56 protein-coding genes and 5 pseudogenes (2 of these 61 only partly in view) are annotated in these 55,547 nt (G+C 57.3%); 38 read left to right on the forward strand and 23 right to left on the reverse strand.

What is annotated here, in order from left to right; genetic code table 11:
* The 8 genes and pseudogenes from AKJ29_RS00930 to AKJ29_RS18520 form a co-directional block, all read left to right on the forward strand.
* Positions 1-318, forward strand: partial view of an OmpA/MotB family protein gene (locus AKJ29_RS00930; protein ID WP_055187310.1) — the 3' portion only. 522 nt of this gene lie to the left of the window's left edge; 318 of the gene's 840 nt are visible here — the last part of the coding sequence; its start codon lies off the left edge, out of view; the stop codon is at positions 316-318.
* Between the two features lie 113 nt (positions 319-431).
* The gene (locus AKJ29_RS00935; protein WP_055187311.1) at positions 432-1,745 is read left to right on the forward strand and encodes a flagellar hook protein FlgE; all 1,314 of its coding nucleotides are present in this window, start codon (positions 432-434) and stop codon (positions 1,743-1,745) included.
* Between the two features lie 29 nt (positions 1,746-1,774).
* Positions 1,775-3,232 (forward strand): flagellar hook-associated protein FlgK, encoded by a 1,458-nt coding sequence (gene flgK / locus AKJ29_RS00940; RefSeq protein ID WP_055187312.1) that lies wholly within the window; start codon positions 1,775-1,777, stop codon positions 3,230-3,232.
* A gap of 15 nt (positions 3,233-3,247) precedes the next feature.
* Positions 3,248-4,255 carry a flagellin gene (locus AKJ29_RS00945; protein WP_055187313.1) on the forward strand — a complete coding sequence of 336 codons (1,008 nt, stop codon included), beginning with the start codon at positions 3,248-3,250 and terminating at the stop codon, positions 4,253-4,255.
* Entirely contained in the window at positions 4,252-5,355 is a 1,104-nt protein-coding gene (locus tag AKJ29_RS00950; RefSeq protein WP_055187314.1) for a flagellar basal body P-ring protein FlgI, read from the forward strand. The genes AKJ29_RS00945 and AKJ29_RS00950 overlap by 4 nt, the downstream gene beginning before the upstream one ends.
* A 140-nt stretch (positions 5,356-5,495) precedes the next feature.
* Positions 5,496-5,765 (forward strand): annotated as a pseudogene (locus AKJ29_RS19115) (transposase); the annotation flags it as partial.
* 147 nt (positions 5,766-5,912) lie between these two features.
* A pseudogene (locus tag AKJ29_RS18515) lies at positions 5,913-6,751 on the forward strand (IS5 family transposase).
* A gap of 67 nt (positions 6,752-6,818) precedes the next feature.
* Positions 6,819-7,581, forward strand: a pseudogene (locus tag AKJ29_RS18520) (IS5 family transposase).
* Between the two features lie 19 nt (positions 7,582-7,600).
* On the opposite strand, the gene AKJ29_RS00980 reads toward AKJ29_RS18520, so the two are convergent.
* The 9 genes from AKJ29_RS00980 to AKJ29_RS01020 are packed head-to-tail and all read right to left on the reverse strand — an operon-like array spanning position 7,601 to position 12,165.
* Positions 7,601-8,101 carry a flagellar basal body-associated FliL family protein gene (locus tag AKJ29_RS00980; RefSeq protein ID WP_055187316.1) on the reverse strand — a complete coding sequence of 167 codons (501 nt, stop codon included), beginning with the start codon at positions 8,099-8,101 and terminating at the stop codon, positions 7,601-7,603.
* 13 nt (positions 8,102-8,114) lie between these two features.
* A complete protein-coding gene (flgH, locus tag AKJ29_RS00985) occupies positions 8,115-8,843 on the reverse strand; it encodes a flagellar basal body L-ring protein FlgH (RefSeq protein ID WP_055187317.1) in 729 nt (242 codons plus the stop codon).
* 10 nt (positions 8,844-8,853) lie between these two features.
* Positions 8,854-9,288 (reverse strand): flagellar basal body P-ring formation chaperone FlgA, encoded by a 435-nt coding sequence (gene flgA, locus AKJ29_RS00990; protein WP_055187318.1) that lies wholly within the window; start codon positions 9,286-9,288, stop codon positions 8,854-8,856.
* Positions 9,288-10,073, reverse strand: a complete 786-nt coding sequence (flgG, locus tag AKJ29_RS00995) for a flagellar basal-body rod protein FlgG (protein ID WP_055187319.1) — start codon at positions 10,071-10,073, stop codon at positions 9,288-9,290. Before flgG ends, flgA begins: the two co-directional genes overlap by 1 nt.
* A 9-nt stretch (positions 10,074-10,082) precedes the next feature.
* Complete coding sequence (locus AKJ29_RS01000) at positions 10,083-10,802, reverse strand: flagellar hook-basal body complex protein (protein WP_055187320.1); 720 nt, start codon at positions 10,800-10,802, stop codon at positions 10,083-10,085.
* A 1-nt stretch (position 10,803) separates the two neighbouring features.
* Positions 10,804-11,073: a flagellar biosynthetic protein FliQ gene (locus tag AKJ29_RS01005; RefSeq protein WP_055187321.1), complete on the reverse strand. Its 270-nt coding sequence runs from the start codon at positions 11,071-11,073 to the stop codon at positions 10,804-10,806.
* A complete protein-coding gene (fliE, locus tag AKJ29_RS01010; RefSeq protein ID WP_055187322.1) occupies positions 11,070-11,360 on the reverse strand; it encodes a flagellar hook-basal body complex protein FliE in 291 nt (96 codons plus the stop codon). The genes AKJ29_RS01005 and fliE overlap by 4 nt, the downstream gene beginning before the upstream one ends.
* Before the next feature lie 11 nt (positions 11,361-11,371).
* Entirely contained in the window at positions 11,372-11,764 is a 393-nt protein-coding gene (flgC, locus tag AKJ29_RS01015; protein ID WP_055187323.1) for a flagellar basal body rod protein FlgC, read from the reverse strand.
* An 11-nt stretch (positions 11,765-11,775) separates the two neighbouring features.
* Entirely contained in the window at positions 11,776-12,165 is a 390-nt protein-coding gene (locus AKJ29_RS01020) for a FlgB family protein (RefSeq protein WP_055187324.1), read from the reverse strand.
* 88 nt (positions 12,166-12,253) lie between these two features.
* Between AKJ29_RS01020 and AKJ29_RS01025 the strand changes: the two genes are divergently transcribed.
* Entirely contained in the window at positions 12,254-13,573 is a 1,320-nt protein-coding gene (locus AKJ29_RS01025; RefSeq protein WP_055187325.1) for a FliI/YscN family ATPase, read from the forward strand.
* Positions 13,574-13,587: 14 nt separating this feature from the next.
* Here the strand turns inward: AKJ29_RS01025 and AKJ29_RS01030 are convergent, their stop codons facing one another.
* From AKJ29_RS01030 to AKJ29_RS01055, 6 genes are all read right to left on the reverse strand, one after another.
* Complete coding sequence (locus AKJ29_RS01030; protein ID WP_055187326.1) at positions 13,588-14,382, reverse strand: DUF1217 domain-containing protein; 795 nt, start codon at positions 14,380-14,382, stop codon at positions 13,588-13,590.
* The gene (gene flbT / locus AKJ29_RS01035) at positions 14,379-14,783 is read right to left on the reverse strand and encodes a flagellar biosynthesis repressor FlbT (protein WP_055187327.1); all 405 of its coding nucleotides are present in this window, start codon (positions 14,781-14,783) and stop codon (positions 14,379-14,381) included. The genes AKJ29_RS01030 and flbT overlap by 4 nt, the downstream gene beginning before the upstream one ends.
* Positions 14,780-15,148 (reverse strand): flagellar biosynthesis regulator FlaF, encoded by a 369-nt coding sequence (gene flaF / locus AKJ29_RS01040; protein ID WP_055187328.1) that lies wholly within the window; start codon positions 15,146-15,148, stop codon positions 14,780-14,782. The genes flbT and flaF overlap by 4 nt, the downstream gene beginning before the upstream one ends.
* 89 nt (positions 15,149-15,237) lie before the next feature.
* Positions 15,238-16,575, reverse strand: a complete 1,338-nt coding sequence (locus tag AKJ29_RS01045; RefSeq protein ID WP_055187329.1) for a flagellin — start codon at positions 16,573-16,575, stop codon at positions 15,238-15,240.
* Between the two features lie 218 nt (positions 16,576-16,793).
* Entirely contained in the window at positions 16,794-17,147 is a 354-nt protein-coding gene (locus AKJ29_RS01050) for a hypothetical protein (RefSeq protein ID WP_055187330.1), read from the reverse strand.
* Positions 17,134-17,445, reverse strand: coding sequence for a rod-binding protein (locus tag AKJ29_RS01055; RefSeq protein ID WP_082392468.1), 312 nt, complete (start codon positions 17,443-17,445; stop codon positions 17,134-17,136). The genes AKJ29_RS01050 and AKJ29_RS01055 overlap by 14 nt, the downstream gene beginning before the upstream one ends.
* 449 nt (positions 17,446-17,894) lie before the next feature.
* On the opposite strand from AKJ29_RS01055, the gene fliK reads away from it, so the two are divergent.
* Both fliK and AKJ29_RS01065 read left to right on the forward strand, forming a co-directional pair.
* The gene (gene fliK, locus AKJ29_RS01060; RefSeq protein WP_161805358.1) at positions 17,895-19,136 is read left to right on the forward strand and encodes a flagellar hook-length control protein FliK; all 1,242 of its coding nucleotides are present in this window, start codon (positions 17,895-17,897) and stop codon (positions 19,134-19,136) included.
* A gap of 10 nt (positions 19,137-19,146) precedes the next feature.
* Complete coding sequence (locus AKJ29_RS01065) at positions 19,147-19,842, forward strand: flagellar hook capping FlgD N-terminal domain-containing protein (protein WP_055187332.1); 696 nt, start codon at positions 19,147-19,149, stop codon at positions 19,840-19,842.
* Between the two features lie 162 nt (positions 19,843-20,004).
* Here AKJ29_RS01065 and ubiB read toward each other — a convergent pair whose 3' ends face one another.
* Both ubiB and ubiE read right to left on the reverse strand, forming a co-directional pair.
* Positions 20,005-21,534, reverse strand: coding sequence for a 2-polyprenylphenol 6-hydroxylase (gene ubiB / locus AKJ29_RS01070; protein ID WP_055187333.1), 1,530 nt, complete (start codon positions 21,532-21,534; stop codon positions 20,005-20,007).
* Position 21,535: 1 nt separating this feature from the next.
* The gene (gene ubiE, locus AKJ29_RS01075) at positions 21,536-22,288 is read right to left on the reverse strand and encodes a bifunctional demethylmenaquinone methyltransferase/2-methoxy-6-polyprenyl-1,4-benzoquinol methylase UbiE (RefSeq protein ID WP_055187334.1); all 753 of its coding nucleotides are present in this window, start codon (positions 22,286-22,288) and stop codon (positions 21,536-21,538) included.
* Between the two features lie 82 nt (positions 22,289-22,370).
* On the opposite strand from ubiE, the gene AKJ29_RS01080 reads away from it, so the two are divergent.
* From AKJ29_RS01080 to gyrB, 9 genes are all read left to right on the forward strand, one after another.
* Complete coding sequence (locus AKJ29_RS01080) at positions 22,371-23,039, forward strand: hypothetical protein (protein WP_055187335.1); 669 nt, start codon at positions 22,371-22,373, stop codon at positions 23,037-23,039.
* Between the two features lie 8 nt (positions 23,040-23,047).
* Positions 23,048-23,899, forward strand: coding sequence for a bifunctional DNA-formamidopyrimidine glycosylase/DNA-(apurinic or apyrimidinic site) lyase (mutM, locus tag AKJ29_RS01085; protein WP_055187336.1), 852 nt, complete (start codon positions 23,048-23,050; stop codon positions 23,897-23,899).
* A gap of 87 nt (positions 23,900-23,986) precedes the next feature.
* Complete coding sequence (locus AKJ29_RS01090; protein ID WP_055187337.1) at positions 23,987-24,763, forward strand: enoyl-CoA hydratase; 777 nt, start codon at positions 23,987-23,989, stop codon at positions 24,761-24,763.
* Positions 24,764-24,939: 176 nt separating this feature from the next.
* Positions 24,940-25,203: a 30S ribosomal protein S20 gene (gene rpsT / locus AKJ29_RS01095; protein WP_055187338.1), complete on the forward strand. Its 264-nt coding sequence runs from the start codon at positions 24,940-24,942 to the stop codon at positions 25,201-25,203.
* Between the two features lie 704 nt (positions 25,204-25,907).
* The gene (gene dnaA / locus AKJ29_RS01100) at positions 25,908-27,296 is read left to right on the forward strand and encodes a chromosomal replication initiator protein DnaA (protein WP_055187339.1); all 1,389 of its coding nucleotides are present in this window, start codon (positions 25,908-25,910) and stop codon (positions 27,294-27,296) included.
* Between the two features lie 145 nt (positions 27,297-27,441).
* Positions 27,442-28,560, forward strand: a complete 1,119-nt coding sequence (gene dnaN, locus AKJ29_RS01105; protein WP_055187340.1) for a DNA polymerase III subunit beta — start codon at positions 27,442-27,444, stop codon at positions 28,558-28,560.
* Between the two features lie 65 nt (positions 28,561-28,625).
* Entirely contained in the window at positions 28,626-29,738 is a 1,113-nt protein-coding gene (gene recF / locus AKJ29_RS01110) for a DNA replication/repair protein RecF (protein WP_055187341.1), read from the forward strand.
* A complete protein-coding gene (locus AKJ29_RS01115; protein ID WP_055187342.1) occupies positions 29,735-30,151 on the forward strand; it encodes a VOC family protein in 417 nt (138 codons plus the stop codon). The genes recF and AKJ29_RS01115 overlap by 4 nt, the downstream gene beginning before the upstream one ends.
* A gap of 257 nt (positions 30,152-30,408) precedes the next feature.
* Positions 30,409-32,826 carry a DNA topoisomerase (ATP-hydrolyzing) subunit B gene (gene gyrB / locus AKJ29_RS01120; protein WP_055187343.1) on the forward strand — a complete coding sequence of 806 codons (2,418 nt, stop codon included), beginning with the start codon at positions 30,409-30,411 and terminating at the stop codon, positions 32,824-32,826.
* 236 nt (positions 32,827-33,062) lie between these two features.
* Here gyrB and AKJ29_RS01125 read toward each other — a convergent pair whose 3' ends face one another.
* From AKJ29_RS01125 to AKJ29_RS19120, 6 genes are read right to left on the reverse strand one after another with little or no spacing between them, the layout of a single operon-like run.
* Positions 33,063-34,034: a hypothetical protein gene (locus AKJ29_RS01125; protein WP_055187344.1), complete on the reverse strand. Its 972-nt coding sequence runs from the start codon at positions 34,032-34,034 to the stop codon at positions 33,063-33,065.
* Entirely contained in the window at positions 34,031-34,447 is a 417-nt protein-coding gene (locus tag AKJ29_RS19795; RefSeq protein ID WP_200909133.1) for a restriction endonuclease subunit S, read from the reverse strand. The genes AKJ29_RS01125 and AKJ29_RS19795 overlap by 4 nt, the downstream gene beginning before the upstream one ends.
* Positions 34,448-34,466: 19 nt before the next feature.
* Positions 34,467-35,354, reverse strand: a complete 888-nt coding sequence (locus AKJ29_RS01135) for a restriction endonuclease subunit S (protein ID WP_055187345.1) — start codon at positions 35,352-35,354, stop codon at positions 34,467-34,469.
* Positions 35,317-36,450: a class I SAM-dependent DNA methyltransferase gene (locus tag AKJ29_RS01140; protein ID WP_082392470.1), complete on the reverse strand. Its 1,134-nt coding sequence runs from the start codon at positions 36,448-36,450 to the stop codon at positions 35,317-35,319. The genes AKJ29_RS01135 and AKJ29_RS01140 overlap by 38 nt, the downstream gene beginning before the upstream one ends.
* A complete protein-coding gene (locus AKJ29_RS01145) occupies positions 36,447-36,809 on the reverse strand; it encodes a hypothetical protein (RefSeq protein ID WP_055187346.1) in 363 nt (120 codons plus the stop codon). Before AKJ29_RS01145 ends, AKJ29_RS01140 begins: the two co-directional genes overlap by 4 nt.
* A complete protein-coding gene (locus AKJ29_RS19120; RefSeq protein WP_139231448.1) occupies positions 36,806-37,081 on the reverse strand; it encodes a type I restriction-modification enzyme R subunit C-terminal domain-containing protein in 276 nt (91 codons plus the stop codon). Before AKJ29_RS19120 ends, AKJ29_RS01145 begins: the two co-directional genes overlap by 4 nt.
* On the opposite strand from AKJ29_RS19120, the pseudogene AKJ29_RS19125 reads away from it, so the two are divergent.
* The 18 genes and pseudogenes from AKJ29_RS19125 to AKJ29_RS01235 form a co-directional block, all read left to right on the forward strand.
* Positions 37,069-37,287, forward strand: a pseudogene (locus tag AKJ29_RS19125) (DUF411 domain-containing protein); the annotation flags it as partial. The gene AKJ29_RS19120 and the pseudogene AKJ29_RS19125 sit on opposite strands and share 13 nt — an antisense overlap.
* A 192-nt stretch (positions 37,288-37,479) precedes the next feature.
* On the forward strand, positions 37,480-40,002 hold the full coding sequence (locus tag AKJ29_RS01155) for a heavy metal translocating P-type ATPase (protein WP_055187347.1): 2,523 nt from the start codon (positions 37,480-37,482) through the stop codon (positions 40,000-40,002).
* A gap of 5 nt (positions 40,003-40,007) precedes the next feature.
* A complete protein-coding gene (gene cueR / locus AKJ29_RS01160) occupies positions 40,008-40,403 on the forward strand; it encodes a Cu(I)-responsive transcriptional regulator (protein ID WP_055187490.1) in 396 nt (131 codons plus the stop codon).
* A gap of 128 nt (positions 40,404-40,531) precedes the next feature.
* Complete coding sequence (locus AKJ29_RS01165) at positions 40,532-41,368, forward strand: agmatinase (RefSeq protein ID WP_055187348.1); 837 nt, start codon at positions 40,532-40,534, stop codon at positions 41,366-41,368.
* A gap of 259 nt (positions 41,369-41,627) precedes the next feature.
* Positions 41,628-43,517, forward strand: a complete 1,890-nt coding sequence (gene speA / locus AKJ29_RS01170) for a biosynthetic arginine decarboxylase (RefSeq protein WP_055187349.1) — start codon at positions 41,628-41,630, stop codon at positions 43,515-43,517.
* A 19-nt stretch (positions 43,518-43,536) separates the two neighbouring features.
* Positions 43,537-44,748 carry a saccharopine dehydrogenase family protein gene (locus AKJ29_RS01175; protein WP_055187350.1) on the forward strand — a complete coding sequence of 404 codons (1,212 nt, stop codon included), beginning with the start codon at positions 43,537-43,539 and terminating at the stop codon, positions 44,746-44,748.
* Between the two features lie 114 nt (positions 44,749-44,862).
* Positions 44,863-46,038 carry a carboxynorspermidine decarboxylase gene (locus tag AKJ29_RS01180; protein ID WP_055187351.1) on the forward strand — a complete coding sequence of 392 codons (1,176 nt, stop codon included), beginning with the start codon at positions 44,863-44,865 and terminating at the stop codon, positions 46,036-46,038.
* Positions 46,035-46,877 (forward strand): agmatinase, encoded by an 843-nt coding sequence (gene speB, locus AKJ29_RS01185; RefSeq protein WP_055187352.1) that lies wholly within the window; start codon positions 46,035-46,037, stop codon positions 46,875-46,877. Before AKJ29_RS01180 ends, speB begins: the two co-directional genes overlap by 4 nt.
* Positions 46,878-47,345: 468 nt before the next feature.
* Positions 47,346-49,181, forward strand: coding sequence for a phosphomethylpyrimidine synthase ThiC (gene thiC, locus AKJ29_RS01190; protein ID WP_055187353.1), 1,836 nt, complete (start codon positions 47,346-47,348; stop codon positions 49,179-49,181).
* Positions 49,178-50,158, forward strand: coding sequence for an FAD-dependent oxidoreductase (locus AKJ29_RS01195; protein WP_055187354.1), 981 nt, complete (start codon positions 49,178-49,180; stop codon positions 50,156-50,158). The genes thiC and AKJ29_RS01195 overlap by 4 nt, the downstream gene beginning before the upstream one ends.
* On the forward strand, positions 50,127-50,324 hold the full coding sequence (gene thiS / locus AKJ29_RS01200) for a sulfur carrier protein ThiS (RefSeq protein WP_055187355.1): 198 nt from the start codon (positions 50,127-50,129) through the stop codon (positions 50,322-50,324). The genes AKJ29_RS01195 and thiS overlap by 32 nt, the downstream gene beginning before the upstream one ends.
* Before the next feature lies 1 nt (position 50,325).
* Entirely contained in the window at positions 50,326-51,108 is a 783-nt protein-coding gene (locus tag AKJ29_RS01205) for a thiazole synthase (RefSeq protein WP_055187356.1), read from the forward strand.
* Positions 51,108-51,701, forward strand: a complete 594-nt coding sequence (locus tag AKJ29_RS01210; RefSeq protein WP_055187357.1) for a thiamine phosphate synthase — start codon at positions 51,108-51,110, stop codon at positions 51,699-51,701. Before AKJ29_RS01205 ends, AKJ29_RS01210 begins: the two co-directional genes overlap by 1 nt.
* A complete protein-coding gene (gene thiD / locus AKJ29_RS01215) occupies positions 51,698-52,432 on the forward strand; it encodes a bifunctional hydroxymethylpyrimidine kinase/phosphomethylpyrimidine kinase (protein WP_055187491.1) in 735 nt (244 codons plus the stop codon). The genes AKJ29_RS01210 and thiD overlap by 4 nt, the downstream gene beginning before the upstream one ends.
* A gap of 47 nt (positions 52,433-52,479) precedes the next feature.
* The gene (locus AKJ29_RS01220; protein WP_055187358.1) at positions 52,480-53,310 is read left to right on the forward strand and encodes a carbon-nitrogen hydrolase family protein; all 831 of its coding nucleotides are present in this window, start codon (positions 52,480-52,482) and stop codon (positions 53,308-53,310) included.
* A gap of 3 nt (positions 53,311-53,313) precedes the next feature.
* Positions 53,314-53,727: pseudogene (locus AKJ29_RS01225) on the forward strand (TRAP transporter large permease subunit); the annotation flags it as partial.
* Positions 53,728-54,300: 573 nt separating this feature from the next.
* Positions 54,301-55,260 (forward strand): dihydrodipicolinate synthase family protein, encoded by a 960-nt coding sequence (locus AKJ29_RS01230; protein ID WP_055187360.1) that lies wholly within the window; start codon positions 54,301-54,303, stop codon positions 55,258-55,260.
* Positions 55,251-55,547, forward strand: the 5' portion of a protein-coding gene (locus AKJ29_RS01235; protein WP_055187361.1) for a 4-hydroxyproline epimerase. The gene runs 636 nt beyond the window's last position; 297 of the gene's 933 nt are visible here — the first part of the coding sequence; its start codon is at positions 55,251-55,253; its stop codon lies beyond the right edge, outside the window. The genes AKJ29_RS01230 and AKJ29_RS01235 overlap by 10 nt, the downstream gene beginning before the upstream one ends.

A 55,547-nucleotide genomic window follows, 5' to 3' on the forward strand; every position in this document is an offset into this window, starting at 1 on the left:
CCAGGAACCGGCACGCCGACCCCGGTGATGCAGGAGTTGGCAGGGGTGATGGCGCGGATCTTCAGGCTGGTGGAAAACGAGATTGCCATTGGGGGACATGTTCGTGCGCAACCCGTTGTTGTTGCTAAAAATACGGCCTGGGACCTGTCCGGGGATCGAGCCACGGCCATGCGCGAATTGCTCGAGGCGCAGCAGGTGGAAACTGGAAGGGTCCAACGCGTGACCGGCTATGCCGATCGCAAGCCGGCAGCGCGCAACCCGATGGCCCTGCGCAACAATCGGGTGGAACTGACATTGCTGCGGAAGAAAACTCCCTGAGGGTGGCCGGTGCTGCGCAGCAATTAAATTCGGATTGTAGCTGTTAGGCCGCTGTTAAGGGGTCGGGCGCTATGGTCCGGGTTGACTTACCTGATGCAGCAGAAAGGCGCACCATGACTATTTCTTCCTCGCTGAGTGCCGGGGTTGCCGGTTTGAGTTCAAACGCGACCCGTCTGGCGACGATTTCCGACAATATCGCCAACTCCTCGACCTTCGGGTACAAGCGGGCGACCGCGGATTTCCAAAGTATGGTGATCGGCGGAACCGCCGGGGCCGGGACTTATTCGGCGGGCGGTGTCCGCGTGTCGACCCAGCGGTTGATTGATGAAACTGGTCCGTTGATTTCGACATCAAACCCCCTCGACATCGCCATTGGTGGCAGCGGCATGTTGCCCGTGACACAGGAAGTGTTTTTGGGAAGCGGGACTGGGGATCGTCCGATGATGATGACCACGACCGGTTCGTTCAGGACTGACAGTGAAGGCGTGTTGAAAACGGAAACCGGTCTGGTGCTGCTGGGATGGCCAGCAGATGCAGACGGAAATGTCGGGACTTTCCCACGCGATTCCGGAGCCGGGCTTGAACCAGTTGTGATCAATACCAACCAGACTGCCGGTGACCCGACAACCCGCCTGAAACTCGGGGTCAACCTCCCGGCGGTGGATACCGAAGTAGGTGCAGCAGGCGATACGCTGCCCTTGTCCGTTGAATATTTCGGCAACCTCGGGACCTCCGAAACATTGGACTTCTCTTTCACGCCGGTTGTGCCCGCCTCGGGAACCGCGCCATCCAATCAATGGACCATGGTGATCCGGGACAGCGCCGGCGGCAATAACGTCATTGGGGAATACACGCTGACATTTGATGACAGCCGTGCTGACGGGGGGACTTTGAACTCGGTTGCGGTGGTGTCCGGCGGTGCCTATGACGCTGCAACAGGGGAACTTGCCCTGACCGTTGATGGTGGCCCGCTGTCGCTTACGATCGGAAAAATCGGTGACCCGAACGGGCTCACACAGCTTTCGGACAGCTTTGCGCCCACCTCCATTTCCAAAGACGGATCCCCCGTCGGAAATCTGACCGGGGTCGAGATTGATGAACATGGGTTCCTGAAAGCCACGTATGACACGGGCTTCACCCGGACAATCTATCAGGTGCCACTGGTGGATGTACCAAACCCAAATGGTCTGAAATCCCTGTCCAACCAAGCTTATCAGGCGTCCCCCGAGTCCGGTTCCTTCTTCATGTGGGATGCAGGTGACGGCCCGACAGGTGAAGTGATTGGTTTTGCGCGCGAAGGGTCCACCACGGATGTGGCAGGTGAACTGACTTCACTGATCCAGACCCAGCGTGCCTATAGTTCCAATGCCAAAGTCATTCAGACAGTTGATGAAATGTTGCAGGAGACCACCAATATCAAACGGTAACTTCCGGGGTGGTCATCGGAGGTTGAGATATGAGTATCACAAGCACCATGCACAACGCTCTTTCAGGGCTAAGTGCGCAATCTCGGGCGGCAAGCCTTGTGTCGTCCAATGTGGCCAATGCCATGACCGAGGGATACGCCCCTCGGTCATTGGAGCTTTCTTCGCGAACACTCGCTGGAGCCGGAGCCGGTGTGTTCGTCGAGGGGGTGACGCGACATACCGACGAAGTGCTTTTGGGGGATCGCCGGCTGACCGATGCGGCCGTAGGGTACGACAGTACGACTTCTGCATTCCTCAAGTCATTGGAAATGGCATTGGGAACGCCGGATGACCCCGGTTCGCTTTCCGGTCGCATAGCGAAACTTGATGCGGCACTGGTGGAAGCAGCCGCGCAGCCTGGCAGTGAGGCGCGCTTGTCCGCGGTGGTGGATGCGGCAAACAACGTGGCAACGAATCTCAACAATGTTTCCGACAAGGTGCAGGAGCAACGTTTGGAGGCTGACCAGAATATCGCGCTGCAGGTTGAGAAGTTGAATACGGGCCTCAAACAGGTCGAAACCTTGAATGCCAAGATCCAACAGGCGCGTACTCAAGGTGTCGATCCTTCGGGCCTTATGGATATACGCCAGAAAACCATTGACGAAATGTCGTCAATCCTGCCGCTAAAACAACTGCCAAGAGAGAATGGAAAAGTGGCGCTGGTAACCACCGGCGGTGCCATTGTTCTGGAAGGGAAAGCGGCTCAGTTTGAATTCTCGACCGTCAATTTGATTGTTCCCGAAATGACCCAGGCAAGCGGAGCATTGTCTGGTCTGACAATGAATGGTCAACCCCTGCGCACAAGCGGTGATCGAAGCCCGATCGCCGGCGGGTCGCTGGCGGCGGAGTTTGAGGTCAGGGATGAGCTCGCCGTGGATGCCCAGCAACGACTGGATGGTTTTGCCCGCGATCTGATGGAAAGGTTCGAGGATCCAGCGGTGGATGCTACGCGGGCCGTGGGGGATCCAGGATTGTTCACTGACAATGGAAATGCCCTTGATCTCGCAACGGAACTTGGCCTGTCAGCACGTATTTCCCTACACGCGGCTGTTGACCCCACACAAGGGGGGGCTGTGTGGCGCATTCGTGATGGGTTGGGGGCAGTAGCACAGGGAGAGGCTGGAAATGCCACTCTCATCAACGAACTTGCTGATGCTATGGGCCGGGCAAAGGCACCAACCTCGGGTGGTTTCCTGGGCGCGGCGCGATCATCGGCGGGCTTGGCGGCAGATATGCTGTCCATCGTTGGGGCCGATTTGAAAGAGGCGGAAGCACAATACAGTTTCTCGTCGGCACAAAACAGTTCCCTCAAGCAAATGGAGTTGAGCAAGGGGGTGGATACGGATGCAGAAATGCAAAAACTCATGATGATTGAGCAAGCCTATGCCGCCAATGCGCGGGTGATCACCGCGGCGGATGAGATGATCCAGGCATTGCTGAGTATCTAACGAGGAGGCACCGAAATGTTTACGACCTTTGGTGATTTGGCCACCGCGTTCCACTCTCGCTCACAGGGGGCGAAGCTCCGGGCAGAGATGAGCCGTCTGGGTGTAGAGCTGACAACGGGTCTGAAGACAGACATAAGCCGTGCCGTGTCTGGTGATTTTGGCCCGATTGCAGGAATAGAGCACGATCTGCAAACCCTGCTGGCATATAAAACCGCTACGGACGAAGCGGCTATCTTGGCGAACACGACCCAGATCGCGCTCGAAACCATTCAAAGCCAGGGTGAAGACCTGGTGAGCGGAATGCTGACGGCGACGAGCTCGAAAAATGTTACCATGGTGCAAACAACGGCAATGGATGCAAAGCAGAAATTTAACTCTGCCGTTTCGCAGCTGAATACCGATGTCATGGGGCGCTCCCTGTTTGCTGGTGCCGCAACGGATAAGGCCCCGTTGGTCAGTGGCGAAGAGATGCTCGAAGCAATTATGGTTGCAATTGCAAGTGACACCAATGCGGCCGACATCTCTGCTAGTATTGATGCCTGGTTTGATGATCCCGCTGGGGGATTCGCTACCATGGCCTATCTCGGCTCTGACAATCCGATGGGGCCAATTCGGTTGGGGAATGGTGAGGTCGCTGATCTGACAATTCGCGCTAATGACCAGTCTATCAAGGACGTTTTGAAAGCAACTGTCAAAAGTGCAGTGATGGCTGAGGGGGCGCTGAATGGCAGTGTCGAGCAGCAGATTGAGTTGACGAAGATTGCGGCGCAGGATCTTTTGAGCGCAAATGACGGGCTTGTGCTTGCACGTGCGGGGATCGGTGCTGTTGAAGCGCGCGTGGATGCTGCCCAAACCCGAAATGAGGCTGAGAAGTCAGCCCTTGAAATTACACGCTCAAATCTCATTTCGGCAGATCCCTACGATACTGCGACAGAGCTTCAGGCGGCCTATTCCCAACTGGAAAGCCTCTACACTGTTACGGCGCGTATGTCGAAACTGAATTTCACGGATTTCATGCGATGAAACAGATACTTGCAGCTATTTTTCTCCTCCTCGTCTCAGCCATGTCGATGCAGGCTAATACGATCCGAATTAAGGATCTTGTTGAATTTGATGGCGTTCGCGGAAATGACCTGATCGGCTATGGGCTGGTTGTCGGGTTGAATGGAACGGGGGATGGCATTCGAAATGCTCCGTTTACCGAAGACATCATGTCCAATATTTTGGAACGCCTCGGTGTGAACATTACGGGTGAGCAGTTTCGGCCCAAGAATGTTGCAGCAGTGTTTGTCACAGCCGCATTGCCGCCATTTGCACGGGCAGGATCAAAGATTGACGTGACGGTTTCGGCAATTGGGGATGCTAAAAGCTTACTGGGGGGGACACTGATTATGACCCCCCTGAATGCGGCAGATGGGGAAATTTATGCGGTCAGCCAGGGAACGGTGATTGCAGGTGGTGCCTCGGCTGAGGGGGATGGTGCGAAAGTGGTTCAAGGTGTTCCCACCAGTGGCGTTATTCCAGCCGGTGCGCGGGTCGAACGTGAACTGGATTTTGATTTTACCAAACTTAAATCTATCCGCCTCGCTTTGCGTACTCCAGATTTCACAACAGCCGAGCGGATTGAGAATGTGATCAACCAAAAGTATGGACGGGTGGTTTCCAGAATGCTTGATGGTGGCACTGTGATTGTAGACATCAGCAAAACGCGCGCGTTGTCGCCTGCTCACGCGCTGGGCGACATTGAAAACCTCAGGGTCGAGCCAGAGCGCAAGGCCCGTGTTGTGGTGGACCAGCGGTCTGGTACGATTGTGATGGGGGAAGACGTGCGGATCAGCAGAGTTGCGGTGTCACAGGGCAACCTCACGCTGCGTATTCAAGAGACGCCTTTGGTTGTGCAGCCGAACCCATTTACTGATGGGCAGGCCATTGTTGTACCTCGGACAGATGCAAATATTGTGGAGGAGCCCGGTGTTGGCCTTGCGGAAGTGGATGGGGGGACATCTCTGTCAGAAGTTATCGCTGGGCTTAACGCATTGGGCGTTTCCCCAAGGGATATGATAGATATCTTGAAAAGTATCAAAGCTGCAGGGGCTCTTCATGCAGATTTCGTGGTCCGTTGACACTACGGACCACCGGTGGGGTAATTCCCCCGAAATTTAAAGCGTTTCGACTTTTCCCTGTCTCAGGTGAACGTAGAGTAGCCCCCTGGAAGTGGTCCAGCAACTGGGATAGTTTTGTCCCGCAAGTTGGAGGATCAGCGATTGCTGGAAAACGAGAGAAGCCCGAAGAGATTGTATCGAAGCTTCGGCAAGTTGAAGTTCTGCAAGTGCAAGGGATGACGATTTCTGAGGCGGTGCGCCAGATCGGCGTGACGCAACAGGCGTTTTATCGATGGCGCAAGCTGTATGGCGGCATGGGTCGGTCTCAGCTCCAGCGTTTGAAGGAGCTTGAGAAGGAGAACCAACGGCTGCGGCGGGTGGTGTCCGCTCTGACATTGGACAAGCTCATATTGACTGAAGCAGCGAAGGGAGTTTGAACCGGTTCATGAAGTGATGAACGATCCAGTGGATCGTTCAAGCGCACAAACGGGCGGAGCCCCTAGGCTCAGGCCCCATTAATCGGCTTGAGATCGCATTGGTCGCATGCTTCACCCCCCCCCAGACTTTCAGGGGGTATCATGAGCAATCTTTTTTGGCTGACCGACGAACAGATGGCGCGGCTGCGACCGTTTTTTCCAAGAGCCATGGCAAGCCGAGGGTTGATGATCGGCGGGTGTTGAGTGGGATAATCTTCATCAATCGCAATGGCTTACGGTGGTGCGATGCGCCCAGGGAATACGGCCCGCCGAAGACGCTCTATAATCGCTGGAGACGTTGGAGCGAGATGGGTGTTTTTGCCAGGATCTTTGAAGGGTTGGCTGCGGAAGCGACGGACCTGACGACGATCATGATCGATGCGACCTATCTGAAAGCCCATCGTACAGCGTCCAGTCTGGGCGTCAAAAAGGGGGGCGTGGGCGCCTGATCACTGCCCGGCAGGGTATTGCGCAGCAATGTCCCGAGAGGGAGGGCGCACCAAAGGCGGTATGAACACCAAATTGCATGCCATCACCGACACCAACGGGCGGCCAATCCGGTTCTTCATGTCGGCGGGCCAGATCAGCGACTATACAGGGGCGGCGGCGCTCCTGGGCGACATGCCCAAAGCCCAGGGGCTTCTGGGGGACCGCGGCTATGACGCCGACTGGTTCCGAGAAGCCTTGAAAGACAAGGGGATCAGGCCCTGCATCCCGGGCCGAAAGGCACGAAAGAAACCCATCAAATACGACAAACGCCGCTACAAGCGCCGCAATCGCCCCTCTCGTGACATTGCTGCGCAATGCACTGCCGGGCAGTGATCGAGATCATGTTCGCGCGTCTGAAGGATTGGCCGCGGGTCGCCACCCGATATGACAGATGCCCCAAAGTCTTCCCCTCGGCCATCGCTCTCGCCGCAACAGTTATGTTTTGGTTATGAGGCCTGAGCCTAGGGCGTAGACCTATAAACGTTGATGTGATTCAAGATGTGAAATCTGGGAGGTTTCATGTCGTCGCATTTCTGGCTCACCGAAGAACAGTACAATAAAATCAGGCCCTTGTTGCCCAATACGCCGCGCGGTGTTCCGCGTGTCGACGACCGGCGCGTGTTATCGGTCATCATTTTCTGCATTCAGCGAGGCTATCGCTGGTCCGATGTGCCGCCGGAATATGGCCCCGCCAAGACGCTCTACAACCGCTGGAAACGATGGTCTGAAGCAGGCGTTTTCGAGCATGTGTTCGAAACTTTGGCGCGGGAGACGGCAGATCTTTCCACGCTGATGATCGACGCCAGCCATGTCAAAACCCATCGCATCGCAGCCAATGGTGCCAAAAAAACACCGGCGAAGGACGGGATATCGGCAAGACAAAAGGCGGGTTGAATTCAAAGCTGCATCTGGTGTGCGATGGCAGTGGCAAGCCGGTCCATCTGCATCTGACCTCAGGCATCGAGCCGATATTACTAATGCAAATCAATGCCTTGAGTCATATATCACCAAAGGCCGCACAGTCATTGCAGACCGAGGTTACGACGCAAATCACCTGCGCGACTGGCTGAGCGACGCCAAGGCAACCGCCTGCATCCCGCCTCGAAAGAACCGAAAAATGCAATTCGAATATGACGCAGACCTCTCCAAAACCCGCAACATCGTCGAGCGCATGTTCAACCGATTGAAGGACTGGCGACAACTCAGCCTGCGAACATTTCGATGCCAACAAACCTTCTTGGTAGCAGCCCACATCGCCGCAACAGTCATTTGGCTCTTATGAGTCTACACCCTAGGACCTGTCAGATGTCCTGGCGCACAATATCGGTAACCAGCACCTCAAAGATTTCCGTTGCCATGATCTTTTCTGCGACCTCTGTCAAAGCCAAGCGCAACCCGTCCAGTTTCCCGGCCTCGGTGAATACGCCGTCAAAACCACCCAGGTTTGCGTGATCAAACAGCACCTGCAGGAATGCGTCCCTCAACTTAGGTTCACGTTGATAGAATTCCTCGCTGCCCCCGGGTGCGATTTCCAAACTAAGTGACAAGACAACCAAAGATCTGACTTGGCCGTTGCCCAAAACCGGAATAACGAACTGGTTGTTCATTTTGACGAAGTCACTGCTGGGGGCGCCCTCCTCTGAGGAGCTCTCCTCCGAAAGGTTTGATTTGGTTTCAGTTGGAATGTCACCACACGGGTTGATTTCCACCACTTCGGAGGGTGCAGGGCGCAGAGCGATGCCTGCACCGACACCTGCGCCGAGCCCAATCATAGCAAGAAGAACTGGTAGGATTTTTCCCATTGGAAGCCCCTGGTCAGAATGGAAGGATAATGTCTGCAACCTGTTGGCCGATGCGAGGTTGCTGAACATCTGAAATCAGGCCTCGACCACCATAGGAAATACGAGCCGAGGCGATCTTGTCGTAGGGGATTTCATTCTTGCGCGAGATATCTTCTGGTCGCACAAATCCGGTCACCAACAATTCGCGCAGCTCGAAATTCACCCGCACCTCTTGGGTGCCTTGAATCTTGAGAACGCCATTTGGCAACGTCCCCAGAACGGTTGCCGCAACGCGGAGCTTTAACTTTTCATTGCGTTTTACGTTCCCGTTTCCAGATGAGGTGCTGGTTGAGCTGAAATCCACGGCTGATGCCATGCTGGCCCCGTCTGGCATAACCTTGTTGATATTCTGTGGGATGCCAAACAGGGATGGCAGTCCCATGGTTTCGGCACCATTTCGGCTGCGCGAGGTGCTGTTGGACAGTTCGGCACGATCATCAATTTCGATGACTACGGTTAAAATGTCCCCGGCTTGCTGCGCGCGTCGATCTCCAAGGAGGGATTGTCGGCCTCTGCTCCAGGTTGATGCCCGGGTGACTGAATTTTTGGGATCTTTGGCGACAGGAAGTGCCGCAGTTGTCATGGCCTGATGCTCGGAGCTGACCTCTACCGGGCTAAGATCAGGTGCTTTGCCAACCTGCTCCAACCGGGAACAGCCAGAAATTGCGATGACAATAATGAACAGAAGGGGGGAGTAACGCATATTGCAACCTTTAAAAGCCTGGGAAACTGGGGGGGGCGACTGAAACGGAGCCATCGGGTTGTATGGTGCCGGTGATGGTGCTGCGGGACGACAAATTCATGACGCGCACACGATCCCCGATGCCACCCCGGGCAAGCGCGCGGCCTTCTGCGGCGATTCGGAGGCCACCCGTTTCATAGATCAGAATGATGATCTGATTTCTGTCGACCAGTGCAGGTGGGCCGACATCGTTGAGCCGAATGGGGCGCCCTGCATAAAGAACCGATCGGGTTTCCTGCCCAACCAGTTCTTCCATGCTGATATAGGTGCCGGGGATATCCCCTGGCGCAACTGTCAGGTCTGCCGCGGTCAGAATACTGTTTGCACGCATGGTGCGGGCGGCAAGAACCGTGTCAGCTTGAATGGCTGTCGGAAGAAGCAAGAGAGCAAGGAGGAAACGCCACATCACCGCACCTGTGTGGTTGCAGCCAGCATCTGGTCGGCGGCCGTGATGACTTTTGAGTTGAGCTCATAGCCGCGCTGAGCCTCGATGAGTTCGGTGATTTCTCGGACTGCGTCGACGCTGCTGTTTTCCAGATAACCCTGACGGAGCGTGCCCAGCCCATCTTGTCCGGGGGCGGCGGTTAGCGGGGCACCAGAGGCAGTTGTCTCCAGATATAGGTTGGAACCAATGGCCTCGAGCCCTTTTTCATTGGTAAAGTTTGTCAGTGTGAAAGCGCCCATTAACTCGGGTTCAACCACGTCTTTGAAGTAAACATAGACCTCGCCTTCCGCATTGATGGATACGGAGCGAGCATCGTCCGGGATGGTGATTCCGGGCGCAACCACATAGCCGTCGGTGTTCAGGATCTGACCGTCTGGTGAAAGTTTCAATGCGCCATCCCGTGTGTATGCGGCATTGCCGCTTGGAAGTGTAACTTCGAGATAGCCTTTGCCTTCGATCGCAAGGTCCAGTTCGCCATTGGTTTGTGAAAGGCTGCCTTGTTCAACCATCATGGACACGGCAGCAGGGCGGACGCCAAGCCCCAGCTGGACCCCGGCCGGGATGACGGTACCGTCAGAGGCTGCGATGGAGCCTGGGCGGGTCGCCTGTTGATAATGCAGGTCTGCAAATTCTGCGCGACGGGCATTGTAGCCTGTGGTGCTCATATTGGCGAGGTTGTTGGAAATGGTCTCAACCCGCATTTGCTGGGCGAGCATCCCGGTGGCGGCAATCTGTAATGAACGCATGGGAACTCCTTATTTCACAACGGTCTGAAGGACGGAACGGATCCGTTCGTCTTCTTTTTCCATGAAGCTCTGGCCCAACTCGTAGCTGCGCTGAACCTCGATCATTCTGGTGATTTCCTGAACTGGATTGACGTTTGAGCCTTCCACAAACCCTTGCAGGATGCTGGTGCCTTCCAAAACGGTTTGTGTTCCGCCAGGTGCGGTGAACAATACACCTTGCTGGTGCTGCAGGTCGGATCTGTCGAGGGGGGCGAAGAGGCCGATCTGGGTGACCGGGCGTCCATCAGCAGATAGGGTGCCATCAGATGCCAGCGAGACCGTTTTGGCGTCAGGTGGCACAAAAATCGGGGCTCCTCCGGCATCCAGAAGACGCAAGCCATCCATATTCGTAAGCTCGCCCTCCGCAGACGGGGTAAAGGCTCCGGCGCGGGTCAGAACCGGGCCATCCACTCCTTCGAGCATGAAAAACCCGTCTCCTTCTATGGCAAAGTCGTAGGTTCCGCCTGTTTGCGTCAACGCGCCTTGCTGCAGGTTGATGGATCGCCCATTTGCAAATCCCATCGACAGGGACGGTTCATCCTTTGGCATCGCATGGATAAATTCGGAGAACACCACGCCTTCCTTGCGAAATCCGCTGGTTGAGGCATTGGAGATATTATTGGCGATGGTTGTCATCTCACGTAGCAGGCCGGACTGGCGGGTGAGGTTGGTGTAATGGGTGTTGTCCATGTCAGGCTCCTGCGATCAATGGGATGATCTGGTTCTGGAAAAAGCCTGTGAGCGTTTCGGTCATGAAGCTCATCGAAACCCAGAACACAACCAAAATGGCAATGAGTTTGGGCACAAAGGTCAGGGTCATTTCCTGAATTGATGTCAGAGCCTGAAAAAGACCGACAGCCAGGCCAGCCACCAGGGCAACCGTCAGGATGGGTGAGGAGATCAGAACCGCGTTCCACAGCCCCGCGCGCAAGGTGTCGAAGAAGATGACGTCATTCATCATACCGGCATCCTCAGAATTTCCTGATACGCCTCGACCACCTTATTGCGAATGGTGACTGCCGTTTCGACCGCCAGCTCGGTTTGTGCCAGAGCCTGGACAAGCGCATGCGGGTCTGCATCCCCCGACATGGCGGCCAGTGCGGTTTGTTCGCCCTGTTGAACGGTTGCGGCGAAGTCATTTGCCATTTTGGCAAAATCCGCCGCAGGCCCGTCTGCCCGCGCCTTTGGCTGCGTGGCAGGACGGGTGGCAGCATAGCCTTGGGCCGCAATAGAGGATTTAACATCCATTCTGGTGCCTCCTATCTGCGTAGTAGATCGAGCAGTCCTTGGGACATTTGCCGGGTCTGATCGAACATTTTGAGGTTCGCCTCGTAGCTGCGCTGCGCTTCGCGCGCGTCAGCGATTTCGACCACCAGATCGACATTCGAGCCGTCATAGTAGCCTTGGTCATTTGCCATCGGGTGAGAGGGGTCATACACACTAGGCAAAGTCGTTTGGTCCAAGCGCACCTGTCCGGGTTCTACCAACCCGGTTGCGCGCCCGCTTTCAATCACCTGATTGAAACTGACCAGTTTCCGCCGATAGCCAGGGGTGTCGGCATTGGCGATGTTTTCTGAAACGTGGAGCAACCGGGCGGCCTGGCTTCTCATGCCTGAGGCGGCGGCGGCAGCAGAATTTCTGAGATCGTTCATGATGCCCTTCCTTATCTACCGCTGACGGCGGCCCGCATGATGTTCATCGAGCTCTTGTAAACAGCGAGTGCAAGATCGTGGTCGCGCTTTGCACTGGCAGAGGCCATCAATTCGGTCTCCAATGAGACGGAATTTCCATTTGGGGATGTGGGGCCGTCGCGCAAAATCGACTGAGGCGCTTGTCCCGGATTTTCAGAAGGGGTGAGCGCATGTTTTGCGCGGGAACGCCGCATTTCAGTGCCATCGGGGGCATCATACGTCTCGGAGAATGAGACGAGATCGCGGGCGCGGTAACCCGGCGTATCTGCATTTGCAACATTCTGTGCAATGGTCGACTGACGAGCCGCAGCATGCTGTGCCAGCCCCTGACTCATGCGAAAAATTTCCAGTTTGTCGAACATCGGGGCTTCTCCCTCGATTGGTTTCAACTAAGGTTTAACCCTGATTCCTTTAAAAACAGTTTCACGACACAAGTTTTAGGAGAACGTCATGAAAGCCGTCGGTTTCGAGCAGCTCACCGCAGAAGTCGCAGCCGTGACCCGGACGGCAGACATTGGTCGCATTGTGGAAATCCATCGCGGCACGATCGAAGTTGCGGGGCTTTCACATGTGGCTGCGCAAAGTGATCTGGTAGAAATCGGGTCTTCGGGGCAGAAACGGCTGGGTGAAGTTCTCAATCTGTCGGCGGACCGGATAACGGTTTTGCCTGATGGTGATGTTGAAGGGCTGCGCATTGGAGAGCAGGTGGTGCTGCGAGGCGGCACGCAGATTGCTCCGGATGACAGTTGGATTGGTCGTGTGCTTGACCCGTTTGGCAAAGCCATTGATGGATTGCCGGTTATGCGCGGAGGAGCCGAACGGCCATTGCGCGGGACGGCCATCAATCCGACCAAGCGTCGGGTGCTGGGGGCGCGGCTTGAGACTGGGCTTGCTGTTTTCAATACGCTTTTGCCGATTGTTAAGGGGCAGCGGATCGGGTTGTTTGCAGGCTCCGGTGTGGGGAAGTCTACCTTGCTGGCAAAACTGGCCCGTGGGGTGCAGGCAGATGTCGTGGTCATTGCCCTGATCGGCGAACGAGGGCGAGAAGTGCGGGAGTTTGTTGAGCGTGTCCTTGGTTCTGAGGGTATGAAACGTGCAGTTGTCATAGCCGCGACATCGGATCAATCACCAATGGTTCGCAGAAGAGCTGGCTGGGCGGCTATGTCCGTGGCAGAGCATTTCAGGGATCAGGGACGTCACGTCTTGTTCCTTGCCGATAGTGTGACCAGATTTGCTGAAGCACACCGCGAAATCGCGCTGGCATCTGGTGAGGGCAGTTCGCTGCGCGGGTTCCCACCATCGACTGCGCAACAAATTACCACGTTATGTGAACGGGCAGGTCCCGGGCAGGATGAACAGGGGGATATTACGGCCATCTTTTCTGTCTTGGTGGCTGGGTCTGACATGGAAGAGCCTGTGGCGGACATTTTGCGCGGTGTTCTGGATGGTCATGTTGTGCTGGACCGCCAAATCGCTGAAAGGGGGCGTTTCCCGGCCATCGATCTGCTGAGGTCCGTCTCCCGCGCGTTGCCAGGGGCTGCGACCGATGCAGAGAACGCTCTGATATCGGCTGCTCGACAGCGCCTTGGTGCTTATGCCAGATCGGAAATGATGATCCAGGCTGGCCTGTATGCGGCTGGAAGCGACCCGATGGTGGATGCGGCAATTGAGTGCTATCCGAAACTGGATGGCTTTTTGGCTGAAGATGAACTGGAAAACACCGAGGCCAGCTTCCGCCGACTGGGGGCTTGCATGACAAATCCCAGCTAGGAAAATTGGGCTGCTCAGAGGTTTTGAAGAAGTGTCAGGGCAATGGTGCTGCTTGCCATGCTCGCCGAGCCATTGGCCAAATCGGATCGTATCAGAAACAGCCTGTTCAGCTCATCCAACTTGGAAGGGTCGGAAAACTGGCTGATCTTGTTGCTTCCAAAATAGGCTTCCGCCTTATCCTTGAACCCTTGTAGTTGCAGATCCAGGTCAAGTGCTCCGAAACTATTGGGCAACCCCAGAGCGGTTTCGAAGACCTGTCTCAGTGGAGGGTTTCCCATGATGGAGAACCATTTTCCGTCTTCGGAAGTGGATTTATCGACAATGGCGCCAAGCTCTCGTTTCAAAGACAGGCTGAGGCGAAAGTCTTGATTCTGCTCGCCGACGGCAACTTCAAATTGCCTTTCCTGAAAGGCTGAGATGGTTTTGTCTGCAAAGGTGGATATCTGGGTTGCTGGAATGCTGAGATCGCCAAACCCGAAATCCTTGGCCATTTCGTAATAACGTTTGTCTGAGAGTTTGTTGGCAAGATCACCTTCGTCAAAGGTGCCATCTTCCAGAACTTTTTGGATGAAAAATTTATTGTTGATATCGTCGCTTAGACCGTAGGCTCCAAGGGTAACCTTCAGCAAGCGATAGTCATCCACCAACTCCTCCGCAGTAGATATTTTGCCGATATTCTCTTTGTAGTAGGAAACATCGCGTTGCATTTCTGCTGACGCATTGAAGGTTTGTTTCTGGGCGTCCTGCGTACGTTGCAGAAACGCCCAGCCGGCAGCGCCGCCCATCGGTATGATGGGTTGGAAACTCATGCCATTCTCGCAGCGAGTAAGCGCTCTTCGCGTGGCAAAAGCGTTCGCAGACACTTCAGCGCAAGGTAGAATTGTTGACTGTTCACAGCTTCTGTTGCGCGGGTCAGTTGATCCCGACTGTCGTGATCCGTCAGAACCTGGCTGAGTTGTTCAATTCCGCGCAGCAATTGCAGATGCGCTTCCTTTTGCTCAACATCGCCTGACAAGACCAGTTGGGCAATGTAGCACACACGGCGGACAGGGGTGTTTACTTCTTCCGGATGAATGGCATCACGTAGTCGCAGAATATTGGCGTTTGGTGTCACAATCGAAAGGCGTGAACGCCGATCTCCATTTTCGATGACTGCGCCATTGATCAGAACGCGTTCTTTCGGGCTTAATTTAAGGACCAGTCCGCTCATGCTGCCTCCGATTTCTGACGAAGACCGCGCATGATGGCGGTGTTGATCTCAATAAGGGCCTGTGGATCCGAGCCGTCAGTTAGGACTTTCCGGCTGAAATCATTTGTAAATTCTGCGAGATAGAAAATTCGGGCGCGAAGATCTTGCGGCAGTTTATTGTCAGCTTCTGCTACATCTGCGGCGAGAAGTGTCCACAAACGGCGGTTTTCGTGAAGAGCCTGAGACAGCATTCCAAAACCGGAACGACCCTTTTCGGCCGCTGATCTGAGTTTGTGTGTGACCCGTGCGAAGGCTTCGTATTCGACGCCTCGAGGGGTGCGGACTGCGGTGTTTGAGGCCGCATAGGCCGTTTTGGCCAAGTTCATAGCGTTCACGGTTTTTCCTTCCGGCAAACGTTGAAATCAGGGGTGAGGGAAATGGGGGGCGCCCTTTTGACGCCCCGCCATATGGTCCCTTAGCGGAACAGCGACAGGATGTTTTGCGGTGCCTGGTTGGCGATCGACAGCGACTGGGTTCCCAGTTGTTGCTGTACCTGCAGGGCTTGCAGACGAGCCGATACTTCTTCCATATCCGCATCTACCATGGCGCCGATACCCGATTTCAGCGAGTCCGAGAGTTTGGAGACGAAGCTGCTTTGGGTTTCGATGCGACCCGCGGCAGAGCCGAAGGTAGCCGCAGCATCAATGGACTGGTTGATCAGACCTTCAATTGCGGCCAGTGCTCCGGTTGCGCCCGAGTCGGTGGTCACATCAATATTTTGAAGTGCCCCCAGGCCACCAGAGGACGCGGTGGAACCTGCTGTTCCGCCGGTCTGAACGCGAAGGCCGACCTTGATCGCGGTTGCGTCGCCACCAGCGGCATTCGCGATGGTAAGTTGATTGGCGTTGGAGCCGGTGCCCAGAGTGACCGTATAGCCTTCACCCGAATCGGTTGCCGCACCGAAGAAGGCGTTGATCTGGTCGGTCAGGTTCTTGGCAACCTCGGCGGTACCATCGGTGGATGATGCCACATATTCGAAGGTTCGTTGGCCGAGAGTGCTCCCACCACCATTCACGTTCACGTTCACATCATCCAGGATGATCTGATAGCTGTTTCCTTCTGCAACCGACTTGATGTCGATTTGCAGGTTGCCACCATCTGCAATGCTTGCGGTTGGGCTGGCCGGATCAAAGGCCGCGTCGTCGTGTTGGGTGTCGGCGGCACCCGTCTGCATGAGAGCGTTGGCGGCTGTGGCATCTGCAAGATCCGTGGCGCCAAATGCCTGTGCGGTCACCGGGGTTGTCGTGGACAGGTTCTGGCGGTCCACGGCGATGTGGTTTGCCGTCACGTTGCCATTGGAGTCACGATCCAGAGATGACAACACCTGCATGGTGTCGGTGCTTGATCCGTCAATCAGGTTCAGGCCGTTGAACTGAGCCGCACTGACAACAGAGCCGATCTGGTCGCGCAGTGCAACGATGTCAGTTTGCAGCTTCGCACGATCAACGTTCTCTTCTTGTGCTGCGACGATCTTGCCCTTCATTTCGGTCAGAAGGTCGGTGATGGTTTCTGATGCGTTGCGTGCGACGGCGAGGGTGCTTTCCCCCAAAGACAAGGACTCCGAGATCGCCTTGAACCCTTTTACATCCGAATCCATCACTTTGGAAATTGCCCACACGGCCGAATTGTCTTTGGCAGTGGAAACCTTTTTACCGGTTGAGATCTGATTCTGGGTGTCGGTCATGCTTGAGTTGATCGACTTCAGCGTCTGCAATGCAACCATTGCCCCGTTGTTTGTCAGGATACTAGACATGAGATTTTCCTTCAGTCTTTTCGGTGCTTTACACCGGGTTTGAAAAAATCGCCTGAAAGCGAATTAAGAAGAGCCGTTCTCAACTCTGCGGAAGTTTTTGGATTGTCCGTTCCGCGCCACCCCCTCGAGGAATGCGTCTATAGCTGACGCCGAAATGCTGAAGGAATTCTAAATTCGAGCGATTGGTTTGCGTTCAATTTGAACTAACTGATCTTGTGTCATGCGCGATGTTCAAACTTGTTTGAGGGGCGTGCGAGGTCCTGGCTTTGCCCGCCTGCATCATAGGTGCGCAATTGTGATTTCTGATTGCGGAGCAGCTCCAGCCGGCGCGAAACCGTGCGAAGGCCCTTGTTTGCAGACAGAAGCAATGCCTGATTGTGTTCAGCTTTCTGCCGCATCTGCTCAATCACTGTGCGGCTTAGCGCCATACTCGGCAACAGTCGAAACAGACGTTCCTTTTCGGGGCCAAGCTTTGCAAGTTCGACAAGCTGCCCGGACAAGAGAAGATTTCGTTCCTGATCCAGCAGATTGTTCAGGGCCTGCGCCGGAGATATGCGTTTAAAGAGCGCCATTGGATCGTTCCTTCAATGCTTCGAAAAGTGATTCGGCTAGACCAATACCGCCAGCCTTGACCATCTCATCGGCCTGGGCACGAACCAGAAAGGACGAGAACTGATCTTCCCCCGCTCCCCCTCCGAAACTTTCCCGCGTTTTGCCGAGGCCGGTTGCCTTCAGCATTTCTGCAAGAAAAGAGGCTTCCAGATCTTTTGCTGCCTGGCGCAGGGCTGCGTCCTGACTGTTCTCAGTGGAATTTCCAACCGCTCCAACCGAAGTTTTAAGCGGCCCCAAGGCTGCCCGTGTCGGTTCCATGTGCCATCCTTTCAAATGTGATCTATTTCCCCAACTATCTCTGCTGGCGGTAAACATCCGGTAACCAACTGCTGTCATATTGATCGAAATCGGAGTCAGAATACCCGGATGGACATATGCAAATTGGACCGAAATTACCGATAAGCGGCGCTGCCGATGGTACACAGAATAGTGTCAGTAACATTCGTTCTGGGCGCGGCGTGGGCGATCTCTTTAGTGACCTGATGTTGGGTGCGAAGGACGTGGATCGGCCTATGATGCAGGTTGCGGATCAGCATGATGAAGCCCTTTCCGAAATTCGGTTGGCTGACCCCATGCTGGGGCACATGACTGACCTACCGGCGGAGGCCAACGTGTTTTTCGGGATGCCTGGGGGGGCTGTTCAGACCGGAAATATTATTCAGCGAGTGAGTGATGACAGTGCTGGCTCTGAAACACAGCCCTCTCAGATGTCGTCTGATGAAACGGTGCTGGCGGCTGGGGTGGATGCGATAGAAGCCGGCGAGGTTTCAATTGCAATAGCGCAACCAGCCAGCAGAGTTTCGGCGCTTGGTTTCCAGGATCTTGGTGCAACCATATCCGGTGAAGGCAAAGGGGACCGTGCCCTCGGCAACAATTTGCAAAGCGCAGAGGTTGCTGGCCGGATCTTGGCAGGTGAGCAGATGGCCGAGATAGCGGGTGAGATAACGGGTCCGGGCCAAGGATCCTTGTCACGAGTGGACCCAATGACCGCCGCGCAGCTTCAGACGCAACTATCATTCCAGATGGGTTCTCAGACAATGACTGCTTCTCAGGGTAAATTGTCGGTGGAGGCCGTAAAAAACAGTGAACAGGTCGATGTGGTTGGTGCCGGTGCCCGCGCGACGCTGGAAATGGTGACAGGGCCTGTCCTTGTCGGTGAGGTAGGCAGGATGAGCGGCCAACCGGCGGGAAGCCCGCATGCCATGCCCGGGCCAGCGGCCATGAAAGAGGGTCCCTCGGGTGCGGGAGTGGCCAAGGATTTCGGGAGAGAACAGGCCCGCTGGGCAAGTGCGCCTGAACAAAGCCATGCTGCGGCCCCGGCCCCGGCGCTGGCAAATCCATCAGGGGCAACTCCTTTGATTTCAGGGGTGGTGCCGATGCAGGCCCAACTGAATGTCCTGCAGGAAAGTAGTATGCGCCTACCCTCTGGGAATTTCGAATTGGACCAGTTGTTTGCGACCAGTTCTGAGGTGGGGATCGCTGAGGGTAGAATGGTAGAGACACTCAGCAGTCGCGCGGAGCTTTCGGCGCAAATGCGCACCGAACTCCCCCGTCATGTTGCCCTTCAGCTGGCAGATGTTGCCAGGAAAATGCCGGACCGACCGGTTGAACTTACGCTGAGCCCCGAGGAACTTGGGAAGCTGCGCCTGACCTTTTCCGGTGATCTGTCTGCAATGACAATTGCGGTCAACGTAGAGCGCCCGGAAACGCTCGATCTGATGCGGCGTCATATCGACCTGCTTGCCCAGGAAATGCGTGATATTGGATATGGAGAGGTCACCTTTTCCTTCACGCAATCCGGGGCGGGCGGCAAGGACGGTGGGCAGTCATCTTCTGATCATGCCCCCAGCTCCTCTGGGGATGCAACTGATAATGGCCACGTGCCTGACAAAGCTGAGCCGGTGCTTCTGAATGTGATGGCCCGCTCTGGAATTGATATTAGATTATAAAGGATATCAGATGGTTACGACTGCAACTAACCCGACTTTACCCTCATCTCTCACAGCGCCGCCCGCCTCTCCCAGTGCCGCCAAAACCGATGAGAATGCGTCCGCAGCGCTGTCTTCGGATTTTGAGACATTCCTGACGATGATGACGGTTCAGATGGAAAACCAGGACCCGCTGAACCCGATGGACTCAACGGAATTTGCCATGCAGCTTGCGACATTCTCAGGCGTCGAGCAGCAGGTGAGGAGCAACAGTTTGCTGGAAGGAATGACTGCAAGGCTTGATCTGATGGGGATGACGGACGTCGCAGGCTGGGTTGGTATGGAGGCCCGGGTGAGTGCACCTGCCAGCTTTGATGGCACCCCGGTGACCTTGTCGCCCAAACCGCCCTCCACTGCGGACCAGACCAATCTGATCGTAAAGGATGCAGAGGGGAATGTGGTTCAGAAAACCGATATTCCCGTATCCAGTGATCAGATCGAGTGGGCAGGAGTGGATGCATCCGGCCAGCCATTTGAAAATGGGACCTATTCGTTTGAGCTGGAAAGCTGGAGCGAAGGCAAACTTATCGATGCAACGCCAGTAGAGGTCTACGCGAGGGTTGTGGAAACCCGGCAGGAAGATGGTGAACTCAAGCTGGTTCTCGAAAGCGGCGACAAGGTGTCTGCCGATAAGGTAACTGCGCTGCGAGAAGCATCGGACAGCTAGAATACGCCCGGAAAACCGGGTGTCCAAAGCGTTTCAGTTTGACCTGGGGCAGGTGAAAACTGAAACATGATGGCGAAGATCACTGCGTTGGATGTGCAGGATAAATTCGCGCTGTGAGTTCGTTCAGAGTTGCTTTTGCTTCAAGATTGTACGGTCAGGCCATCAAATAAGTGATGACAGCCAGACCGCGGCAAGCGCAATTCCACCCCCAAGGCTGACATAGGCCATCGCCCTCATTGGGCGCGCGGGCGCCGCTTCCGGCAAGGGCGTGGATTGCCGGATCAGTGCCGCTTCGGCCAGTTCGGGCAGAAGCGGCCCAAACCTTGACAGGACGCGTGCGGTTCGCAGCAGGTCGCGGGCGAGTGCTTTGGGACCGATTGACGCCTTGATGTAATCTTCGACGACGGGACGGGCGACCTGCCAGATGTTGATATGTGGGTCAAGTGAGCGCGCGACCCCTTCGACCACAACCATCGTCCGTTGCAGCAAGATCAGCTCCGTGCGGGTCTGCATGCCAAATTTCTCTGTGACCTCAAAGAGGTAGGAGAGGAGTTTGGCCATCGAGATCTGCGTTGCATCCATATCCGCAATTGGTTCACCAACGGCGCGGAGGGCCTGTGCGAATTCCACCACATCCCGATTTGCGGGAACATAGCCTGCTTCGAAATGGACCTCAGCCACGCGGGTGTAATTGCGGGTGATGAAGCCGTAGAGGATTTCGGCATAGACTCGACGAGTATATTCGTCGATCCGTCCCATAATACCAAAATCAATGGCAATGATGTCTCCGTTTTCGGCGAATTTCAGGTTGCCCTGATGCATATCCCCATGAAACAGCCCGTCCCGCAGGGCATGGCTCAGAAACAGCTGCAGCACCCGTTCCCCCAGATCGGTCATATTCAGACCTGATGCCCGAATACTGTCCAGATCATTGGCGGGAATGCCTTCGGCCCACCCGAGCGTCATCACGGAACGTCCGGTCAGCGCCCAATTGATGTGGGGCACTTCAAAGCCTTGATCCTTTTGGGTATTTTCCGCAAATTCACTGGCGGAAGCCCCCTCCAGACGCAGGTCGAGCTCTCCCATCACCACGCCTTCGAAATGTTCCACCACATCGGTCGGGCGCAGACGTCTGGTTGAGGGCAGGAGCCATTCGATCATCCGTGCAGAGAAGTGGAATGCGTCGATATCGGTGCGGAAGGCTCGCAGGATGCCGGGGCGCAGAACCTTGACGGCCACTTTCTGGCCATTTGTGGCAAGGCGGGCGCGGTGGACCTGTGCGATGGAGGCTGCGGCAACCGGTTCTGAGAACTCGGAAAAGACCTCGTCCACCTTGATCCCCAACTCGTCCTCAACCATTTTCCGCGCCACATCAAGCGGGAAGGGGGGCAGCTTGTCCTGCAGGTATTTCAACTGGTCGGCAAGGTCAGACCCGACCACATCCGGGCGTGTCGACAGGATTTGTCCGAATTTGATATAGGCCGGTCCCAGCGCGGTAATGGCGCGAGTGACGGGGGGCAGGGATGTGTCACCTTTCTTGCCCAGCCACGCAAAGGGAAAACCAATGACCCGAGCGGCCACCCGCAGGGCAGGCGGTGCTTTCATCGCATCCAGAACGACACCCATGGCGCCGGTGCGCTGAAAGGTGGCGCCGGTGCGGATCAGGCGCCAGATATTGTGCGGTCCACGCATGTCAGATCTTCCATCCCGAATGCAGGGCTGCAATCCCCAGGGACAGGTTGCGATATTTCACATTCTCGAAACCGGCGTCCCGGATCATTCCGGCAAATGTATCTTGATCTGGGAATTTTCTAATGGATTCAATAAGGTATTGATAGCTGTCATAATCGTCAGCGATCAGCTTGCCCATCCGGGGGATCACGTTGAAGGAATAGAGGTCGTAGAGTTTTTGCAATCCGTCATTGGGCAGTTGGCTAAACTCCAGCACCATCAGGCGCCCGCCGGGTTTGAGCACCCGATAGGCCTCTTTCAACGCGTCGGGGATACGGGTCACGTTGCGGATGCCAAAGCTGATCGTGTAGCGATCAAAGCTGTTATCCTCGAACGGCAATTGCATCGCGTCGCCAACCACCCAGTCAAGCCGGTTCGCCATATTGCCGGCTTCTGCGCGCTGGCGTCCTTCGATCAGCATGGATTCTGTCATGTCCAGCACGACAGAGGATGTGCCTTCCGCGCGTTTCAGGAACCGAAAGGAAATGTCGCCCGTGCCACCGGCTACATCAAGCAGGCGCTGCCCGGGACGGGGGGCCAGCCAGTCCATCATCGCGTCTTTCCAGAGGCGGTGAATGCCGACGGACATGACGTCGTTCATGATGTCGTATTTCGAGGCCACATTGGTGAAAACGCCATGGACCATCCCGGCCTTCTGGTCTTCGTCTACGGTTTTGAACCCAAAATGCGTGGTTTTCTTGCTGTTCGATGTCATCGGCACTTGCCTTAAATTGTCTCTGCTCCCTTATAGTCAGATATGTCCCGGATACAATTGCGGTTGAGGCTGGAAACGGAACATGCGTCAGGTTGTCATTTCCTTTTTGCTCTTGCTGATGGCGGGGGTCGTGTTTTTCGGGCTGGTCCATTTCGGCGGCACCTATCTTCGCGAGCACCCCAACACCCTGCCCTCTGCCCTGGCCTTTCTTCAGCCCGGAAATCCCTGGTCCGAGAATATCCTGAAATTATTGGGCACGCTTCTTCTTGCGCCAACCCTGCCTTATTTTTTGGTATCGGTGGCCCGGCTCGGCGGGGATGAGGGGCGGCATGATCCGTTTGAGGGGGTCACCACGCTTCGGCTCAAATCCGGGTTTCTTTTCCTTTTCGTTCCGGCAAGCGGCGCTCTGTCTGCCCTGTTCATCTTTGTTGCACTGGAGGGGGATCAGCTTGGTCTGTCGCTTTTCATGGCGGCGTTCGGGCTGTTCTTCGGGCTGATGTGCCTTTGGATGATCGTCGCTTTTGTGTCCTATGACCGCGAGGGGCTGATCAATACGCACTGGAGTTTTCGCAGGAAGCGATATGCCTGGAATGATCTGGTGGACGTTGGTTATAACCGGGACGCGATGCAATATGAGCTTCATTTTGGTGAGGCCGGCAAGGCAAAGATCTCCTCCTTTTATACCGGGATGGAGGCATTGATAGAGCGGGCCAATGAAGAGCTGTCTGAGAACTGGAATGCGTATGAGTGAGAGGTCCCATGCCTGAACTGCCCGAAGTTGAAACCGTGCGTCGCGGACTGGCCCCGGTGATGGAGGGCGTGCGGATTGCCCGGGCAGAGGTGCGGCGTGACGGGTTGCGCTGGCCGTTCCCGGATCGGATGGCTGACCGGTTGACCGGGGCGCAGGTGCGCCATCTTGGGCGTCGGTCGAAGTACCTGCTTCTGGACCTCGATACTGATGAAACCCTGATCGTGCATCTGGGCATGTCGGGGCGGATGCTGATTTCGGGTCATCGTCTGGGCAAGTTTCACCATACCCACCCGGCGCCGGAAAAGCATGACCATGTCGTGTTTGATATGGAGAACGGCGCGCGGGTGACCTTTAACGATCCGCGTCGCTTCGGGGCGATGGATCTGTGCCCCACGGCGGGTCTTGAGGCGCATAAACTGATCCGCGTCCTGGGGCCGGAACCCCTTGGCAATGATTTTGATGAAACCTATCTGGTCGCCAGGCTTGCCGGCAAAAACACGGCCATCAAGACCGCGCTTCTGGATCAGGGAATAGTCGCAGGGCTTGGCAATATCTATGTCTGTGAGGTGCTGTTTCGGGCGGGGATCCATCCGTCTCGAAAGGCAGGTCAGATAGCGGCCAAACGGGTGGCGGGATTGGCGCCGATCATCCGTGATGTGTTGCGTGAGGCGATCAAAAGCGGTGGATCTTCGCTGAAGGATTACCGCCAGACAGATGGTGATCTGGGGTATTTTCAACACAGTTTTCAGGTCTACGGACGGGAAAATGAACCCTGCGTCACACCTGATTGCAAAGGGAAAATTGCCCGAATCGTGCAGGGGGGACGATCAAGCTTCTATTGTGGGCAATGTCAAAGATAGCTTGATCGAGGGGGAATGCCCGCGTAGGACTCCCCCTCGACCACCACTGGTCAGGGACGACCAAAACGGGACTAAGGCAGGGGAACCATGGCCTATAAGAATATTATCGTCGAAATCGAAGACCACGTATCGCTGATCCGGCTGAACCGCCCGGATGCGATGAATGCTCTCAATCTCGAGCTGTTGGGCGAGCTGGGCGAAGCGCTGGCGGAAGCGCAGGAAAATGACAAGGTGCGCTGCATCGTGATCACGGGTTCGGAAAAGGCATTCGCCGCCGGGGCCGATATCAAGATGATGGCTGAGAAAAGCTTTGTGGATGTGTTCGCCGGGGATCTGTTCACCCCCGAAGAGGCCGCGATCATGCGGATCCGCAAACCGATTATCGCCGCCGTGTCAGGCTATGCGCTGGGCGGTGGATGCGAGTTGGCGATGATGTGTGATTTCATCATCGCGTCCGAGACTGCCAAGTTTGGTCAGCCCGAAGTGAACCTTGGGGTGATGGCCGGGATGGGCGGCACACAGCGTCTGACCAAGCTGGTGGGGCGTGCCAAGGCGATGGATATGAACCTGACCGGGCGTTTCATGGATGCCGATGAGGCAGAGCGGTCAGGGCTGGTCAGCCGCGTGGTGCCCTCGAAAGATCTGATGAAAGAGGCAATGGGGGCGGCTGCGAAGATTGCCGAAAAATCCATGGTCACCGTGATGGCGATCAAGGAGGCGGTCAATCGCGCTGAACAGCTGCCGCTGGCCGAAGGGGTGCTGTTTGAACGCCGCCTGTTCCACTCGCTGTTTGCCACCGAAGATCAGAAAGAAGGCATGGCTGCTTTCGTTGAGAAGCGCGAACCGCAATTCCGCGACAAGTAAGCCTCGAAACCAAGAAAATGGGGTTCCCTTTCCGGGCGAAATGCCCTAAAGGGGGCCGCAATATATGCGTGTGAGGCCCGCTTTGGCCAGAATCACCGGTTCTGAACCCGGCGGGTGCTGATGCGCAGTCCACTTATGTGGCATGAAACGAAACACCCGACGAAGGGATCAGACATATGGCAAATTCGCCCCAAGCTAAAAAACGCGCCCGCCAGAACGAGCGTCGTTTCGCTGTGAACAAAGCGCGTCGTTCGCGCATCCGCACCTATCTGCGCAAAGTTGAAGAAGCCATCGCCTCGGGCGATCAGGCCGCTGCTGCCGCTGCTCTGAAGCAGGCTCAGCCGGAACTGATGCGCGGTGTGACCAAAGGCGTTCTGCACAAAAACACTGTTGCGCGCAAAATGTCGCGCCTGTCGGCACGTGTGAAAGCGCTGGGCTGATTGCCCTGGGCAGACCGGATTTGATTGGTCTGTGACAAAATTGTCAGCCTCTGAAATTGGGGCTGAAACATGAGATGAGCGTGCCAAATAGGCGCGCTCATTTGCGTTTTTCAGGACGCCTGTCATGGGCATCAAAACCGGGTCCGGGATTCGTTTTCGGAAAGACAGAGTCAAGGGTGAAGTTCTGTTGCGCGCCCTGCGGTGCAGTTGCTAGCTTATCTCCAGCGATTCACGTCGCTGACTTGGGACAATGATGATTTGGGGCAAAAAGTCGTTATTTTTTATTGGCTTAGCTCAATCCACAATCGAGTGGGGAGAGAATCCCCCTCGCGAATGTAGCGCGAAACCCCTGTCGAGGGGGACAGGTTTCGTGTTGCCTGATGATCGGGTTCACCACCCTTGCATGAGGGGATGAATGCATCATCTGTCATGTCTCTTAACATGCCCCGTTCGGGGTCGCACACGCCGCACCTTACATGGTCGGACGTGGGTGGGCTTTGTTTGCGCTTTCGGCCTTTCGGGCTGAAGCAGGTGCAGGTCAAGGCCAGGGTCAGCTTATGTTCGGGACCGAGGGAAGGGGCGGTTTCGGAATGCGTGCATGTCGTCGGTTCCGGTGCTGTGGCAGGCGCCTGGTGGTGAGTGAATGATGATCTGAGACAGGCTGCTTGCGACAGTCGAGAAAAAAGAAAATAGGTCGAAGTGACATGACGAACGAGAAATGGGGACAGGTCCGCTCAAAGCTGCAAAAGGCAGTAGGGCAGAACAACTATAAGAGTTGGATTGAACCCTTGGAATTTGCGGATCTGGACGGGGGGGTGGTGACCTTCCTGGTGCCAACCAACTTTATGGGGAATTGGGTTGGGTCCAATTTCAGCGATCAGATCCTGAGCCATCTGTCCGAAGCAGGCGTTGCCGCGTCACGTCTGGAATTTGTCGTTCCGAAAAAAACGGCACCGCGTAAGCTGACCAATTCGGCTGCCGGATCTGGTCTGACCAGCAATGAAGCGCAGGCCCCTTCGAGATCCGCCACCCGCTCTGAGGTGCAGGACGACCTGCCCGGAGCGCCGCTGGATGCGCGCTTCACATTCGACAGTTTTGTTGTGGGCAAGCCGAATGAACTTGCCCATGCCGCCGCGCGCCGCGTGGCAGAAGGTGGCCCCGTCACGTTCAACCCGCTGTTCCTGTATGGCGGTGTCGGCCTTGGTAAAACGCACCTGATGCATGCCATCGCGCATGAGCTGAAAACCCGCCAGCCCGACCTGCGCGTGGTTTATCTTTCGGCTGAGCAATTCATGTATCGTTTCGTTAAGGCACTGCGTGAAAAGCAGATGATGGATTTCAAGCAAATCTTCCGCTCGGTGGATGTGTTGATGGTGGATGACGTGCAATTCATCGCCGGCAAGGATTCGACCCAGGAAGAGTTCTTCCACACATTCAACGCGCTGGTGGACCAGAACAAACAGATCATCATCTCGGCAGACCGGGCCCCTGGTGAAATCAAGGATCTGGAAGATCGGATCAAATCCCGCCTGCAATGCGGTCTTGTCGTGGACCTGCACCCGACTGATTATGAATTGCGTCTGGGCGTCCTGCAGACCAAGGTGGCGAGCTATCGTCAGCAATATCCCGGCCTGCAAATTGCCGATGGTGTGCTGGAGTTCCTTGCTCACCGCATTTCAACCAATGTGCGGGTGCTGGAAGGGGCGTTGATGCGCCTGTTCGCCTTTGCCTCGCTTGTCGGACGCGAAATCACGCTGGAACTTGCGCAGGATTGCCTCGGGGATATTCTGCGGGCGTCCGATCGCAAGGTCACCGTGGAAGAGATCCAGCGCAAAGTGTCGGAACATTACAATATCCGCCTGTCGGATCTAATTGGCCCCAAACGTGTGCGCACCATTGCGCGCCCCCGCCAGGTGGCCATGTATCTGGCCAAGCATATGACCTCGCGCAGCCTGCCTGAAATCGGGCGCCGGTTCGGTGGTCGGGACCACACCACCGTGATGCACGGGGTGAAGCGCATTGATGAACTCAAGGCCGTAGACGATCAGATCGCCGAAGACCTCGAACTTCTGCGCCGCGCGCTCGAAGCATAAGCCCGGGCACCACAGTTGCCTGCAAAGGGCGGGATAAGGGTCGTTTGGCCTTGACCCGCCCTTCAAACCATTGGACATTCCAGCAAAAGAACATCACGGGGCGAAGGCATCGGCTTTCAGCCCCTCTCGTTGTCAGGAGTGGGAAATGAAGATCAGCATTGAACGTGGTGCGTTGCTAAAGGCCGTGGCCCAGGCTCAGTCGGTGGTAGAGCGCCGCAACACCATTCCAATTCTCGCCAATGTGCTGATTGAAGCGGAGGGCGACAGCGTGTCGTTCCGCGCCACCGACTTGGATATCGAAGTGGTCGATAAAACCGCGGCAATGGTTGAACGCGCCGGGGCCACCACTGTGGCCGCCGTGACCTTGCACGAGATTGTGCGCAAACTGCCGGATGGGGCGTTGGTGCAGCTGAGTGACGATGGGGCCACGGGGCGCCTGACGGTGGAAGCGGGGCGGTCGAACTTCTCGCTCGCCACTCTTCCGAAAGAAGATTTCCCGGTCATGGCCTCGTCGGAATATTCCGCCAATTTCTCGGCCCCGGCCCCGGTGCTGCGTCGCCTGTTCGACAAGTCGAAATTTGCGATCTCGACCGAGGAGACCCGCTATTACCTGAATGGTGTTTACCTGCATGTGGCGGCCGCCGAAGATGGCAAGGTGCTGCGCGCGGTGGCCACCGATGGGCACCGTCTGGCACGGATTGATGCCGAGCTGCCAATGGGCGCGGATGAGATGCCGGGCGTGATCGTTCCGCGCAAAACCGTGGGGGAGCTGCGCAAACTTCTGGATGATGATGAGGCCACGATCGCGGTTTCGGTTTCGGAAACCAAAGTGCGTTTTGCCACGCCTGCCATTACGCTCACGTCGAAAGTCATTGATGGGACCTTCCCGGATTACACCCGCGTGATCCCCACCGGCAACACCCGTAAGCTTGAAGTGGATGCGGCGGAATTTGCCAAGGCCGTGGACCGTGTGGCCACCGTGTCGTCCGAACGCTCGCGCGCGGTGAAACTGCAGCTCGATGAAGACCGGCTGGTGCTTTCGGTGAATGCGCCGGATGCCGGGGCGGCTGAGGAAGAGCTGGCTGTGGCCTATTCCGACGAGCGTCTGGAAATTGGCTTCAACGCAAAATACCTGCTGGAAATCGCCAGCCAGGTTGATCGTGAAAACGCAACCTTCATGTTCAACAATTCCGGCGACCCGGCCCTGATGCGCGAAGGCAATGACACCAGCGCCGTCTATGTTGTCATGCCGATGCGCGTGTGATCGGCCCTGTTGATTGAGTTTTCTGCCTCCGGCGGGAGTATTTGGGCCAAGAAGAAAGAGGGTACATGACCTCGCTTGCCCTTCGTGAATTGACGATCAGTCATTTTCGCAGCCACAAGCGGGCGCGCTTGTCCTTGGACGGGCGGCCTGTGGTTTTACATGGGGCCAACGGGGCAGGAAAGACCAATATTCTGGAAGCCGTTTCGATGTTTTCGCCGGGGCGCGGGCTGCGTCGGGCGACGATGGATGAAATGATCCGGCGACCAGAGCAGGTGGGTTGGAAGATTTCCGGTGTGCTGCAGAGCCTTGGTCAGATGCATGAGGTTGAAACATGGGTGGAGCCCGGTCAGGGGCGCCAGGTGCGGATCGACGGTAAGGTTGCGACGCAGGTCACCCTGGGACGGATCACGCGTGTGGTTTGGCTGATTCCTGTGATGGACAGGCTTTGGGTTGAGGGGGCCGAAGGGCGGCGGCGGTTTCTGGACCGGTTGACCCTGAGTTTCACCCCGTCTCATGCGGATGCGGTTTTGAATTATGAAAAGGCGATGCGTGAGCGGAACCGGTTGCTGAAGGACGGGCAGCGGGACCCCCATTGGTATCGTGCGATTGAATTGCAGATGGCCATGTCTGGTACGGAAATCCACGCGAACCGTTTGAAGGCCATCGCCCTTTTGCAAGATGCGCAAGCCAGCGCCGAGACCGAATTTCCTGCAGCGGAACTTTCTTTGGTGCAGGCGGATGAGGTGCTGGCCCCTGCAACGGAAGACGAATTGGCCACGGCATTGGCCGAAAGCCGTCCGCGCGATCTGGCGGCAGGTCGCACCCTGGTGGGGCCGCATCGTTCGGATCTGGGAGCCATTTATACGGCCAAAGATGTGCCGGCCCGTGATTGCTCTACCGGGGAACAGAAGGCGCTTCTTGTGTCGCTGATCCTTGCCAATGGGCGGGCGCTGGCCCGCGATTTCGGGGCCGCTCCGATTTACCTTCTGGATGAAGTGGCCGCGCATCTGGATGCGGGGCGGCGTGCGGCTCTTTATGATGAGATTTGCGCCCTTGGGGCACAGGCTTTCATGACCGGCACCGGGCCGGAGTTGTTTGCAGAGCTGGGTCACCGCGCCGCGCATTTCCAAGTGAGCGACGAAGGCGGGACTTCAATCATTTCGGAGGGGGCGCCATGAAGCAGAACCGTGTGACACTGATTACGTTGGGTGTTGAAAGTATCGAACGGTCTTGTGCCTATTATCAGGCGCTGGGCTGGGAGCCTTCTGCGGTGCTGCCAGAGGTGGCCTTTTTCGACATGAACGGGATGAAATTCGGGTTTTTCACTCGGGAGGGGTTGGCCAGGGAAACCGGGCGTTCAAAAGACGCGTTGAAAACCGGGGCGATGACACTGGCGCAAAATTACCCCGGAGAGGCCGAGGTGGATGCGGCTTTTGCCAAGGCAATTGCCGCGGGTGGCACGGCGGTGACGCAGCCCACAAAGGCCGATTGGGGCGGCTATTCCGGCTATGTCGCGGACCCGGACGGCCATTTGTGGGAGTTCGCCTTCAACCCGTTTTGGGAGCTGGATGAGGACGGGTGTCTGCTCTGACTTAAAGCGTTTCGACTTTAACCTGAGGCAGGGAAAAGTCGAAACGCCGCAAGAGATATCAATATCGTGGGCGTTTCGGGATAAGCATGTGTTTCAAGTGTATCTCGAAACGCTTTAGCTGCCGGGGCGCGCATATCCCGGGCTTTGGTCGCCTGCCGTAAAAGGGTGGGTGAATTGACACCAAATCTTGTGTCGGATAGGTGACATTACCCTCGAAAACCTCTATGTTTTGGGGACAGAATTACAGGAAGGCCCACATGGCTGATGACGCGCAAAATGGTGCCGAGTACGGCGCCGAATCCATTAAGGTTCTCAAAGGCTTGGAGGCTGTTCGTAAGCGCCCCGGCATGTATATCGGGGACACCGATGATGGGTCCGGTCTGCACCACATGGTATATGAGGTTGTCGATAACGGGATCGACGAGGCGCTGGCAGGTCATGCGGACGCGGTAACGGTTACGATTCACGCGGACAATTCGGTTTCCGTTTCGGATAACGGACGTGGTATTCCGGTGGATATCCACCGGGAAGAAGGTGTGTCGGCGGCTGAGGTGATCATGACCCAGCTGCATGCAGGCGGCAAATTTGACTCGAACTCCTATAAGGTGTCGGGTGGTCTGCACGGTGTGGGGGTGTCGGTTGTGAACGCCCTGTCCGACTGGTTGGAATTGCGCGTCTGGCGCGACGGGAAAGAACATGTGGCCCGCTTTGAACGCGGCGAAACCGCCGAGCATCTGCGTGTTGTGGGGGATTGCGGTGACCGCACCGGGACCGAAGTGCGTTTCCTGGCGTCGACGGATACGTTCTCGAACCTGGATTACCAGTTCAAGACACTGGAAAATCGCCTGCGGGAACTCAGCTTTCTGAACTCGGGCGTGCGCATCATTATCGAAGATGAACGCCCCGCTGAAAAACTGCATTCGGAAATGCATTACGATGGTGGCGTGAAAGAATTCGTGAAATATCTGGATCGTCACAAGACCCCCCTGATGGAAGAGCCGATTTTCGTGACCGGCGAAAAAGACGGGATTGGTGTCGAGGTGGCGATGTGGTGGAATGATGGCTACCACGAAAACGTGCTGCCCTTTACCAACAACATCCCGCAGCGGGACGGGGGCACCCATCTGGCTGGTTTCCGGGGTGCGCTGACCCGGACGCTCAACCTCTATGCCAACTCAACCGGGTTGGCGAAAAAGGAAAAGGTGAACTTTACCGGGGATGATGCACGTGAAGGCCTGACCTGTGTGTTGTCGGTCAAGGTGCCGGACCCGAAATTCAGCTCGCAGACCAAGGACAAGCTGGTTTCAAGCGAAGTGCGCCCGGCGGTCGAAGGGTTGATGAACGAAAAGCTGCAGGAGTGGTTCGACGAAAACCCGCAGATCGCCAAGATGATTGCCGGTAAGATCGTCGAGGCTGCACTGGCACGCGAAGCGGCCCGCAAGGCGCGCGAAATGACCCGCAAGAAATCGTCGCTTGATGTGGCCTCGTTGCCGGGCAAGCTGGCCGATTGTCAGGAAAAAGATCCTGCCAAACGTGAATTGTTCCTGGTCGAGGGGGATTCTGCCGGTGGATCTGCCAAACAGGGGCGTTCGCGCCACGACCAGGCCGTGTTGCCGTTGCGAGGCAAGATTTTGAACGTGGAACGCGCCCGGTTTGACCGGATGCTGTCCAGCCAGGAAATCGGCACGCTGATTACCGCTCTTGGCACCGGGATCGGTCGTGATGAGTTCGACATTTCCAAGCTGCGGTACCACAAGGTCATCATCATGACCGATGCGGATGTGGATGGGGCGCATATCCGAACCCTGCTGCTGACCTTCTTCTTCCGGCAAATGCCGGAGCTGATCGAAGGGGGCTATCTCTACATCGCGCAGCCGCCGCTTTACAAAGTGTCGCGCGGCAAGTCCGAGGTCTATGTGAAAGATCAGATTGCGCTTGAGGATTACCTTGTCGGACAGGGGATTGAAGGCACCGTTCTGCGTCTTCCCTCGGGTGAGGAAATTGCCGGTGCGGACCTGGCCCGCGTGGTGGATGGCGCGCGCAATTTCAAACGTATTCTGGACGCGTTCCCAACGCATTACCCGCGCAATATCCTGGAACAGGCCGCCCTTTCCGGGGCGTTTGATCCGGGGCGTGCAGATGCGGATCTGCAGCGTGTGGCGGATGACGTGGCAGCGCGTCTGGATAAGGTGGCCGTGGAATATGAGCGCGGATGGCAGGGGCGGATCACACAGGATCATGGCATCCGTCTGGCCCGTGTGCTGCGTGGGGTCGAGGAAATCCGCACGCTGGATGGGGCCGTTCTGCGCTCGGGGGAAGCCCGCCGCCTGTCCGAAGTGTCGATGGAGACGCGGGATATTTACAGGGACGGTGCCAAGCTGTCGCGCAAAGAGCGTGAAATCCAGGTGCAGGGTCCAATTGACCTTTTGAATGCGATCCTGGCAGAAGGCGAAAAAGGCCTGACATTGCAGCGATACAAAGGTCTGGGCGAAATGAACCCGGATCAGCTTTGGGAAACCACGCTGGACCACGAAGCACGCACATTGTTGCAGGTGAAGGTGGATGATCTGTCGGAAGCGGACGACATTTTCACCAAGCTGATGGGCGATGTGGTTGAGCCGCGTCGTGAATTTATCCAGCAAAACGCCCTATCGGTGGAAAACCTCGACTTCTGACCCTGTGTAGGATTCCCCATAATCGTTCGCGACGCCCATAAGTTTTCGCGAGACACCCAAAGTCGTTCGTTTTGCTGAATTTTGGCGAGTTTCGGGACAGGCACGAAAATGCCCCGAAATTCGCTGAAACTTGAGGAATTGGCGAAAGTCGATGTCAGCATTGTTGGCGCCGCTTAATTTGCCCGAATTTTGGCTTTTGACGGTGCTCTTCGGTTCAGGCTTCGTGGCTTCGACGTTCAGTCGTCCTTCATCGCTTTCTGCATGCCGTAGGAGCAGGACGAGCAATATCCATCCAGAGGGTTGTAGTCATCGGGGTCGCAATCGGTTCCGCAAATGCCACAAGTCTGTGTCTCCTCGTTACAGAACACGCATTTCTGGTCATAGCGGCTCCATGACTCCAGAGAGCATTCTGGACAGGTCGTGATAGACGGCAACTCTCCGTTCTTCGCTGCAAGATACGATTGGCTGTCCACAAGTTCCGCGAGGGCGTGAAGGAAGGCATCTTCCCGATCAATTTCCTGATTACACTCTGCGCAATCCATCCAGAGGTTTTCGAATTCTAAGGCTACAGTTTCGTCACATCTCACCAAAGAAGACTTGCAATGTGGGCAGCGCAGGAACCTGATGGAGTCAGGAAGAATGTCTGCCCCCCAAAAGACGCCGTCAAACGTCTTACGACATTGCGCCGCTTGAGCTTCAAAGACTTCACTGTTTTGGAGAAGTGTCTGCCAGACATCCTCATCCAACAGAGTTGGCGGATCTTCCTCGAGGTGATCGGCCAAGAGCTTCTGGACGAGAGGTAAGGTTGATGCGAGCGCCTCCTTTGCAACAACTGGTGTCGCCTTGAGAAAAAGGTGCTCCGCGTCATTTCGAATGTTCGCAAGCGACGTCAATCGCCCCCAATCCAAATCCAGGTCAAGAGATTTGAACCTTTCCTCAATCTGGCGACGGTCAATCGTATTGCGATGTGCCTTTTTCGGCTTCATCAGCACTGACCCGTCTTCTTGTTTCTCTGGGACCAGGTCTTTGTAAATCAGGGACCCTTCGGAGCCCTCGGGTGAGGCGTTCCAAAGAACCTGTTTGCACAATAAAAGAACGCCCGCATAGAGATTTCGAATGGCCGAGAGCAGGCGGCGTTCATCATCTGCTTTGAAGTCTTCTACACCGAACTCAATGGACAACACGGCGTTATCAAGCAGCTCTTTCATGCCGTTTTCTTTCTATGAGCCCGCTTCGGTTTGGGAGTTGCGGCTCTGGCCTCACGGATGCGTTCAAGGAGCGCCTCTGCGGGCTCATCATCGGGATCCTGCGGCACAAGCTCACCTTGGAAGGCTTTGGCCAGCAGGCGCTCATCCAAGCGGTCGAGGAGATGGCTGGCGCGGCTGGCCTCTTCAGTCAGTCGGTCGATGCGAGAGAAAGCTGCTTCAATATGCCTGATGATCTTGGCTTGGTGTTCTGCTGGAGGAACGGGCACCGGTGCTGCGTTCAAGCCCTTCTGGTTAATCTTAGGCAGGACGGTTCGACCCTCGTGCTCTGCCGTGAACCAAGCGAAGTCTTCTGAAATCAACCAGCGATGTAAAAGGTGAATGTCGACATCAGGGCCACAGTCAACCGGATACATATCGGCACTGCAGGCCCCATCAAAATCTACGATGACCGCCTTCCGAAGATATGGTCGAATTTTTGAGTAAATGATCTGGCCAGAAAAAAAACTTGTGCTTTCCGCTTTTTACGCCGTCTTCCGCTATTGTGTTGTAAGGCAGGAGCCGACCCGTGCCAGATTCAATGTTGTCTGGAGCAACGTGTGGAAGGTCTGGCATTTCGCTTGGCGGCTTCAGGTTTGATTTGATCTTCGCGACTTCATCAAAACGCGCCCAATGCCAACCCTTTGGCAAATCCCAGCAACGGCGATTGAATTTCTCGGTGTCAACCGGCTCAAGCCCAAGCAACGCGCCTCGGAATGCTGCGCTTGAAATCGCCTGCTTGGCACGGGTAGCGAGAGCGGTGACGCGGGTGAGGTGGTCGCGGGCGGCAGAGGAACGTTCTGAGAGCTGATCCAGCTTCGTCACAATCCGCCGTTGCTCGCGAATTGGTGGAATAGGAATGGCAAAGTTTCGGCATTGAGAAAGTGAGATATTCACTTGGCCAACTACCCCTCTGGTCTCGCCGATGACCGTAGAGACCGGAATACCCGATCTTAAAAAATGATAGAGCCATTCAGTGATGACAGCTTCACTCGGCCGGAAAATGGTCAGTGCCTGATTGCAATTCCATTCATCAAAGGTTTTGGGAATGATCGCCACTTTGCCAAGAGGAGGGCCAACGATATTCATCAAAACATCACCAGGCAATATTTTGGATTTTCGCCCCTTGGTGTTGTGGGCTTCATCAGTAATGAATTGCGGGCGATAGCCGAAATCTATCGCCTGATTGACGATATTGTAGACCTTCAAAAAGGGGACGCCGTCCGCCGCAGTAAAGCCATCCCGTTTAGGGGTGAGTGCCGTCCTTCTGGCTGCCATCAGCATTACGCGTAAAGAACAAGACGTTGGTTTTGACCCCTTGGGCATAGAAGATGCCGGTTGGAAGGCGCAGGATGGTGTGGAGGTTGCACCAATTCATCAGCATCTGGCGAAGACGCCGTCCAACTCCATCCTCAAACAGCACATTGTCCGGCAGCACCACCGCCGCCCGTCCGCCAGGCTTAAGAGCACGGATAATATGCTCAACAAAGGCAAGCTGCTTGTTCGAGGTTTCTGCCGTGGTGGAGAAGTCATCCCTGGCAGGACGCCCGCCCCCACGTTTGGTGCCAAAGGGAGGGTTTGATAGGATCAGGTTGGCCTTGGGAAGCGCAGCACCTTCTGCGGTGAGCGTGTCCATCGAGTGGGCATCACCTTCGATCCCGTGCAGCATGAGGTTCATCATGCTAAGGCGATGGGTGTCCGGAACCAATTCGGCCAGCGTGTAGCATTCGCGGATCTGTTTCTCGGCAACCCCGTCTGGGAGACCGAACAAATCGTTGTTGTCTTCCGAAATCTGGCGATGAGCCGCGACAATGAAGCCCCCTGTGCCCGCTGCTGGGTCTTGGATCACCTCGCCCAGCTGCGGCTTTGTCAGGCGGATCAGGCAATCAATCAACGGACGGGGTGTAAAATACTGCCCAGCACCCGATTTCTTGTCTTCGGCGTTCTTCTGAAGCAGCCCTTCGTAAAGGTCCCCAAGACCTTCCTCTCGCGCATCGAACCAGTTCAGGTCGTCGATTGCTTTGGTAAGGCTCTTCAGGTTTGCAGGCTTGCGCAGGCGGGTTTGCGCATCTGTGAAGATGTCGAGGACCAAAGGATCTTTCGGGGGTTTCCGGTTGCCTTGCTCGTCCTTCTCGTCCGGATCGCCCAGGTTGGTCAGGGCGCGCTTGTAGTGGGTTAGCTGGTCCAGTCCTTCGCGGCGCGCGATTTCGGCCCAGCGGTATTCTTCGGGCACCCTACGTTCCTGACCTGTCTCTTCCATCATCTTGAGGAACAGCAGGTAGGTCAGTTCGGTCACGTATTCCGAGTAGGTAACACCATCATCGCGCAGGACATTGCAGAGGTTCCAGAGTTTGGCGACAATATCCTGTGTTGCACTCATTTGTAGAGGTCTTCCCTGCCGTATTGTGACGAGATCTTCCACTCGCTCATTTCCATGAAGTATTTTCTCCATTCTGACTTGCCGCCGACATATTGGAGCTGCGTAGCGCTGTCGGAGATGTCGTCATCAGGATGCTTTGAGCAGCCATAACGCAATCTGTGGAGAAGTAAAAACTGGAAGAGATGGATCCACGCGAAATCGGTGAGTTCATGAAGAAGCTCTCCCACAAGGTAGTCGTCCACCTCACGTTCATACAGCCGTTTGTGCATTTCACGGAACAGAAGATCAGCCACCAAACTTACATCCGAATGATCCATCCCAGCGTCACTTGCGACTTTTGAAAGGATGTCCGGATTCATGCGGCGGGCTCCCACGTTTCATGTTTGATCTCGTCGAGAATAGCATCAAGCTCCCCGCCAAACATCTTGTTGAGGCGCTTGTAGCCGCCCTGTTGTGAGAAAGGTGGTTCGTCAAACGCTTCGCGATCGACAACAACCTTCGCCTTCATCTCATCTCCAATCCGGGAAAGCCAACGTATTTGGACCGCGTCGAGTTTATGTCTGGCGGCAACATTGCGAACAGCATGATCGACGCGCTCAGAATACGGGATCAGGGCGTCTGGTAGAAGGATATGTCATCGAGGGGCATGTGCCGGCTGCTGATATTCGCCGTCTTCTGTCAGAGCGTCCTGATGCTGTTGGCCTGTCTGCGCCCGGAATGCCCTATGGGTCGCCGGGGATGGGGCCTGAGAATGAACGGGATGCCTACTCGGTCCACCTGATCCGAAAAGATGGCAGCACAGAGCTGTTCACCCATTACCCGGCAGGCGGATCCTGAGGGCAGGGGGGAGATGTGATCACCTGAACGGGTGTGTCACGGCTCTGCCCCGGCCCGTGTGTTTTGTGGGGCGACCTCCCCTCAAGCCCGACCCGGGGCAGTTGTCGCGCAGGAAAATATTGCGCAGCACTTGACCTTCCCCTTACTGGAACCATCATCTGGGTATCAAAACATCGAGTCGCGGAGGACACCATGTCTGATCAATCCCATTTCCGGCTGTTCGTAGAGGGCATGTCCTGCGCGAGCTGTGTCGGGCGCGTGGAAAAAGCCCTGAAGGCGGTTCCCGGCGTCGAGGGTGCCACAGTGAACCTGGCAAGCGAAAGTGTTGAACTTGCGTTTTCCGAACCCGCCACGTTGCCTGCGCTGACGGATGCGCTGGAGCAGGCAGGCTATCCGGCGCGACAGGCAGAGGTCACGCTGGAGGTTGAGGCGATGACCTGTGCCAGTTGCGTTGGCCGTGTGGAACGCGTCCTGTCCGCAACGCCTGGCGTGCTGAGCGCGCAGGTCAACCTGTCAACCGAAACGGCTCAGCTGCGCTATCTCGAAGGGGTTGTCACCCCCGCCGATCTGGCGCGGGTGGCGACCAAACTGGGCTATCCGGCCAGGGTCAAAACCGGCAGCGCCCCAGAAAACGAAGATCGGAAACACGCGGAAATTGCCCATCTGGGGCGCATCACGCTGTTGGCCGCGGTGCTGACCTTGCCGGTCTTTGTGCTGGAAATGGGCGGTCACCTGTTTCCCGCGATGCATATGTGGATCCAAAACAACATTGGCGCGCAGACCAGCCTGCTTGTGCAATTTGTGCTGACCACCATCGTGCTGTTTGGCCCCGGCCTGCGGTTCTACACCAAGGGGTTCCCGCTTTTGTTCAAGGGCGCGCCCGACATGAACTCTCTGGTCGCGCTGGGAACGTCGGCGGCCTATGGGTTTTCACTTGTGTCCACCTTCGCGCCGGGTCTGTTGCCGGATGGCACCGCCAATGTCTATTTCGAGGCCGCAGCGGTCATCGTGGTGCTGATCCTTCTGGGCAGGTGGCTGGAGGCGCGCGCCAAGGGGCGCACGGGGGAGGCCATTCGCAAACTGGTTGGCCTTCAGCCCAAGTCGGCGCGGGTTGAGCGGGGCGATGATGTGACCGAGGTGCCGATTGACACCATTGTGGTCGGGGATGTGATACATGTGCGCCCCGGTGAAAAGATCGCGGTGGACGGAGAGGTCCTGTCGGGCCGCTCCTATGTCGATGAGAGCATGATCACCGGAGAGCCGGTTCCGGTCGAAAAATCCACAGGTGATGAACTTGTCGGGGCAACCGTGAATGGCACCGGCGCCTTGCGGTTTCGGGCCACCAAGGTCGGGGCCGACACCATGCTGGCGCAGATCATCCAGATGGTCGAACAGGCGCAGGGGGCCAAGCTGCCGATCCAGGGGCTTGTGGACAGGATTACCACTTGGTTTGTTCCCGCTGTCATGGCGTTGGCTGCGCTGACAATTGTGACCTGGCTTGTGTTTGGCCCCGATCCCGCGCTGAGTTTTGCGCTTGTATCCGGGGTGGCGGTGTTGATCATCGCCTGCCCGTGCGCAATGGGTCTCGCTACCCCGACCTCGATCATGGTTGGCACCGGTCGGGCGGCCGAACTGGGCGTCCTGTTTCGAAAGGGGGATGCGCTTCAGTTGCTGGGGGAAACGCAGGTTGTTGCGCTGGATAAAACCGGGACGTTGACCGCAGGCCGGCCCGAGCTGACGGATCTGGCCGTGGCAGAGGGGTTTGAGCGCGACCACGTGTTGCGCCTGGTTGCCGCCGTCGAAGCGGGGTCGGAACATCCGATTGCCGAGGCCATTTTGCGGGCTGCCGAAGATCAGTCACTGGCCCTTCCCGAGGTTCAGGAATTTGCCTCCATCACGGGGTATGGTGTTTCGGCAATGGTTGAAGGGCAGAAAATCCTGATTGGGGCCGACCGGCTGATGGCCCGGGAAGGGATTGCGCTGGGGGATCTTGGGAGGATCGGTGATGAGCTGGGCCGGCAGGGCCGCACACCGCTTTATGCCGCGATCGGGGGTAAGATTGCAGCGGCCATTGCCGTGGCGGACCCGATCAAGCCAACCACATCCCTCGCCATTTCTGCGCTGCATGATCTGGGTCTCAAGGTGGCGATGATCACCGGGGATAATCAGGGCACGGCCGATGCCATTGCGCGCGAGTTGGGCATTGATCACGTTGTTGCGGAAGTGTTGCCCGAGGGCAAGGTGGATGCGTTGAACAACCTTCGGACACAGGGCAAGCTGGCTTTTGTCGGGGATGGGATCAACGATGCGCCCGCGCTTGCGGTTGCGGATGTAGGGATTGCGATTGGCACCGGGACCGACGTGGCCATTGAGGCTGCGGATGTGGTGCTGATGTCTGGGGACCTTGTCGGGGTGGTCAATGCGTTTGACATTTCGGCGCGAACCATGCGCAATATCCGTCAGAACCTGTTCTGGGCCTTTGGTTATAACACGCTTTTGATCCCAGTGGCTGCAGGTGTGCTTTATCCTGCGTTTGAGGTGCTTTTGTCGCCGGTTCTGGCAGCAGGCGCCATGGCCTTGTCCAGCGTGTTCGTCTTGTCCAATGCGTTGCGGTTGCGTTGGGTGCGCCCGGTTATCAGCGCCCCGACAGCGCGTCAGACGCCCACCGGAACCCCTCTGAAAACTGCTATGATCAGCGGAACGGGAGAAGTATGATGAACCTGAATATCGGGGATGTTTCCAAACGCACCGGGCTGCGTGCAAAGACCATCCGCTATTACGAAGATATCGGTCTGGTCAAACCCCTCAGAGATACCAACGACTACCGGGTTTTCCGTGAAACCGATCTGCACAAGCTGATCTTTCTCAGCCGTGCCCGTGCGCTTGGCTTCACGATTGACGATTGCCGGAACCTGCTTGCTCTTTATGAAGATGAAGGGCGTGCCAGTGCGGATGTTATGGCCATCACCCGCAAGCACCTTGCGGAGATCGAGGCCAAGATCAACGACCTTCAGGCGATGCATGCAACGCTGACCCACCTGAGCCGCGAATGTGCCGGGGACCATCGTCCCGATTGTCCCATTCTCGAAGGTCTCAGTGGTGAAAACTCTCATTGACGGGGGGGCATTCCGAAAGGATGGTTGTCCCGAGCGCCTGCGCCACCTGAAGCAGGGGCAAGTCGGAACGCGGTAAGAGAGATCACTGTTACGGGCGTTTTGGTCTGTCGTCTGGGGGATCGCGCATCATGGATCTGGCAGGCGTTCGCTGGTGCGCCCGGTTCGGTCCGCGGTCTGTGCGGGAAGCATCGACACTGTTCAGTTTTGGCCATGCGGGGGCCTATGATCATGAGGATGACGCGACCTATCTGGGTGAGGATGTGCGCATTGTCGATCTGGAGGATGCCGACATCATCCACACCAAGACCGAGGAAAGCCATGGGAGCATCGAATATGGCGTGAAAAAGATCCTCGCCGCCGGGGCGCTGCCGGTGATCATTGGCGGCGACCACTCGATCAACATTCCCTGTATCAATGCCTTTCGGGACAATTGTGCCGAACAGGGGCCGATCCATGTGGTGCAGATCGACGCGCATCTGGATTTTGTTGATAACCGCAAGGGGGTGACGGATGGCCATGGAAACCCAATGCGCCTGGCCATTGAAAAGGACTATGTCAGCGGCATGACCCAGCTGGGCATTCGCAATGTGTCCTCCACTGCCAGGGAAGGGTATGAAGATGCGCGCGCGCGTGGATCGGATATCCTGTCCGTGCGGCAGGTGCGGGCGTTGGGCACCGCGGGGGTGCTGGACCGTATCCCAAAAGGCGCCCGCTATTATGTCACGATCGACATTGACGCGTTCTGCCCCTCCATCGCGCCGGGCACGGGAACGCCTTCGCATGGTGGTTTTCTCTATTACGATGTTCTGGAAATCCTGCAGGGGCTGGCCAAACGCGGGGATGTCGTGGGGATTGACCTTGTCGAAGTGGCCCCCGCTTATGACCCGTCGGAAAGCACACAGATCCTTGCGGCACAGCTCTTGCTCAACTTCATCGGGTTCATTTTCCATAACAAATCCGGATAATATCGCAGCCCGCCCCCAAGAGAGGGCAGGTTTCGGATCTCTGGGGGGCTGGTGGGGGCAGTATTTTGTTGACTCGGCGGCCCACAAGAACTTAAACGCCGATCAGCTTTCTCGTGAAAGCGCAAACTGGAGTTTTATCGAGATGAAGTGGTTTCGTCTGCGCAATGCCGGACAGATTGAACCCGCGTAGTCCTGCGCGGCTGGTATGCCGTGCGCCTGATCTCCTTTTTTCCCATACATTCTGAAAAGGCTTGTTCCCATGTCCGATGAACAACCCCTTTCCCATTCCATCTACGGTATTGATCGTTGGAGCAAAGACCTTCTTTCGGTGTTGCCGAACGGGGATGTGGCGCTGTGTGATCCAGCCCACCCGGAAGCGGCCCCCGTTAGCCTGCCGCAGATCCTTGAAGACCTGCATGAGCGGGGCATTGCAAGCCCGCTGGTTTTGCGGGTGAAGAGCTTTCTGGAGGCGGAAATCCAGCACCTCAATGACAGCTTTGCCCAGGCCATTGCCAAGACCGGGTATCGTGCCCCTTATCGCGGCGTGTTTCCGATCAAGGTCAACCAACAGGCCCAGGTGGTGGACCGGATTGTGGAGTTTGGTCGCCAGTATGAATACGGGCTGGAAGCGGGGTCGAAACCGGAACTGGTCATCGCGCTGGCCCATCGCCTGTCGAAGGATGCGCTGATCGTCTGCAACGGTGTCAAGGATGTGGAATTCGTGCGTCTGGCGATCCTGTCGCGGCGGCTTGGTTTCAATACCGTGATCGTGCTTGAAAGCCCGAAAGAGGCCGAGATTGTTATTGAAACCGCGCGCGCGCTGGGCGTTGATCCTTTGCTGGGCGTGCGGGTCAAACTGACCAATCAGATCAGCGGAAAATGGCAAAGCAGCTCGGGGGACCGCTCGGCCTTCGGGATGAATACCGATCAGCTGTTGCGGGTGGTGGATCGTTTGCGTGACGAGGGGCTGTTGCATTGCCTCAAGCTCCAGCATTCCCATCTGGGCAGTCAGGTGCCGGACGTGAATGATGTGCGCCGCGCCGTGACCGAAGCCTGCCGCTATTTCACCGAACTGACCCGCGAAGGTGTGCCGCTTACCCACCTGGATCTGGGTGGCGGTCTGGGGGTCGACTATACCGGCGAACAGCGGGCAACCGAGAATTCTGTCAACTACACGATGGCGGAATATTGCGCCAATGTGGTTGAAACCGTGGCTTATGCGATGGACGAAGCGGGGGTGGAGCATCCGGTTCTGGTGACCGAAAGCGGGCGCGCTGTGTCGGCAACCTCGTCGATGCTGATTTTCGATGTGCTGGAAAGCACGCTTTACGATGCCCCGGATGCGCCCGAGCTTGAGCCTGATGATCACCATCTTCTCAAGGATTTGCAGGCGGTTTCCGGATATCTGGTGCCCGAGCGGGTTCAGGAATGTTGGAATGACGCCCTGTTTTACCGCGGCGAGCTGCGCGCGCTGTTCCGGCGGGGCTATGTGGATCTGCGCCAGATGGCACGGGGGGAACGGATTTATCTGAACCTGATGGCGCGGATCAAGGAAATCGCCCATGAAAGCCCGCAAAGCGGTGAACTGGACAAGGAACTGCAGAAGATCGCGGATGTGTATCACTGCAATTTCTCGCTGTTCCAGTCTCTGCCGGATGTGTGGGCGATTGATCAGCTGCACCCGATCGTGCCGCTGCAGATGCTGGATCAGACCCCGGATCGCCGCGCGGTTCTGTCTGACATCACCTGTGACAGCGATGGCAAGATGGACCAGTTCATTCTGGCGGGCGAAATTGCCCCCTCCCTGCCGGTGCATTCGCTGCCCGAGGACAAGCCCTATTATCTGGGCGTGTTTTTCGTTGGGGCCTATCAGGAAACGCTGGGGGATCTGCACAACCTGTTTGGGGATACCAACGTGGTGACAATTGACCTGCGCGCCGATGGCGGGTTTGATCTTTTACATGAGCAGGAAGGGGACACGATCGCGCAGGTGCTGTCCTATGTCGAATATGACCCCGCAAGCTGTATCGCCACGTTCCGCAAGATGGTGGACGAGGCAATTTCCGCCGGCGGCATCACCGCCAATGAACGCAAAACCCTGATCGACGCCTATCGTGCGTCGATGAATGGCTACACTTATTTTGAATAACCACGGTCAGGAGATACCCATGGGAAAGACCCTTGTTGTAGGTGCCGGTGGCGTCAGCCATGCCGCTGTGCACAAGATGGCAATGAATGCTGATATCTTTACCGAAATCACGCTTGCCAGCCGTACCAAGTCCAAATGCGACGCCATTGCCGCCAGCGTGAAGGACCGCGTGGGTGTGGAGATCAAGACCGCTGAACTGGACGCCTATAAGGTCGAAGACACCGTCAAGCTGATCCGCGAAACCGGCGCCGAGATCCTTGTGAACCTGGCCCTGCCCTATCAGGATCTGGTTCTGATGGACGCCTGTCTTGAGGCAGGCTGCCACTATCTGGACACCGCGAACTATGAACCCGAGGACGTGGCCAAGTTCGAATATCACTGGCAATGGGCCTATCAGGACAAGTTCAAAGAAGCCGGTCTGACCGCCATTCTGGGTTCGGGCTTTGATCCGGGTGTGACCTCGGTCTTTGCGACCTGGCTGAAAAAGCACAAGCTCGACACCATCCGCCAGATCGACATCCTGGACGCCAATGGCGGCTCGAACGATCAGGAATTTGCCACCAACTTCAACCCGGAGATCAACCTGCGCGAAGTGCTGGCCGAAGTGCGTCACTGGGAAGGTGGCGAATGGAAAACCAGCCCGGCCATGACCACCAAGGTCGAGTTCGACTTCCCGGCGATCGGTAACAAGAACATGTATCTGATGTATCACGAGGAGCTGGAGAGCCTGTCGACCCATTTCCCCGAGATCGAGCGTGCCCGGTTCTGGATGACCTTCGGTGACGCCTATATCATGCATGCCAAAGTGCTGGAAAATGTCGGCATGACCCGCATTGATCCGGTGATGCATGACGGTCAGGAAATCATCCCGATCCAGTTCCTGAAAACCCTGCTGCCCGATCCCGGCGATCTGGGGGCCGAGACCAAGGGCAAAGCCTGCATTGGCGACATTGCGACCGGTCAGGCCAAGGACGGCTCGGGCGAAAAGACCTTCTATATCTACAACATCTGCGACCACGAAGAGTGCTACGCCGAGGTCGGATCGCAGGCTGTGTCCTACACCACCGGCGTCCCCGCCATGATCGGCGCGGCGCAGGTTCTGAAAGGCAACTGGACCCAGCCCGGCGTCTGGAACATGGAGCAGCTGGACCCTGACAACTTCATGGACATGCTGAACGAGCATGGCCTGCCTTGGCAGGTGCACGAGCTGGACGGCCCGGTCGAGTTCTAAAAACTGAGGGCTGCATAGACCCGCGGGGTGGCGCAATTGCGCCGCCCCATGGGGGCGGGTCGGCGCAGCCCGGCGTTGCCGCCGGGCGGGACATACAAACATGGAAGCACTCCAATGACCGAACTGATGCAAACCCAAGCCGGAGATGCAGGCGCATTCCGCGACTTCGATCTGTCGCGCGTCCCGACGCCCTGTTTCGTGGTGGACGAGGTGGCCATTGAGCGAAATCTGGCGATCCTCAAGGACGTGGCCGACCGTTCGGGGGCGCATGTCCTGAGCGCGCTGAAGGCGTTTTCCATGTTCTCTCTTGCCCCGCTGGTGCGGCAATATCTGGGGGGAACCTGCGCCAGTGGCATCTATGAGGCCCGGTTGGGGCGCGAGGAATATGGCGGTGAGGTTGCCACGTTCTGCGCGGGCTACAAGGATCAGGATATTGATGAAATCCTGTCACTCTCGGATCATATCATCTTCAACAGCCCCGCCCAGAAAGACCGGTTTTTGCAACAGGCTCAGGCGGAGGGCGTTCAGGTCGGCCTGCGCATCAACCCCGAGCATTCCGAAGGGGAAATCCCGAAATATGACCCCTGCGCGCCCTGTTCCCGGCTTGGCACGCCGGTCAGTTTGCTGACTGATGAGGTGATGCGGGGCGTAGACGGGATCCATATGCACACTTTGTGCGAGCAGGGGTTCGAACCACTTGCCCGCACCTGGGCGGCCGTCGAGGCCAAGCTGGCACCTTTCCTTATGGATCTGAAATGGGTCAATTTTGGCGGCGGGCATCATATCACCCGCGCTGATTATGACCGGGATGCGCTGGTGGCGTTCATTCAGAACATCCGCGCCACCTATGGCATTGACGTCTACCTGGAACCTGGAGAGGCCGTGGCGTTGGATGCGGGAATTCTGGTGGGCGAGATCCTTGATCTTCCGGTCAATGACATACCGCTTGCGATCACCGACATTTCCGCAACCTGCCATATGCCGGATGTGATCGAAGCCCCCTATCGCCCGGCGCTTCTGGACGAAGCAGAGGGCGGGACGGGCCAAACCTACCGGCTTGGCGGGCCATCCTGCCTCGCGGGCGACGTGATCGGTGACTATAGCTGGGCGCAGCCGCTTGAAATCGGACAGCGCTTTGCCTTTCTCGATCAGGCCCATTACTCGATGGTGAAAACCAACACGTTCAATGGCGTGCCCCTGCCGGGCATCGCGCTGTGGAACAGTAAAACCGATCAGCTGACCATGGTGAAAAGCTTCACCTATGAGGATTTCAAGGAGCGTCTGTCATGACTGTTTTTCTCGACAGTGAACTGAGTGAAACCGAACGCAGTGAGGCTGCGCGGTTTCATGTGATCCCGGTTCCGCTGGAGCGTACGGTATCGTATGGTTCGGGCACTCAGGCGGGACCGGCCGCAATCCTTGATGCGTCAAATGAATTGGAACGCCTGTGCAATGGCCAAGAACCCTGCACTGATGGGATCTTTACCCATGCCCCGGTTGACTGTGACGGTCCCTTGCCCGAGGTGATGGAGCGGATCGCCTGTGAGACCGAAGCCGTGGTGAAAGCCGGAAAGCTGCCGGTCACGCTGGGTGGGGAACATTCGCTCAGTTATGGCGCTGTCATCGGCGTGGCCCGCGCATTGGGCCAGCCGATTGGTGTGGTGCAGGTGGATGCCCATGCGGATCTGCGCGTGGCGTATCAGGGCGAAAAGCACTCCCATGCCTCGGTCATGCATCTGTTGTCCGAAGAGGGGATCCGTCTTGCGCAATTCGGTGTGCGCGCGCTGTGCCCGCAAGAGGCCGAAAGCCGGATTGCCAACAACGTGTTTCACGTGGATGCCGAGGATCTGGTCACGGGCAATATCCTTGCCGTGGATCTGCCGGAGGATTTCCCCGAACTGGTTTATGTGAGTTTTGATGTGGACGGGCTGGATCCCAGCCAGATGCCCGCCACCGGAACGCCCGTGCCCGGAGGTTTGGGGTTCTATCAGGCCCTGCGACTGGTGGAGCACGCATTGAAGGGGCGCCGCTGTGTCGGGATGGACGTGGTGGAGCTTGCCCCCAACGGGCAGGACGCCTGGGATTTCACCGCGGCGCAGATCACCTATCGGTTGATGGCCGCCTGTTGAGCTGAGACAGGGGGGCAGACTGGCAGGTGGCGCGGAACCTCTTCCATCTGTCTGACCAAGGCAGGGACCACCGCCTCACGCCCATAGATGTCTGTCTGTTGGCGGGGCGGGCAGGCTGTCAGTGCCGGCCCCTCGCCGGTCCCTCACGCGCGAGAGCCGTGACGTTGTGCTGGCAGTTTTCTGACCGAACCGGAACGAGCCGCTTGCAATTCGAAAATCTCTTTCCTAAACCTTAGGCACGCAGGGGAGTCCCGCTTAGGGGACTGAGAGGCTGACAGGGGACGTTCCAAAGTGGACACCCCCGGTGATGCGACCCTTTGAACCTGACCCAGTTGACACTGGCGTAGGAAGCTAGGCGCGACCCGGGGGTATCCCCCTTGCGACAGCCGACCACGGGGGCGATACGTCCCCGGCTCCCTCCCAAGCTCACTGGTGTCTTTTTAAGTCGTAAGCTTGAGGAGCGCCAAAATGACTGTCCCCAATCCAACCATCACCACCGGTGGCCTGCCCGCCTCGCGCAAGATCCATGTCACGGGCACGCTGCATCCTGACCTGCGTGTGCCGATGCGTGAGATTTCCGTACACCCCACCGCGGGCGAACCACCCCTGCCAGTCTATGACAGCTCCGGGCCTTACACCGACCCCGACGTGGTGACCGATATCAAACAGGGCCTCGCCCCGCTGCGCCGTGCCTGGATCCTGGCACGTGGCGACGTCGAGGAATATGACGGCCGCGAGATCAAACCCGAAGACAACGGCTTTGTTGAAGGCGACAAGCTGACGCCGGAATTCCCCGTCAAACCCCGCCCCCTGCGTGCAAAACCGGGCCGCGCCGTGACCCAGCTTGCCTATGCCCGCGCCGGCATCGTCACGCCCGAGATGGAGTTCATCGCTATCCGCGAAAACCAGCTGCGCGAACTTGCGCCCTGTCATGCTCAAGGTCAAGGCCAGCCGCGCGACGGCAACGACTGGGGCGCGAATATCCCCGACTATGTGACGCCGGAATTCGTGCGCGATGAGGTGGCGGCAGGCCGCGCCATCATCCCCGCAAATATCAACCATCCCGAAAGTGAGCCGATGATCATCGGCCGCAATTTCCTGGTCAAGATCAACGCCAATATGGGCACCTCCGCCGTCACCTCTTCGATGGAAGAGGAAGTCGACAAGATGGTCTGGGCGATCCGCTGGGGCGCGGACACGGTGATGGACCTGTCGACGGGGCGCAACATCCACAACACCCGCGAATGGATCGTGCGCAACAGCCCCGTGCCGATCGGCACCGTGCCGATGTATCAAGCGCTGGAAAAGGTCAACGGTATTGCCGAGGACCTGACATGGGAGGTCTTCCGCGACACGCTCATCGAACAGGCCGAACAGGGGGTGGATTATTTCACCATCCATGCAGGCGTGCGCCTGCACATGGTGCCGATGACGGCGAACCGCATCACCGGCATTGTCTCACGCGGCGGGTCGATCATGGCGAAATGGTGCCTGCATCATCACCGTGAGTCATTCCTCTACGAACATTTCGACGAGATCTGCGATATCTGCCGCGCCTATGACGTGGCCTTCAGCTTGGGCGACGGTTTGCGCCCCGGCTCCATCGCGGATGCCAATGACGAGGCGCAGTTTGCCGAGCTGGAAACGCTGGGTGAGTTGACCAAAATCGCCTGGGCCAAGGACTGTCAGGTGATGATCGAGGGCCCCGGCCACGTCGCCATGCACAAGATCAAGGAAAACATGGACAAGCAGCTCGCCTGCTGTGATGAGGCGCCGTTCTATACGCTCGGGCCTCTCACTACGGACATCGCGCCGGGCTATGACCACATCACCTCCGGCATCGGGGCTGCGATGATCGGCTGGTTCGGTTGCGCGATGCTTTGCTATGTGACGCCCAAGGAGCACCTGGGCCTGCCCGACCGTGACGACGTGAAAACCGGGGTGATCACCTACAAGATCGCAGCCCATGCCGCTGATCTGGCCAAGGGCATCCCCGGTGCGCAGCGGCGCGACGATGCGATTTCCCGCGCCCGGTTCGAGTTTCGCTGGGAGGATCAGTTCAACCTTGCCCTCGACCCGGAAACGGCCCGCGATTTCCACGACCAGACCTTGCCGAAAGAGGCTCATAAGGTGGCGCATTTCTGCTCTATGTGTGGGCCGAAATTCTGTTCGATGCGGATCAGCCACGACATTCGCGCCGAGGCGCAGAAGGAGGGCATGGCGGCGATGGCGGAGAAATTCCGTCAAGGAGGTGAGCTTTACATGCCCGCCGAAGCCACGCCGGAACTGGAGCCGGGAGAATGATTACCATTGCCGGGGCCGGTGTCGCCGGCCTCGCCTCGGCTTATGAACTCGCCAAACGCGGGGCGGATGTGATCCTTTACGAGGCGGGGTCATCCCCCGCCGACAACCCCAGCAGCTGGTTTGCGGGCGGCATGCTCGCGCCCTGGTGTGAGGGCGAGACCGCTGATCCTGAAGTTATCCGCCTCGGTGCAGGTGCGATTGACTGGTGGGCGCAGGTGACACCTGTCACCCGCAAGGGCACGCTGGTTCTGGCCCCGCCCCGCGACCGGGCCGAGCTTGACCGTTTCGCCCGCCGCACCGAGCGCCACCGCTGGGTGGACGCGGGCGAGATCGCCATGCTGGAGCCGGCGCTCGAAACCAGGTTTCAACGTGGTCTTTTCTTTGAGGAGGAAGCCCACCTTGATCCCCGCCGCGCGCTTATGGACCTGAGCGCCGCCGTGCAGGCCCTTGGCGTGGACATTCTTTATGACACGCCCGCACCGGACCGGGTGGATGTGGACTGTCGCGGCATGGCCGCAGCAGAAACAGGGGGGCTGCCAGGCCTCAGGTCGATCCGCGGTGAGATGGCCATCATCGAGGCCCCCGAGGTGCAGATCACCCGCACCCTGCGCCTTTTGCATCCGCGGATCCCGCTCTATCTCGTGCCGCGCGGGCAGGGGGTTTACATGATCGGAGCGACGATGATTGAAAGCACGTCCTGGCGGGAAATTACCGTGCGCTCCCTTCTGGAACTGCTGGGCGCCGCCTTTGCCCTGCACCCAGCCTTGGGCGAAGCCAGCGTGATCGAAACCGGTGTGGGGCTGCGCCCTGCTTTTGCTGACAATATGCCCCGGCTGATACAGGCGGGCGACACCACCCATGTGAACGGCATGTATCGCCACGGGTTTCTGCTGGCGCCTGCGCTGGCGGGACAACTCGCGGCGCAATTTTTTCAGGAGGGATCAGATGAATGTCATCGTGAACGGCAAAGCGTGTGACGTTTCTGCCAGAACATTGGCGGACCTGATGGAAGAGCTGAATTTCACCAGCCCATTTGTCGCCACGGCATTGAATGCCGAGTTCATTGCCCGCGAGCTGCGGGCGGATATGTGGCTGGTTGACGGGGATCAGGTTGAGATCCTCGCGCCGATGAAAGGGGGCTGAGATGCAGATCTACGGCCAAGAGATCTCGTCCCGGTTTTTGCTGGGCACGGCGCAATACCCGTCGCCTGCCATTCTGGTCGACGCCATCCGGGCCGCCCGCTGTGAGATCGTGACGGTCAGTCTGCGGCGTGAAACCAGTGCGGGCACGGGGGCGGCGTTCTGGCAGGTGCTGAATGACCTCAATCTGCGCATCCTGCCCAATACCGCCGGGTGCCACACTGCCAGCGAAGCGATCACCACGGCCCGCATGGCGCGGGAACTTTTTGGCACGAGCTGGATCAAGCTCGAAGTGATTGGCCATTCCGACAGTCTGCAACCGGATGTGTTCGCATTGGTCGAGGCCGCGCGGGTGCTGTGTGCTGAGGGGTTTCAGGTGTTTCCCTACACAACCGATGACCTGATTGTGGGGGAAAAACTGATTGAGGCCGGGTGTGAACTTCTCATGCCATGGGGGGCGCCGATCGGGTCGGGGCAAGGGTTGCGCAACCCGGATGCGCTGCGTGCCATGCGCGCGCATTTCCCGGAGGTGCCGCTGATTGTCGATGCCGGGATTGGGCGACCGTCTGATGCGGTGATGGCGATGGAGCTGGGCATGGATGCGGTTCTTTTGAACACCGCCGTTGCCAAGGCCGGTGACCCGGTGGCGATGGCGCGCGCCATGGCGGATGCGGTGACGGTCGGGCGGGCAGGATACCTTGCCGACCCGATGCCGCGCCGCGACATGGCGGTCCCTTCGACGCCCATTCTGGGCCTTGCAGATCTTGATATGAAAGGTCTTGGCTGATGGAACGATTTTACCTGATTGTTGATCACGTGGCCCGGTTGGAACTTCTTGTGCCGCATGGCGTCAAGCTGGTGCAGTTGCGCATCAAGGATCTGCCAGAGACCGAGATCCGTCGCCAGATCGCCCGTGCCCGCGATGTCTGTGCGGTGCATGGCGCGCAGTTGGTGGTGAATGACTATTGGCAGGCTGCCTTGGACCTAAAGTGCAGCTTTGTCCATCTTGGGCAGGAGGATATGGACGGCGCCGATTTTGCCGCCCTTCGTCAGGCCGGGGTGCGGTTTGGTCTGTCGACCCATGATGAAGCAGAGCTTGATCGCGCACTGTCTTGTGACCCTGCCTATGTTGCCCTTGGCCCGGTCTATCCGACCCTTCTGAAAAAGATGAAATGGGGGCCGCAGGGGTTGGGAAAAATCAACCGGTGGAAGGCGATGGCGGGGGATACGCCGCTGGTGGCAATCGGCGGGTTGACCCCGGAGCGGCTGCCCGGTGTTTTTGCCGCAGGCGCCGACAGTGCGGCGGTGGTCACGGATATTTGTCAGGCGGAGGACCCCGAAGCGCGCACCCGGCAATGGGTGGGGGCCTGTGCCCGATGAACGCCAAAAGGATCATGGTCATCGCGGGCACGGACAGCAGCGGTGGCGCGGGGCTGAGCCGGGACATCGCAGTGGCGGCCGAGTTGGGGGTTGAGGTGATGCCGATCGTGACTGCGGTCACGGCCCAGACACACGAAGCGGTGGCCGGGACGGTTCCGATACCGGCACGCTTTGTGCACCAGCAGATTGAGGCCGCGAGGGCCTCGGGGGAGTTTCAGGCGATCAAGATCGGGATGCTTGGGACTGTCGAGGTCGCGGAATGTGTTGCCGATTGCCTGCAGCATATGCCGGTGCCGACCGTGTTTGATCCGGTGTTGAAGGCAAGTTCCGGTGGCGCGCTGATGGCGGGGCAATTGCCAGGGGCGGTGCTGGCGCAGGCGGACCTTGTCACCCCGAACCTTGAGGAGGCGGCGGCTCTGACCGGGCGTGCATCGGCGGCGGATTTTGCGACAATTGCGGCACAGGCCAATGACATTTTGCAGGCAGGTGCCGGGGCCGTGCTGGTGAAAGGGGGGCATGGAGGAGGTGAAAAGGCCACAGATCATCTGTTTGGGGCGTGTGGCCACCACGCCTTCCCCGCGCCGCGATTGCCGGTTGAGAGGAGGGGGACCGGCTGCGCTTTGGCCACGACAATTGCCTGCCACCTGGCGCTGGGGCGGGGTCTTGTTGACGCCTGTCGCCTTGGGAAGCAGCGGATGCAGTCCTGGCTTGAACAGTCGCTTGACGCCTGAGCCGAAACCCTCAATGTAGCGGTCGGACATACAAAAAGGCCCCCACGATGTTGTCAGACCAGCTTCATATCCTTGCCTGCCAGATCGACATTCCTGCCATGACCACGGGTGCAGAACGTGACAGGCATCTGGTGCGGATCCGTGCCGAGGTGGATACGCGGCTGCAACAACAGCCCGCTGATCTGGTGGTTCTGCCAGAGCTTTCCTCGATCGATTATTCCCGCCCGGCTTTCGCGGCGCTGGAGGAGCTGGGGGAGCCGCTGGACGGGGCATCTTTTCAGGTCTGGCGTGAGATTGCGATCAAGCATGACTGCCATGTTGTCTTCGGGTTTGCGTGCCGTGGGGAAGGGGCGGAACACGGACGGCATTTCATCTCGATGGGGGTGGTTGGCCCGAAAGGGGAGCTGGTAGGGCATTACGACAAGATCTATCTGGCGCAGTTCGGTGCGTCGATGGAGAAGGACTATTTCGAACGCGGCACAAAGCCGTTTTCGTTTGAAGTGAAGGGATTTCGGGTTGCGCCGATCATTTGCGCGGATATTCGCATCCCGGAATTGTCACGCCATCTGACGCTGGAACATGGTGCGGAGCTTATCCTGCATTGCGGCGCCTATGCGCGGGATGAAACATTTGCCACCTGGCATGATTTTTCCAGAACGCGGGCGATTGAGAACCAGCTGTTTTTCCTAAGTCTCAACCGGGCCGGGAAGATGTTTGGCGATTCGCTGTTCTGTTTGCCCTGGATGGATGACACCACACGACCTGTGGCGTTTTCGGACCACTCAGAAGAGTTCAAACATGTTCTGGTCGCGCGGCAGGCTCTGGAAACGGCGCGCAACACTTACTCTTTCCTGCAGGACCGGCTGACATCCCTTTAGGGTAACCTGATTGCACAGGGCGCACCGCAGGTGGCCAAAGATCTTGTCTATTCGGTGTCAGATGATCCGATTGTCATCCTCCTGATGATCAATGTGGTGATGATCCTGATCGGGATGCTGATGGATGACATCTCGGGGCTTTTGCTGTCGACCCCAATCCTGTTGCCGATTGCGCAATCGGTTGGCATGGACCCGATCCATTTTGCTGCCGTGATCGGTGTGAACTTGGGTATGGCGAATATTACGCCGCCGACCGCGCCGCTTTTGTATCTGGGCGCGCAGGTGGCTGAGACGCCGGTTGCCAAGATGCTCTGGCCGACTCTGGTCTTTATTGTCTTCGCCTGGTTGCCCACGCTGATGCTGACCACCTTTGTGCCGCAACTGGCGCTGTGGTTGCCAAACCTGCTTTTGGGGTGAGCCTCTGAAAAATCGAAAAAAACAAAAGCCGGCGTGGCAGCGCCGGCTTTTATGATTCTGAGGGTGAGAGCCCTGGATCTGGTTTGATCATGAAAAAGCCAGAATCGACACTGTCACGATGGTCATGAGGCCAACGGCCACAAAGCCCACATAATGCAGGGCGTGGATCATGTTTTGTGCCATCCTTCAGCTCCTTTTCTTTTTGAGGGGAATGCGCGAAACGCGCGTATGTTGCGCCGCGCCCCACCTTATCCCCGCTTCAGGTATAAGGCGGGACGCTTTAGGGTGGGTGTTGCGCCATGAGAAGCAGACCATCTACAAACCCGTTATGTGTTTTTTCAATAGCTGGCTGAGACCCAGGGCGCGGCCAGAGCAGGTTTTCGGTTTTCTTTTGCGCAGTGCAAGAAAGTTATTGGATTTTGGATCCAATTTTGATACCCCCCATGGGTATACAGGTTATTCCTTGAGGAAATCCGGCAAATTGGATGGAATCACCGGGATGACAATGGAGGAATTCCCCTCTTCACCCATCACTTTCCTGGCCCAGTGCCAGCCTGCAGACAGGAGCCCCTCATGTCGAATACCATTTTCACCGGCACCATGCCCGCCTTGATGACCCCTTGCAAAGAAGACCGCACCCCGGACTATGATGCGCTGGTCAAAAAGGGGCGCGAAATGATCGAGGCCGGGATGTCCGCCGTGGTCTATTGCGGCTCCATGGGCGACTGGCCCCTGCTGTCGGATGAAGAGCGGATGATCGGCGTCGAATGTCTGGTCGAAGCGGGGTTGCCCGTGGTGGTCGGCACCGGGGCGATCAATTCCAAATCCGCCGTGGCCCACGCGGCGCACGCTCAGAAAGTTGGCGCTGCTGGCCTGATGGTGATCCCGCGCGTTCTGTCCCGCGGCACCTCGATCACCGCGCAAAAGAACCATTTCAAGGCAATCCTTGAGGCCGCCCCGGCCGTGCCGGCGATCATCTATAACAGCCCGGTATACGGCTTTGCCACGCGGGCGGAGCTGTTCTTTGCCCTGCGGGCCGAGCATCCGAACCTTGTCGGGTTCAAAGAGTTCGGTGGCAAAGACGACCTGCGCTATGCGGCTGAACATATCACCAGCCAGGATGATCAGGTGACGCTGATGGTTGGTGTCGATACCGAGGTTTACCACGGCTTTGTCAATTGCGGTGCCACCGGCTCGATCACCGGGATCGGAACAGCTCTTCCGAAAGAGGCCCTGCTGCTTGCCGCCCTGTCGCAAAAAGCGGCCAAAGGCCATGCCGAAGCCCGCAAGCGGGCCCAGGAACTGGAAGAAGCCTTTGGGGTTCTGGCCAGTTTTGATGAAGGCACCGACCTGGTGCTTTACTACAAATACCTGCTCGTGCTGAATGGCGAAGAGGAGTACCGCCTGCACTTCAATGAAACGGATGTGCTGACGGATGCGCAGCGCAACTATTGCGAACAGCAATACGCTCTGTTTCGCAACTGGTTTGCGGATTGGAGCAAGCAAGGTGGGGTGATCGCTGAATGCATGTGATCGACAGCCATACCGGGGGGATGCCCACACGGGTGATCCTGAACGGCGGTCCGGACCTTGGGTCCGGGCCTTTGGCCGATCAGGCCCGGGCGCTCGCAACCGATCACGAAGGGTTTTATAAATCCGTCCTGCTTGAACCGCGCGGCCAACCCGGCATGGTCGGGGCCTTGCTGGTAGAGCCGCAGGACCCAAGCTGTGAGGTTGGCGTCATCTATTTCGACGCGGACGCGGTGTTGGGGATGTGTGGTCATGGCACCATCGGGCTGGGTGTCACGCTGGCCCATATG

Source organism: Aliiroseovarius crassostreae, from assembly GCF_001307765.1.
Lineage (GTDB): Bacteria > Pseudomonadota > Alphaproteobacteria > Rhodobacterales > Rhodobacteraceae > Aliiroseovarius > Aliiroseovarius crassostreae.

Excerpts from the sequence above, each read along its gene's own strand:
- dnaN (WP_055187340.1), top strand. The coding sequence starts at position 27,442 with ATGAAGATCAGCATTGAACGTGGTGCGTTGCTAAAGGCCGTGGCCCAG.
- AKJ29_RS01180 (WP_055187351.1), top strand. The coding sequence starts at position 44,863 with ATGACCGAACTGATGCAAACCCAAGCCGGAGATGCAGGCGCATTCCGC.
- AKJ29_RS01155 (WP_055187347.1), top strand. The coding sequence starts at position 37,480 with ATGTCTGATCAATCCCATTTCCGGCTGTTCGTAGAGGGCATGTCCTGC.
- AKJ29_RS01205 (WP_055187356.1), top strand. The coding sequence starts at position 50,326 with ATGCAGATCTACGGCCAAGAGATCTCGTCCCGGTTTTTGCTGGGCACG.
- rpsT (WP_055187338.1), top strand. The coding sequence starts at position 24,940 with ATGGCAAATTCGCCCCAAGCTAAAAAACGCGCCCGCCAGAACGAGCGT.
- AKJ29_RS01025 (WP_055187325.1), top strand. The coding sequence starts at position 12,254 with ATGAAAGCCGTCGGTTTCGAGCAGCTCACCGCAGAAGTCGCAGCCGTG.
- AKJ29_RS00945 (WP_055187313.1), top strand. The coding sequence starts at position 3,248 with ATGTTTACGACCTTTGGTGATTTGGCCACCGCGTTCCACTCTCGCTCA.
- AKJ29_RS01175 (WP_055187350.1), top strand. The coding sequence starts at position 43,537 with ATGGGAAAGACCCTTGTTGTAGGTGCCGGTGGCGTCAGCCATGCCGCT.
- AKJ29_RS01220 (WP_055187358.1), top strand. The coding sequence starts at position 52,480 with ATGTTGTCAGACCAGCTTCATATCCTTGCCTGCCAGATCGACATTCCT.
- fliK (WP_161805358.1), top strand. The coding sequence starts at position 17,895 with ATGTCGTCTGATGAAACGGTGCTGGCGGCTGGGGTGGATGCGATAGAA.
- AKJ29_RS01020 (WP_055187324.1), bottom strand. The coding sequence starts at position 12,165 with ATGTTCGACAAACTGGAAATTTTTCGCATGAGTCAGGGGCTGGCACAG.
- thiC (WP_055187353.1), top strand. The coding sequence starts at position 47,346 with ATGACTGTCCCCAATCCAACCATCACCACCGGTGGCCTGCCCGCCTCG.
- AKJ29_RS01000 (WP_055187320.1), bottom strand. The coding sequence starts at position 10,802 with ATGGACAACACCCATTACACCAACCTCACCCGCCAGTCCGGCCTGCTA.
- AKJ29_RS01195 (WP_055187354.1), top strand. The coding sequence starts at position 49,178 with ATGATTACCATTGCCGGGGCCGGTGTCGCCGGCCTCGCCTCGGCTTAT.
- AKJ29_RS01210 (WP_055187357.1), top strand. The coding sequence starts at position 51,108 with ATGGAACGATTTTACCTGATTGTTGATCACGTGGCCCGGTTGGAACTT.
- ubiE (WP_055187334.1), bottom strand. The coding sequence starts at position 22,288 with ATGACATCGAACAGCAAGAAAACCACGCATTTTGGGTTCAAAACCGTA.
- AKJ29_RS01125 (WP_055187344.1), bottom strand. The coding sequence starts at position 34,034 with ATGAAAGAGCTGCTTGATAACGCCGTGTTGTCCATTGAGTTCGGTGTA.
- AKJ29_RS01030 (WP_055187326.1), bottom strand. The coding sequence starts at position 14,382 with ATGAGTTTCCAACCCATCATACCGATGGGCGGCGCTGCCGGCTGGGCG.
- AKJ29_RS01115 (WP_055187342.1), top strand. The coding sequence starts at position 29,735 with ATGAAGCAGAACCGTGTGACACTGATTACGTTGGGTGTTGAAAGTATC.
- flgK (WP_055187312.1), top strand. The coding sequence starts at position 1,775 with ATGAGTATCACAAGCACCATGCACAACGCTCTTTCAGGGCTAAGTGCG.
- AKJ29_RS00950 (WP_055187314.1), top strand. The coding sequence starts at position 4,252 with ATGAAACAGATACTTGCAGCTATTTTTCTCCTCCTCGTCTCAGCCATG.
- flaF (WP_055187328.1), bottom strand. The coding sequence starts at position 15,148 with ATGAACTTGGCCAAAACGGCCTATGCGGCCTCAAACACCGCAGTCCGC.
- AKJ29_RS01135 (WP_055187345.1), bottom strand. The coding sequence starts at position 35,354 with ATGCTGATGGCAGCCAGAAGGACGGCACTCACCCCTAAACGGGATGGC.
- flgC (WP_055187323.1), bottom strand. The coding sequence starts at position 11,764 with ATGAACGATCTCAGAAATTCTGCTGCCGCCGCCGCCTCAGGCATGAGA.
- AKJ29_RS19795 (WP_200909133.1), bottom strand. The coding sequence starts at position 34,447 with ATGTATCCGGTTGACTGTGGCCCTGATGTCGACATTCACCTTTTACAT.
- AKJ29_RS01045 (WP_055187329.1), bottom strand. The coding sequence starts at position 16,575 with ATGTCTAGTATCCTGACAAACAACGGGGCAATGGTTGCATTGCAGACG.
- AKJ29_RS01050 (WP_055187330.1), bottom strand. The coding sequence starts at position 17,147 with ATGGCGCTCTTTAAACGCATATCTCCGGCGCAGGCCCTGAACAATCTG.
- fliE (WP_055187322.1), bottom strand. The coding sequence starts at position 11,360 with ATGGATGTTAAATCCTCTATTGCGGCCCAAGGCTATGCTGCCACCCGT.
- flgA (WP_055187318.1), bottom strand. The coding sequence starts at position 9,288 with ATGTGGCGTTTCCTCCTTGCTCTCTTGCTTCTTCCGACAGCCATTCAA.
- AKJ29_RS00980 (WP_055187316.1), bottom strand. The coding sequence starts at position 8,101 with ATGGGAAAAATCCTACCAGTTCTTCTTGCTATGATTGGGCTCGGCGCA.
- speA (WP_055187349.1), top strand. The coding sequence starts at position 41,628 with ATGTCCGATGAACAACCCCTTTCCCATTCCATCTACGGTATTGATCGT.
- thiD (WP_055187491.1), top strand. The coding sequence starts at position 51,698 with ATGAACGCCAAAAGGATCATGGTCATCGCGGGCACGGACAGCAGCGGT.
- flbT (WP_055187327.1), bottom strand. The coding sequence starts at position 14,783 with ATGAGCGGACTGGTCCTTAAATTAAGCCCGAAAGAACGCGTTCTGATC.
- AKJ29_RS01165 (WP_055187348.1), top strand. The coding sequence starts at position 40,532 with ATGGATCTGGCAGGCGTTCGCTGGTGCGCCCGGTTCGGTCCGCGGTCT.
- AKJ29_RS01055 (WP_082392468.1), bottom strand. The coding sequence starts at position 17,445 with ATGGAACCGACACGGGCAGCCTTGGGGCCGCTTAAAACTTCGGTTGGA.
- dnaA (WP_055187339.1), top strand. The coding sequence starts at position 25,908 with ATGACGAACGAGAAATGGGGACAGGTCCGCTCAAAGCTGCAAAAGGCA.
- AKJ29_RS01005 (WP_055187321.1), bottom strand. The coding sequence starts at position 11,073 with ATGATGAATGACGTCATCTTCTTCGACACCTTGCGCGCGGGGCTGTGG.
- gyrB (WP_055187343.1), top strand. The coding sequence starts at position 30,409 with ATGGCTGATGACGCGCAAAATGGTGCCGAGTACGGCGCCGAATCCATT.
- flgH (WP_055187317.1), bottom strand. The coding sequence starts at position 8,843 with ATGCGTTACTCCCCCCTTCTGTTCATTATTGTCATCGCAATTTCTGGC.
- AKJ29_RS01145 (WP_055187346.1), bottom strand. The coding sequence starts at position 36,809 with ATGAATCCGGACATCCTTTCAAAAGTCGCAAGTGACGCTGGGATGGAT.
- AKJ29_RS01230 (WP_055187360.1), top strand. The coding sequence starts at position 54,301 with ATGTCGAATACCATTTTCACCGGCACCATGCCCGCCTTGATGACCCCT.
- AKJ29_RS00935 (WP_055187311.1), top strand. The coding sequence starts at position 432 with ATGACTATTTCTTCCTCGCTGAGTGCCGGGGTTGCCGGTTTGAGTTCA.
- flgG (WP_055187319.1), bottom strand. The coding sequence starts at position 10,073 with ATGCGTTCATTACAGATTGCCGCCACCGGGATGCTCGCCCAGCAAATG.
- AKJ29_RS01080 (WP_055187335.1), top strand. The coding sequence starts at position 22,371 with ATGCGTCAGGTTGTCATTTCCTTTTTGCTCTTGCTGATGGCGGGGGTC.
- AKJ29_RS01090 (WP_055187337.1), top strand. The coding sequence starts at position 23,987 with ATGGCCTATAAGAATATTATCGTCGAAATCGAAGACCACGTATCGCTG.
- ubiB (WP_055187333.1), bottom strand. The coding sequence starts at position 21,534 with ATGCGTGGACCGCACAATATCTGGCGCCTGATCCGCACCGGCGCCACC.
- AKJ29_RS01065 (WP_055187332.1), top strand. The coding sequence starts at position 19,147 with ATGGTTACGACTGCAACTAACCCGACTTTACCCTCATCTCTCACAGCG.
- speB (WP_055187352.1), top strand. The coding sequence starts at position 46,035 with ATGACTGTTTTTCTCGACAGTGAACTGAGTGAAACCGAACGCAGTGAG.
- recF (WP_055187341.1), top strand. The coding sequence starts at position 28,626 with ATGACCTCGCTTGCCCTTCGTGAATTGACGATCAGTCATTTTCGCAGC.
- mutM (WP_055187336.1), top strand. The coding sequence starts at position 23,048 with ATGCCTGAACTGCCCGAAGTTGAAACCGTGCGTCGCGGACTGGCCCCG.
- thiS (WP_055187355.1), top strand. The coding sequence starts at position 50,127 with ATGAATGTCATCGTGAACGGCAAAGCGTGTGACGTTTCTGCCAGAACA.
- AKJ29_RS01140 (WP_082392470.1), bottom strand. The coding sequence starts at position 36,450 with ATGAGTGCAACACAGGATATTGTCGCCAAACTCTGGAACCTCTGCAAT.